50 protein-coding genes and 2 tRNA genes (2 of these 52 running past the window's edge) are annotated in these 57671 nt (G+C 38.0%); 20 read left to right on the top strand and 32 right to left on the bottom strand.

The genetic code is table 11. The features are described 5' to 3' along the window. Window positions 1-53: the start of an SDR family oxidoreductase gene (locus P164_RS17050; protein WP_028377530.1), read on the bottom strand. It extends 766 nt beyond the left edge of the window; the window shows 53 of its 819 coding nt (coding positions 1-53); the start codon lies at window positions 51-53; its stop codon lies beyond the left edge, outside the window. 292 nt (window positions 54-345) lie between these two features. Further along, window positions 346-1638: a serine hydrolase domain-containing protein gene (locus P164_RS17045; protein WP_028377529.1), complete on the bottom strand. Its 1293-nt coding sequence runs from the start codon at window positions 1636-1638 to the stop codon at window positions 346-348. Window positions 1639-2105: 467 nt separating this feature from the next. Here P164_RS17045 and P164_RS17040 point away from each other — a divergent pair, with 467 nt between their 5' ends. Then, window positions 2106-3497 carry an aminopeptidase P family protein gene (locus tag P164_RS17040; RefSeq protein ID WP_028377528.1) on the top strand — a complete coding sequence of 464 codons (1392 nt, stop codon included), beginning with the start codon at window positions 2106-2108 and terminating at the stop codon, window positions 3495-3497. Between the two features lie 3 nt (window positions 3498-3500). Further along, entirely contained in the window at window positions 3501-5756 is a 2256-nt protein-coding gene (locus P164_RS17035; RefSeq protein ID WP_028377527.1) for a S9 family peptidase, read from the top strand. A 168-nt stretch (window positions 5757-5924) separates the two neighbouring features. Here the strand turns inward: P164_RS17035 and P164_RS17030 are convergent. The 9 genes from P164_RS17030 to P164_RS16990 all read right to left on the bottom strand — a co-directional run bounded on the left by P164_RS17030 (window position 5925) and on the right by P164_RS16990 (window position 13464). Next, window positions 5925-5999, bottom strand: a tRNA-Val gene (locus tag P164_RS17030). A 104-nt stretch (window positions 6000-6103) separates the two neighbouring features. Further along, window positions 6104-6178 (bottom strand) — tRNA-Val (locus P164_RS17025). Window positions 6179-6238: 60 nt separating this feature from the next. Continuing rightward, the gene (locus tag P164_RS17020) at window positions 6239-7462 is read right to left on the bottom strand and encodes a bifunctional folylpolyglutamate synthase/dihydrofolate synthase (RefSeq protein WP_028377526.1); all 1224 of its coding nucleotides are present in this window, start codon (window positions 7460-7462) and stop codon (window positions 6239-6241) included. After that, complete coding sequence (locus tag P164_RS17015) at window positions 7462-8292, bottom strand: energy transducer TonB (RefSeq protein ID WP_028377525.1); 831 nt, start codon at window positions 8290-8292, stop codon at window positions 7462-7464. Before P164_RS17015 ends, P164_RS17020 begins: the two co-directional genes overlap by 1 nt. Window positions 8293-8439: 147 nt before the next feature. Next, window positions 8440-8832, bottom strand: coding sequence for an ExbD/TolR family protein (locus P164_RS17010; RefSeq protein WP_028377524.1), 393 nt, complete (start codon window positions 8830-8832; stop codon window positions 8440-8442). A gap of 1 nt (window position 8833) precedes the next feature. Beyond that, window positions 8834-9538, bottom strand: a complete 705-nt coding sequence (locus P164_RS17005; protein WP_028377523.1) for a MotA/TolQ/ExbB proton channel family protein — start codon at window positions 9536-9538, stop codon at window positions 8834-8836. 55 nt (window positions 9539-9593) lie between these two features. Then, entirely contained in the window at window positions 9594-11066 is a 1473-nt protein-coding gene (gene nhaB, locus P164_RS17000; RefSeq protein ID WP_028377522.1) for a sodium/proton antiporter NhaB, read from the bottom strand. A gap of 28 nt (window positions 11067-11094) precedes the next feature. Then, window positions 11095-12321, bottom strand: coding sequence for a Glu/Leu/Phe/Val dehydrogenase dimerization domain-containing protein (locus tag P164_RS16995; RefSeq protein ID WP_028377521.1), 1227 nt, complete (start codon window positions 12319-12321; stop codon window positions 11095-11097). 66 nt (window positions 12322-12387) lie between these two features. Beyond that, window positions 12388-13464 carry an anhydro-N-acetylmuramic acid kinase gene (locus tag P164_RS16990; protein ID WP_028377520.1) on the bottom strand — a complete coding sequence of 359 codons (1077 nt, stop codon included), beginning with the start codon at window positions 13462-13464 and terminating at the stop codon, window positions 12388-12390. Between the two features lie 198 nt (window positions 13465-13662). On the opposite strand from P164_RS16990, the gene P164_RS16985 reads away from it, so the two are divergent. Beyond that, window positions 13663-14805 carry an acyl-CoA dehydrogenase gene (locus tag P164_RS16985; RefSeq protein WP_028377519.1) on the top strand — a complete coding sequence of 381 codons (1143 nt, stop codon included), beginning with the start codon at window positions 13663-13665 and terminating at the stop codon, window positions 14803-14805. A 63-nt stretch (window positions 14806-14868) separates the two neighbouring features. Here the strand turns inward: P164_RS16985 and P164_RS16980 are convergent, their stop codons facing one another. Together P164_RS16980 and P164_RS16975 are read right to left on the bottom strand one after the other, a co-directional pair. Further along, a complete protein-coding gene (locus tag P164_RS16980; RefSeq protein WP_234405878.1) occupies window positions 14869-15450 on the bottom strand; it encodes a hypothetical protein in 582 nt (193 codons plus the stop codon). Between the two features lie 85 nt (window positions 15451-15535). Continuing rightward, window positions 15536-17185 (bottom strand): solute:sodium symporter family transporter, encoded by a 1650-nt coding sequence (locus tag P164_RS16975; RefSeq protein ID WP_028377517.1) that lies wholly within the window; start codon window positions 17183-17185, stop codon window positions 15536-15538. A gap of 326 nt (window positions 17186-17511) precedes the next feature. On the opposite strand from P164_RS16975, the gene galK reads away from it, so the two are divergent. Genes galK through P164_RS16960 form a run of 3 tightly spaced genes read left to right on the top strand, consistent with a single transcriptional unit; the run spans window position 17512 to window position 20755 of the window. Then, the gene (gene galK, locus P164_RS16970; RefSeq protein ID WP_028377516.1) at window positions 17512-18678 is read left to right on the top strand and encodes a galactokinase; all 1167 of its coding nucleotides are present in this window, start codon (window positions 17512-17514) and stop codon (window positions 18676-18678) included. A gap of 20 nt (window positions 18679-18698) precedes the next feature. Beyond that, the gene (locus P164_RS16965) at window positions 18699-19736 is read left to right on the top strand and encodes a UDP-glucose--hexose-1-phosphate uridylyltransferase (RefSeq protein WP_035899963.1); all 1038 of its coding nucleotides are present in this window, start codon (window positions 18699-18701) and stop codon (window positions 19734-19736) included. A gap of 2 nt (window positions 19737-19738) precedes the next feature. Further along, entirely contained in the window at window positions 19739-20755 is a 1017-nt protein-coding gene (locus tag P164_RS16960) for a LacI family DNA-binding transcriptional regulator (RefSeq protein ID WP_028377514.1), read from the top strand. 68 nt (window positions 20756-20823) lie between these two features. On the opposite strand, the gene galE is transcribed toward P164_RS16960, so the two are convergent. The 4 genes from galE to P164_RS16940 all read right to left on the bottom strand — a co-directional run bounded on the left by galE (window position 20824) and on the right by P164_RS16940 (window position 26903). Next, window positions 20824-21846: a UDP-glucose 4-epimerase GalE gene (galE, locus tag P164_RS16955; protein WP_028377513.1), complete on the bottom strand. Its 1023-nt coding sequence runs from the start codon at window positions 21844-21846 to the stop codon at window positions 20824-20826. Next, window positions 21843-22649 carry an HAD-IIA family hydrolase gene (locus P164_RS16950; protein ID WP_028377512.1) on the bottom strand — a complete coding sequence of 269 codons (807 nt, stop codon included), beginning with the start codon at window positions 22647-22649 and terminating at the stop codon, window positions 21843-21845. Before P164_RS16950 ends, galE begins: the two co-directional genes overlap by 4 nt. A gap of 65 nt (window positions 22650-22714) precedes the next feature. Next, the gene (glpK, locus tag P164_RS16945) at window positions 22715-25891 is read right to left on the bottom strand and encodes a glycerol kinase GlpK (protein ID WP_035900187.1); all 3177 of its coding nucleotides are present in this window, start codon (window positions 25889-25891) and stop codon (window positions 22715-22717) included. Beyond that, window positions 25884-26903, bottom strand: coding sequence for an aldose epimerase family protein (locus P164_RS16940; protein ID WP_051621391.1), 1020 nt, complete (start codon window positions 26901-26903; stop codon window positions 25884-25886). Before P164_RS16940 ends, glpK begins: the two co-directional genes overlap by 8 nt. Window positions 26904-27097: 194 nt before the next feature. On the opposite strand from P164_RS16940, the gene P164_RS16935 reads away from it, so the two are divergent. The 11 genes from P164_RS16935 (at window position 27098) to arsM (ending at window position 39495) form a co-directional block, all read left to right on the top strand. Further along, a complete protein-coding gene (locus tag P164_RS16935) occupies window positions 27098-27589 on the top strand; it encodes a rhodanese-like domain-containing protein (protein WP_028377510.1) in 492 nt (163 codons plus the stop codon). Between the two features lie 29 nt (window positions 27590-27618). Next, a complete protein-coding gene (locus P164_RS16930; protein WP_028377509.1) occupies window positions 27619-28299 on the top strand; it encodes a TIGR04282 family arsenosugar biosynthesis glycosyltransferase in 681 nt (226 codons plus the stop codon). An 8-nt stretch (window positions 28300-28307) separates the two neighbouring features. Beyond that, on the top strand, window positions 28308-29120 hold the full coding sequence (locus tag P164_RS16925; protein WP_028377508.1) for a purine-nucleoside phosphorylase: 813 nt from the start codon (window positions 28308-28310) through the stop codon (window positions 29118-29120). 167 nt (window positions 29121-29287) lie between these two features. Further along, complete coding sequence (locus tag P164_RS16920; protein WP_028377507.1) at window positions 29288-29626, top strand: arsenosugar biosynthesis-associated peroxidase-like protein; 339 nt, start codon at window positions 29288-29290, stop codon at window positions 29624-29626. Window positions 29627-29690: 64 nt separating this feature from the next. Then, the gene (arsS, locus tag P164_RS16915) at window positions 29691-30758 is read left to right on the top strand and encodes an arsenosugar biosynthesis radical SAM (seleno)protein ArsS (RefSeq protein ID WP_028377506.1); all 1068 of its coding nucleotides are present in this window, start codon (window positions 29691-29693) and stop codon (window positions 30756-30758) included. A gap of 89 nt (window positions 30759-30847) precedes the next feature. Beyond that, window positions 30848-31453, top strand: a complete 606-nt coding sequence (locus P164_RS16910) for a DUF2064 domain-containing protein (protein WP_051621390.1) — start codon at window positions 30848-30850, stop codon at window positions 31451-31453. 66 nt (window positions 31454-31519) lie between these two features. Further along, entirely contained in the window at window positions 31520-34735 is a 3216-nt protein-coding gene (locus P164_RS16905; protein WP_028377504.1) for a SusC/RagA family TonB-linked outer membrane protein, read from the top strand. Between the two features lie 31 nt (window positions 34736-34766). Then, the gene (locus tag P164_RS16900) at window positions 34767-36209 is read left to right on the top strand and encodes a SusD/RagB family nutrient-binding outer membrane lipoprotein (protein ID WP_028377503.1); all 1443 of its coding nucleotides are present in this window, start codon (window positions 34767-34769) and stop codon (window positions 36207-36209) included. Window positions 36210-36233: 24 nt separating this feature from the next. Then, window positions 36234-37571, top strand: a complete 1338-nt coding sequence (locus P164_RS16895) for a sodium:solute symporter (RefSeq protein ID WP_028377502.1) — start codon at window positions 36234-36236, stop codon at window positions 37569-37571. Continuing rightward, window positions 37553-38473 (top strand): metallophosphoesterase family protein, encoded by a 921-nt coding sequence (locus tag P164_RS16890; protein WP_081817396.1) that lies wholly within the window; start codon window positions 37553-37555, stop codon window positions 38471-38473. Before P164_RS16895 ends, P164_RS16890 begins: the two co-directional genes overlap by 19 nt. A gap of 53 nt (window positions 38474-38526) precedes the next feature. Next, complete coding sequence (gene arsM / locus P164_RS16885; protein ID WP_028377500.1) at window positions 38527-39495, top strand: arsenosugar biosynthesis arsenite methyltransferase ArsM; 969 nt, start codon at window positions 38527-38529, stop codon at window positions 39493-39495. A 54-nt stretch (window positions 39496-39549) separates the two neighbouring features. On the opposite strand, the gene P164_RS16880 is transcribed toward arsM, so the two are convergent. The 7 genes from P164_RS16880 to P164_RS16850 all read right to left on the bottom strand — a co-directional run bounded on the left by P164_RS16880 (window position 39550) and on the right by P164_RS16850 (window position 46094). Further along, complete coding sequence (locus P164_RS16880) at window positions 39550-40167, bottom strand: hypothetical protein (RefSeq protein ID WP_028377499.1); 618 nt, start codon at window positions 40165-40167, stop codon at window positions 39550-39552. Window positions 40168-40190: 23 nt separating this feature from the next. Next, the gene (gene era / locus P164_RS16875) at window positions 40191-41123 is read right to left on the bottom strand and encodes a GTPase Era (protein ID WP_051621389.1); all 933 of its coding nucleotides are present in this window, start codon (window positions 41121-41123) and stop codon (window positions 40191-40193) included. Between the two features lie 96 nt (window positions 41124-41219). Then, window positions 41220-41972 carry a head GIN domain-containing protein gene (locus P164_RS16870; protein WP_028377497.1) on the bottom strand — a complete coding sequence of 251 codons (753 nt, stop codon included), beginning with the start codon at window positions 41970-41972 and terminating at the stop codon, window positions 41220-41222. Between the two features lie 113 nt (window positions 41973-42085). Next, complete coding sequence (locus P164_RS16865) at window positions 42086-43303, bottom strand: tetratricopeptide repeat protein (RefSeq protein ID WP_028377496.1); 1218 nt, start codon at window positions 43301-43303, stop codon at window positions 42086-42088. Window positions 43304-43322: 19 nt separating this feature from the next. Next, the gene (locus P164_RS16860; RefSeq protein ID WP_028377495.1) at window positions 43323-44777 is read right to left on the bottom strand and encodes a M56 family metallopeptidase; all 1455 of its coding nucleotides are present in this window, start codon (window positions 44775-44777) and stop codon (window positions 43323-43325) included. Window positions 44778-44779: 2 nt separating this feature from the next. Next, window positions 44780-45139, bottom strand: a complete 360-nt coding sequence (locus tag P164_RS16855; RefSeq protein WP_028377494.1) for a BlaI/MecI/CopY family transcriptional regulator — start codon at window positions 45137-45139, stop codon at window positions 44780-44782. A 157-nt stretch (window positions 45140-45296) separates the two neighbouring features. Then, window positions 45297-46094, bottom strand: coding sequence for a DUF2797 domain-containing protein (locus P164_RS16850; protein ID WP_028377493.1), 798 nt, complete (start codon window positions 46092-46094; stop codon window positions 45297-45299). 98 nt (window positions 46095-46192) lie between these two features. On the opposite strand from P164_RS16850, the gene P164_RS16845 reads away from it, so the two are divergent. Both P164_RS16845 and P164_RS16840 read left to right on the top strand, forming a co-directional pair. Next, window positions 46193-47722 (top strand): GH3 auxin-responsive promoter family protein, encoded by a 1530-nt coding sequence (locus P164_RS16845; protein WP_028377492.1) that lies wholly within the window; start codon window positions 46193-46195, stop codon window positions 47720-47722. Window positions 47723-47854: 132 nt separating this feature from the next. Next, window positions 47855-48802, top strand: a complete 948-nt coding sequence (locus P164_RS16840) for a TolB family protein (protein ID WP_028377491.1) — start codon at window positions 47855-47857, stop codon at window positions 48800-48802. Window positions 48803-48868: 66 nt separating this feature from the next. On the opposite strand, the gene clpX is transcribed toward P164_RS16840, so the two are convergent. The 8 genes from clpX to P164_RS16800 all read right to left on the bottom strand — a co-directional run bounded on the left by clpX (window position 48869) and on the right by P164_RS16800 (window position 57387). Then, window positions 48869-50101 carry an ATP-dependent Clp protease ATP-binding subunit ClpX gene (clpX, locus tag P164_RS16835; RefSeq protein WP_028377490.1) on the bottom strand — a complete coding sequence of 411 codons (1233 nt, stop codon included), beginning with the start codon at window positions 50099-50101 and terminating at the stop codon, window positions 48869-48871. A 74-nt stretch (window positions 50102-50175) separates the two neighbouring features. Continuing rightward, window positions 50176-50850 carry an ATP-dependent Clp endopeptidase proteolytic subunit ClpP gene (gene clpP / locus P164_RS16830; protein WP_028377489.1) on the bottom strand — a complete coding sequence of 225 codons (675 nt, stop codon included), beginning with the start codon at window positions 50848-50850 and terminating at the stop codon, window positions 50176-50178. A 151-nt stretch (window positions 50851-51001) separates the two neighbouring features. Beyond that, complete coding sequence (gene tig / locus P164_RS16825) at window positions 51002-52324, bottom strand: trigger factor (RefSeq protein WP_028377488.1); 1323 nt, start codon at window positions 52322-52324, stop codon at window positions 51002-51004. 94 nt (window positions 52325-52418) lie between these two features. After that, window positions 52419-52760 (bottom strand): phage holin family protein, encoded by a 342-nt coding sequence (locus tag P164_RS16820; RefSeq protein WP_028377487.1) that lies wholly within the window; start codon window positions 52758-52760, stop codon window positions 52419-52421. Between the two features lie 87 nt (window positions 52761-52847). Next, window positions 52848-54350, bottom strand: coding sequence for a lipase (locus tag P164_RS16815; RefSeq protein WP_028377486.1), 1503 nt, complete (start codon window positions 54348-54350; stop codon window positions 52848-52850). A gap of 12 nt (window positions 54351-54362) precedes the next feature. After that, complete coding sequence (locus P164_RS16810) at window positions 54363-55598, bottom strand: OmpP1/FadL family transporter (protein WP_028377485.1); 1236 nt, start codon at window positions 55596-55598, stop codon at window positions 54363-54365. 304 nt (window positions 55599-55902) lie between these two features. After that, window positions 55903-56673 carry an alpha/beta fold hydrolase gene (locus P164_RS16805; protein WP_028377484.1) on the bottom strand — a complete coding sequence of 257 codons (771 nt, stop codon included), beginning with the start codon at window positions 56671-56673 and terminating at the stop codon, window positions 55903-55905. After that, complete coding sequence (locus P164_RS16800) at window positions 56674-57387, bottom strand: pyridoxine 5'-phosphate synthase (RefSeq protein WP_028377483.1); 714 nt, start codon at window positions 57385-57387, stop codon at window positions 56674-56676. It abuts the gene before it with no gap. Window positions 57388-57477: 90 nt separating this feature from the next. Between P164_RS16800 and P164_RS16795 the strand changes: the two genes are divergently transcribed. After that, a protein-coding gene (locus P164_RS16795) for a CBS domain-containing protein (protein ID WP_028377482.1) crosses the window boundary here: on the top strand, window positions 57478-57671 show its start. It continues 469 nt past the right edge of the window; only the first 194 of its 663 coding nucleotides appear in the window; its start codon is at window positions 57478-57480; its stop codon lies off the right edge, out of view.

Genomic DNA, 57671 nt, shown 5'->3' with positions numbered 1-57671 from the left:
GACCCTGTAACTATAGCTGTCTGTCCCTTTAATCGCTCGTTGGGTTTTTGCATAACTTTTAATTTCGATTTTAAAATACAAAAATCATATATAACTCGCCTAATTTACGTTATATACTACACCCCTAATTACAGATTAACTTTAATTATACCCGAAGAAGAATCACTTAAAAAAAACTGTAAATCATTAAATGAACAGCAAAAATTCTACGAATTTTATTTGAATGTGCTATTTATGGATTGATAAGCACTTGAAAAATGTTAAAGCGATTTACGGAAAAGAAGATTTTACGAACTTAATTTAAGTAGATAGAATGCTCTAAAATTAGCAGAATTTGCCCTCAAACTATAGGCTTACGAGTTCTGACAAGCCAAATTGACTAGCCGGCATATTCATTATATTTTGAACAATATCGTGTAGGTCTGGGATTACCGAAGTAGCTAAAGGAGTCATACTATTAAAAAGTACGCAAACACCAAAATCTTCTGAAGGATAAAGGGCGATTTCATTTCTAAAATTACTTACAGAGCCCCCGTGATGAATCATACTGGTTTCAACCCCGGTTTCTGCATTTATAAAGTCGTGTATTCTCCACCCATAAGCGTAAGATGACTTCAAATGCCCTTTCCAACGCTGATAATACTTTCGACCCTCAAGCATTTCTATTTGTGGAGTAAATACCGATTGTAAGTCAGATTTGGTCAAAACAGACTCTTCGTGTCCCAGCAAAAAGTGCATCCACTTTGCCATGTCTTCTGCGCTCGCATTTATACCACCTGCAGGCACCGCATTGTAATACTTTTTATTTACCGGGATTTGCATCCACCCTTTTGCTGTGTTTTTGTGAGGAAACGCATAATTATCTGTATTAATCATCGCATCATAATCTGTAGATGCCGTTTTCATATTTAAGGGGCTGAAAATTTTATTCTTAAGCAAATGCTGAATACTCTGCCCGGTAGCGGCCTGCATCATCTCACCACTGAGAGCAAACATTGCATTTTGATAGCTATACAGATCTCCCGGTTTTGAAATGGTGTTTATAACCTTAAACTTTTCAGCAATTTGAGACATTGCAAGTCCTGCCTCTACAAGATTAGTATAGCAGTGATAAGGAACTCCCGTTGTATGAGACAAAACATTAGATAGGGTTATAGCCTGCTCATTCAATTTATTTTTTAAATGAAATTGCGGCAATGCCGTTGCAAGTTTGTCGTCCCAACTTAAGTTACCTTCTGCTACTTCTATACCGGCTAGAACCCCTGTGAATCCTTTTGATAACGAACCCAATCTAAAAACCGTCTGTGCATTTACTGAATCTAATTTAGAAAAGCTACGCATCCCAAACCCTCCATTAAACAATATAGAATCACCTGAGACTACACTTACGCCTGCTCCTACAATTAGCTGTTGATCAATGGCTTTTTTAAAATAATTTGCTAGAGCTATATTAATAGCATTTTTACGCATTTTAAAAAGCTCTTTCTCTTGCTTAGTCACTCCGGCAACTGCACCGGTCACATTAACTGCAGTAGGTGATTTTACCCTATTTTGAGAATCAAAGTTATGGGTAGATAATGACAAAGAAATTAGGAGTATTAAAAATGTACTCCAAAAGAGAAACTTTTTATTAATCATTATAAGTTGGGGTTATGCTATTTAATGCAATCAAATTTAGGTTAAAAAACAAATTATATCGCTAAAATGCAATTTAAGTAATTTAGATAAAATTCAACATTCGTATAAAACAGCTAAAACAAAACAAATACAGCGCTATAAAAACTCCTTTTCATTTAGAATGAACTAACTTTTTTGTTTCATTTAGCCTTTTTAGAAATATTCACTTTCATAGAGAACTTATTTCAAGATCATTTAGTATGTGGTCTTTATATAAACATATCGAGTTTCCTTTAAAATTCACGAGATACAAAGTGCTATTAAATTTTAAGATTTAATAAACAGCTACACGAATTAGCTAATAAAAGACAAGAATTAGTCAATATATACGAAGAACTTCAGTATCTATTTGATAATTTGACGCTTTAAATCACCTTTCATTTTAAATCACAAAGGAGTTTGTAACTCCTTACAAACTATACAGCTTTATGTTTTCTAAAGACACCTACAAACAGCGTCGTTCTGTTTTAAAAAAATCACTGGGCTCTGGCTTAATAATTTTTCCGGGTAATGGTGAAAGTTCAATGAACTACAAAGACAACTGGTATGCGTTTAAACAAGACAGCACTTTTAGCTATTTTACAGGAATCACTCAAATTCCAGATTTATACTTTGTAATAAACATAGATGATAATGATGAGATTCTATTTGGCGACAATCCTACTGCCGAAGAAATGGTATGGACGGGAGCAAAAGAACCCTTAGAGTCATTTGCTCAAAAATCTGGTTTCAGCACAGTCAAATCAAAATCTGAACTTTCAAAGTACATCAGTTCTCAAATAAAGAAAGGTCAAAACGTACATTACCTTCCACCCTATCGTGCTGCTCAAAAAATAGAACTTAGTCAACTCTTAAATATTCCGTTAGGCGAACTAGAAACCAGAAAATCTGTTGCACTTATAAGAGCTATTGTTGCGCTCCGCGAGTTGAAAACCCCAGAAGAACTTATAGAGATTGAGCAGGCTGTTAACACGACCGCAGCTATGCATAAATTTGCGATGCAACATACCAGACCTGGTATGAGTGAGATGGAGATTGCCGGTAAGCTACAGGCAATTGCTATCGCAGGAGGCGGCAATACCTCGTTTCCTATAATTTTAACTAAAGACGGGCAGTACTTGCACAACCACGCTTCTACAACAATTCTTAAGGATGGTGATCTGGTTTTATGTGATTGTGGCGCAGAGAATGTGATGGGTTATGCAGGTGATATGACACGTACCTTTCCGGCAGGAAAGCGTTTTAGTCCGATTCAAAAAGATATTTACAATGTGGTGCTTCACGCACACAATACAGCAATAGCCGCCCTAAAACCGGGAATTAAATTTCTTGATGTGCATCTTCTGGCTTCAAAAAAATTAGTTGAAGGACTCATTGATCTAAAACTTATGAAAGGAAATGCAGATGATGCGGTTGTCGCAGGCGCTCACACGTTGTTTTTTCAATGTGGTTTAGGTCATATGATGGGTCTGGATACACACGATATGGAAAATCTGGGCGAAGAATATGTAGGTTATACTCCTGAACTTAAAAAAAGCACAGCCTTTGGTCTAAAGTCGTTGCGTTTAGGTAAAGAATTAAAAAAAGACTTCGTACTTACCGTTGAACCTGGTTTGTATTTTAATCCTTTTTTAATTGATGAGCGCAGAGCCCAAGGAATGTATACTGATTTTGTAAACTATGATGCGGTAGAAAAGTTTAAAACATTTGGTGGTGTACGGGTTGAAGAAGACCTTGTCATTACAGCTACCGGAAGTACAATTTTGGGAGAACCTCTAGCAAAAACTGCAGAAGCAATTGAAAATCTTAGAAACTTTTAATCTATGAAGAATAAATTCACCTGGTTTGCTTTAGCACTTGCAATGCTATTCAACGTTCAGCTTATAGCTCAGGAAAATGATTTGAGCCTGTTATCTCTAGATCGTATTTACACCTCAAATGAATTTAATTCAGAAAGTGCCCGACCTATATTCTGGATCAATAACGGAGCTGCTTTTATAACGGTTGAACAAAATGCATCTGGCGCAGATGAACTTATAAAATACAGCAGTAAAACTAACGGGCAAGCCACCTATTTAAATGCAGCTACACTAACACCTGCTTTAGCTTCAAAAAGCCTGTCTATTGCAGATTTTAGTCTTTCTAAAGATGAAAGCAAAGTACTCATTTTTACAAATACAAGCCGCGTATGGCGCTCTAACACCAAAGGTGACTATTGGGTTTACGACTTTGACACTAACAAACTCAAACAATTGGGAACACAGCTTCAGGCATCTTCTTTAATGTTTGCGAAGTTCTCTGAAGACAACAGGTATGTCGCCTATGTTTCTGGCTTTAATATTTACAAAGAAAACTTTAAAACCGGCGAGGTATTACAACTCACTCAAGATGGCACCGGTGATATCATAAACGGCACATTTGACTGGGTGTATGAGGAAGAATTTGGTGCCCGCGACGGTTTTAGATGGAGCCCAGACGCTTCTCAAATTGCCTACTGGCAACTCGATGCTTCAGAGATTGAAACCTTTTACATGATTAACACTACAGACTCAGTGTATTCACAACCTATACCATTACAATATCCTAAGGTAGGTTATAACCCATCATCTGCCCGGCTGGGATTGGTAAATACAGGCACTCAGGAAACTAAATGGATTCCCATTCCGGGAGATCCTGTTCAACATTATTTACCGGCAATACAATGGATAAGCAATGATTTGCTTTTAATTCAGCAATTAAACCGTAAACAAAATAAGCTTGTTATTTACACCTATGCTCCTGCTACGGAAGAATTAAAAACCGTCTACACTGAAACTGAAGAAACCTGGGTTGATTTAGATTATCCGGATATTTCTGCAAATCAATGGGGCAAAAACGACCTGTTACTTACACCAGACAAATCGGCCTTCTTACGTATGACTGAAAATGATGCGTGGCGTCATATTTACAAAGTGAATTTTAAAACCGGAGCAAAAACGCTACTTACTCCGGGAGAATATGATGTTGCTGCATTTTACACCGCAACAGATACAGCTGTTTACTTTTCGGCTTCGCCGGAAAATACTGCGCAACGCTATTTATACAACACATCTCTAAACGGAAAAGAAACTCCAAAACGCCTAACACCAAAAGAATATAGTGGGGTAAATACTTATCAAATTGCCCCAAACGGAAATTTTGCTATTCACAGTCATACAGATGCTAATACACCTACTACAGTTCGTTTAATTCATTTGCCCAGTCATAAAACCATAAAAACCCTCGTAGATAACGCACCATTAAAAAAACATTTAGCAAATCTGAAGCTTCCGGAAACTAGCTTTTTTCAGGTTGCAACAGAAGATGGTGTCGTTGTAGAAGGCAGAATTACTAAACCTGTAAATTTTGACGCTTCAAAAAAATATCCGGTTCTTTTTCACGTGTATGGGGAACCCTGGGGACAAATGGCCACAGATATGTGGATAGGCACCTACGATATATTCTTAGCCCAAAAAGGATACGTCATCGTCAATTTAGATAATAGAGGTACACCATCGCTAAAAGGAAGCGCTTGGCGCAAATCTATCTACCGCAAGGTAGGTATTATCAATGCCCGCGATCAGGCTATGGCGACTAAAGAGCTCCTGAAAAAATGGAATTACCTGGATGCTGACCGTGTTTCAGTTTGGGGATGGAGCGGTGGTGGCTCTATGACGCTCAATTTAATGTTTAAATATCCTGAGATTTATAAAACAGGAATGGCTATTGCAGCTGTGGCCAATCAGCTATTTTATGACAATGTTTATCAAGAACGTTATATGGGACTTCCGCAGGAAAATAAAGAAGATTTTGTAAATGGTTCGCCCGCTACTTTTGCAAAAAATCTAGAAGGTAATTTACTTATCGTACACGGCACCGGCGATGACAATGTGCATTATCAGAATATGGAGTATCTTGTAAATGAACTCATCAAAAACAATAAGCAATTTACGATGATGGCCTATCCTAACCGATCTCACGGCATTTACGAAGGCAAAAATACCAGAAGGCATTTATACACGCTTCTCACTAACTATTTAATGGAACACAATAAAAAATAACAGAAAATCACAGCAGAAAGGCTTCCTAAAAACGGAAGCCTTTTTAGTTGAGAACTCAATTATTTTATATTATATAATTGGCATGAAAAGAAGTCCTGATGGTTCGGCAAATTCTTATCCTAAATTTATTCAATAAAAAAAGGCTTCACATTTCTGTGAAGCCTTTTGTGGGCAATGAGGGATTCGAACCCCCGACCCCCTCGGTGTAAACGAGGTGCTCTGAACCAACTGAGCTAATTGCCCTAATAGAGGCGTAATTGTAAAACCTTATTAAAAATACCAAACAGTACCTGGTTGCTATTTCTTGCTAAGGGATAAAAAAAGGTTCCCAATTCTGGAAACCTTTGTGGGCAATGAGGGATTCGAACCCCCGACCCCCTCGGTGTAAACGAGGTGCTCTGAACCAACTGAGCTAATTGCCCTTTAGCGGGTGCAAATATAAACCAACTTTTAAATATACCAAACACTTTTTCTAAAAATAATTAAATCACTTCTGCAACTACAAATGTACTTCCGCCTATAAATATCAGATCATCAGGTTTTGAAGTAAGTTTTGCCGCTTTAAAAGCTTCTGAAATATTTTCATATTTATTTCCTTGCAAATCAAAATGCGCAGCTTTTTCTTGTAGAATTGACTCATCAAGACCACGAGGCCCTTCCGGTTTGCTAAAATAATAGTGCGCGTGTTTAGGAAATAACGTCAGTACAGTACTCAATTCTTTGTCAGACACTACTCCTAATACAATATGAAGCTGATTAAATTGCTCCTCTTTTAGTTGCGCAGTGACATACATCAAACCTTCGGCGTTATGACCGGTATCACAAATAATTTTAGGACCAAACTCTTGCAGAACCTGCCATCTTCCTAACAGACCGGTGTTTGTGACTACACGTTTTATACCTGTTTCTAATGCAACTTGAGAAATTTTAAAATCTGTGGTGTTATTTAAAACTTCAATTGCTTTTTGTACAGTTTGCTTATTCTTTTGCTGATAACTACCTTTTAACTCACTCTCTAATTCCGGATAATGTGACTCATCTGTATAATATATAGGAGCTTCATTTTGTAAGACTTTAGATTTAAAAACGGCTGTTGTATCGTCTTGCCGCTCACCTATAACTACCGGAATGCCATTTTTTATAATTCCTGCTTTTTCTCCGGCTATTTGCGATAAAGTTGTACCCAAAAAGGCAGTATGATCTAAGCCTATGTTTGTTATAACCGAAAGTAGTGGCGTTATAATATTAGTTGCATCAAGCCGCCCACCCAGTCCTACTTCTACAACAGCTATATCAACCTGCCTTTCTGCAAAATATTGAAAAGCCATTCCTACAGTAAGTTCAAAAAATGACAGCTCATTCGCTTCGAGAAACTGCTTATGCTTTTCTATAAACTGAATTACAAATGACTCTTCTGCCATCACGCCATTAACCCGAATGCGTTCTCTAAAATCTTTTAAGTGAGGGGATGTATACAACCCTGTTGAATAGCCCGCTTCCTGCAATACAGATGCAATCATATGACTCGTTGAGCCCTTGCCATTTGTACCGGCAATATGGATACTCTTAAAATGCTTGTGAGGATTTCCTAAGTGCTCACTTAGAAGTAAAATATTATCGAGATTATTTTTATAAGCTGCAGCGCCCTGACGCTGAAACATGGGAAGTCTCCCAAACATCCAGTGCAGCGTTTCATCGTAATTCATTATTCTGATAAGCTAAACTTATAGACGATTTTGCCTATTTGGCGTGATGGAGCATCTGTATCTCCATTAAATTTTGTTGCCATTGCAGCAGCTCGCGCAGGGTCTAATAAACATCTACTATTATTTGTTGTACCTCGTACTCCCGGAGTTGCTTTAATAACATTCCCATTACGATCAACCTCTATGCTCACAACCACAATACCGGCCTCATTACATTCTTGCACACGTTTAGGTTTGCTTAAGGCTTTACGCCCTCCCAATTGGTAATTACCATCACCATCAAGTCCTTTTCCTGTACCATAATAACTCGACGCATTAGGATCGCCGTTAGGATCACCCTTATCACCTGCCTTATTATCATCACCTTCACCACCACTTGCGGTACCATTACTTTTTGGTCCGTTAAGAATGCTTGAAAGCGCATCTGTAGTAGATTTATCTGGTTTAGGATCTGGTTTTTTAGCTTCAACAGGTTTTGTCACCACCTTTTTAGGCTGCTCAGTAACCGGTTTTTTTATTTCCTTTTTGGGTTCGTTTTTAATCACGGGAGCTTCCTCAACATCCTGGGTAACTACTTCCTCAATAAGCTCTGTAGACTGCTGCGTTTGAGGTTCTGGCGTTGCATTACGAGGAGCAGATTGAATCGCCTCTGTAGGCTGAATTGTACCAGACCCTACATCTGAAGTGCCAAAATTAATAGCAATACCACTTTCTGGTGGTGGATCTAAATATTTTAATCCTGCAAAAAATAAAACAACCAATAACAATGCATACAAAATGCTTGTTATGGTAAAGGATTTACGTTTATATTTTGTGTTTAAAAAGCTCAATATGGCGATTTATTAAGGGTATTATTTATGTTATAAATGCTGCTCTTGTTTGCGTTAAGGATAGAGGCGGCATCCTTTTTTTATCATTAAAAAGATTAAAAAAGATACAGCCGAAAGCCTGACGGCCTTAGCCGTAACGCCCTATAATTAGTTAGGCCTTACTGCTAAAACAATCTTATACTTGTTACGGTTTGCAATATCCATAACGGTTACAGCCTCTTCTATAGGAACTCCCTCTTCTGCCCTCAATATAATCGTAGGATCTTCTACCCCCACTAATTCGCTATTAATAAACGATTCAAGATTAGCTTGAGTAACACGCTCCTTATTCACATAAATATCAAGATCTTTAGTAATACTTACCGATAGGTTCTGTTGGTTACTGGTCTTTCCTTTAGCCTTTGGTAAAATAAGATCTAATGCATCTGGCGTAATTGCTGGTGACGTTAGCAGAAAGAAAACCAGTAACAGAAATACAATATCTGTCATGGAGCTCATACTAAACTCAGGGCTTACTTTATTTCTTCCGCGTAGATTCATATTATGCCGGCTCGTTTAACATGTCTAAAAAGTCAACAGCTGTAGCCTCCATCTGGTGTACTACTTTATCTGTACGCACTACTAGATGGTTATATCCCATATATGCTATGATACCAACTATAAGACCTGCGACGGTAGTTGTCATAGCTGTGTAAATACCTTCTGCAAGGTTACCCATTTCTGCCTGACCACTGCTTGTTGCTAACTGGTGAAATGCCAATACCATACCAATAACAGTACCTAAGAAACCTATCATAGGTCCTACTCCTGCAATTGTGGCTAAAACACTCACATTTTTTTCTAGTCTGTAAACCTCAAGCTTACCAGAGTTTTCTATAGCGGTATTAATATCTTCTAACGGACTACCAATACGACTAATGCCCTTTGCTGTTAATCTTGAAACCGGACTGTTTTGCTGTGCACATAAAATTTTTGCTGCCTCTATGTTACCATTAGCAACGTTATCTTTAATTTGATTCATAAAGTTGCTATCCATCTGGGAAGCTGCTTTAATTGCAAAAAGACGCTCAAAGTAAATGTAAATTGCTACAAAAAGTAAAACAAAAAGAACAACGATAATGATCTGACCGGGAAGGCCACCGCTCATTAACAAGTCAAAAAGAGAAAGGGTTTTTTCTACCGGTTCTTCTTCGGCAGCAAGTGATGGTAGCGTATCTGCACCTTCTTGCAACAAGAGTGTAAGCATAGTTTTTATTAATTAGTTATATGGTTAACGAGTAAATTAGATTTTAATTATATGCTTAAAGTAGAAAATAAACTCCTGCTAATCCTACACCTCCTAAAACAATAGTATAAGGCAATGCCATCTTCACCATCTTACCATAAGACAAGTTAATTAACGGTGCCAGTGAAGAAGTTAGAAGAAATAAGAATGCTGCCTGACCATTAGGCGTTGCAACACTAGGAAGGTTCGTTCCTGTATTAATTGCTACTGCCAGGTGATTAAACTGTTCTCTGGTTATATTACCTGCATCATAAGCAACCTGAACTTCATTAATGTAAACCGTAGCAACAAATACGTTATCACTAATCATGGATAATACCCCATTTGCTAAATAAAACATAGAGGGCTGGGCATCTACAGGAAGGCTTAATACATAATCTATAATAGGTGTAAATAGATGCTGATCGTGAATCATTGCAACAATTACAAAGAACACTACTAAAAGACCTGTAAATGGTAATGCTTCTTCAAAAGCTTTACCTAAACTGTGCTCATCTGTAATACCCATAAATGCAGTTTGTACTACGATTAAGAATAAACCTATAAAACCTACAGGAGCTAAGTGTAATGCTAAACTTAATATTAAAAGTATCGCTGAAACTCCTTGCACCCATAGACCAAAAGCTTCTTTTGGAGTACGTTTCTCATCTTCCTCTTCGGTATATTTTTCTATAATAGTACGGGCAACATCAGGAAGTTTTGCTCCAAAACCAAAGGTTTTAGTCTTTTCAAGAATAAGAGTCGTTAATAAACCGCAAATTAATACAGGTATCGTGATAGGTGCCATACGCTGAAAAAATTCAACAAATTCCCAACCTAATTTCTCACCTATTAATAAGTTTTGAGGCTCCCCTACCAGTGTACAAACACCACCTAGAGCAGTACCTACAACACCATGCATAATCAAACTACGTAAAAAACTTCTAAACTGCTCTAAAGTCTCCCCGCTCAAAGCTTTTCTATCTAATACAGAATCTTCATCATAATCTGCAGTTGCACTAGAGTGTATTTTGTGATAAACCCCATAAAAACCTACCGCAACACTTATTAATACAGCAGTTACAGTTAAAGCATCTAAGAAGGCTGAAAGCAAAGCTGCTAAGAAAACAAATAGCATAGAGAGAACAGCTTTTGATTTTATTTTAGTAAACACCTTACTGAAAATAAACATCAGCATCGGCTTCATAAAATAAATACCAGCTACCATAAACACTAAAAGCAATACCACTTCTAGATTTTGAGCAACTTCTGCATAAGCAGCATCAGGGGTAGTAAGTCCTAATATTAAAGCCTCTAATGCAAGTATACCTCCAGACTGTAGCGGATAACACTTCAAAGCCATTGCAAGTGTAAAGATGAATTCACCAATAAAAATCCAGGCTGTTACCATAGGTCCCAGTGTGAAGTAAGCAAAAACATTGAAAACTAAGAAAGCTACCATGGCTAACTTAAACCAGCGTGGGCTGTTACCCAAAAAATATTTTAACATGTGTGTTTAGTTGTTGGTTAATGATTATTTAAATAAGCTGCTGCAATGCTATTTCAAATGCGGTGCGGCTAATATTTTTATTACTGCTATTGTGATTGTATGTATTCTGAATGGCATCACGTATGGTTTGTGAGGTATCGCTAAAAATTGCCTCATCGGTCATTTGTACACGACGCTCCATAAAATAAGCAAAAACACGTGCCATACCACAATTAGATATAAAATCTGGTATAACCGAAACTTGCTCATCGGTATGTTCCATAATAGAACCAAAGAAAATTTCTTTATCTGCAAATGGCACGTTTGCACCACAGGAAATCACTTCAAGACCAGCTTTGATCATCGCATCTATCTGCTCTTTTTTAACCAGGCGTGATGCTGCGCAAGGTGCAAATATCTCCGTTTTAATAGTCCAGATCTTTTCATTCACCTCATCAAAGGGAATCAAATTATCTGCGTGTAATTTATTTCCGTTTTTATTTAGAAAAAGCTCTTTTATTTCCTCAAAAGAAAATCCTTCTTCTTTTATAAGTCCGCCTGCGGCATCTATAATTCCCACAATTTTAGCGCCTTGCTGCGCCAGGTAGTAAGCTGCGGCAGAACCTACATTACCAAAACCCTGTATTACAGCTCTTTTCCCTTCGATATTTCCACCATAAATATCGTAAAAATGTTTAGCCGCTTCAGCAACACCATATCCGGTGATCATATCTGCAACAGTATATTTTCTGGATACATCTGGAGAAAAGTTTTGATTCTCCAATACTTTAATTACACCTTGTCGTAATTGACCTATACGGTTAATTTTATCTGCCTCGGTAGGTCTAAAGTGGCCATTAAATACACCTTCCTGCGGATGCCAAACACCACTTTCTTCAGTAATGGGAATAACCTCATGAATCTCATCTACATTAAGATCGCCACCGGTACCGTAATAACTTTTAAGTAATGGCGACACTGCGGCGTACCAGCGCTCTAAAACTCCTTTTTTACGCGGGTCGTTAGGATCAAAGTTAATTCCACTTTTTGCACCACCTATTGCCGGGCCAGAAACTGTGAATTTAACTTCCATAGTTTTAGCAAGCGAAAGCACTTCATTGCGGTCAAGACCTTTTCGCATGCGCGTACCACCACCGGCAGCACCACCGCGTAACGAATTGATCACCGTCCAGCCTTCTGCTTCGGTCTCGGGGTCATTCCAGTGAAAAACGATCTCTGGTTCTTTAGTTTCGTAACGTTTTAGTAATTCTTTCATTAAATAATTTAGAAGGTTGACAAATATAACTACTTAGGCGGTTTTCCCTATAGTTTTCGTATTAAATTAAGGTGAATACAGCTTTCCTGCACAGTGGTCTTTAGAAGCTCCTGTCACACTACGCAACACGTTGATAGTGTTACGCAATCGCAAAACTCCCATAAAACCAAAGATGAGCGCTTCTTTAAATTCTACCATTTTAGGAGCTGCCCTTGTAATTTTTAAGCCTGATAATTCTTCGAGCCGCTGCATAAAATGCGTATTGTAGGCACCACCACCGGTAACCAAAACTCCGTTTGATGGTGTTATAGCTTTACAGTTTTTAAGAACATGAGCAAGTTGAACAGCCATATGCTCTGTATAAGTTGCTATACGATCTTCAATAGCTAATCCTGATTGCTCCAAAACAGGAAAGACAACAGCTTTTACCCATTCTAGTCCTAGTGATTTTGGATAGTTCTGTTTATAAAACGGAAGCTCATTTAATTTGTGTAAAAGTGCTTGATCAATTGTTCCCGATGCCGCAATCTCACCATCTTTATCAAAATCAAAGCCCAACTTAGTAGTTAAACTATTTAGGACAATATTTGTTGCACAAATATCATATGCGATACGCGTATCGTTTTCTGAAAACGAAATATTAGCAAAGCCACCTATATTTAAACAGGCTCCATAGTTATTAAAAAGCAATACATCTCCTATAGGAACCAAAGGAGCTCCCTGACCGCCTAATGCAACATCTTCAACCCTAAAATCGCAAACCACTAGGGTGTTGCAGAGCATCGCAAGCTGTGGCAAATTACCTATCTGATAGGTATAACCTTGATCTGGCTGATGTAAAATGGTATGCCCATGAGAAGCAATAATGTCAAGATCTTTTAATGGGTGTCGTTTTCTAAAATCATTTATAAGTCTTGCAAGATATTCTGTGTATAACAAATCGAGCTCCTGTAACGCATCTCGAGATTGACTTACCGCATCACGCAATCGCACTACCCAGGAAGACTCGTAGGCGATTGTCTCACAATCAAGTAACTCATATTCCCAATTATCTTTTTTTGTAAATCGTATATACGCAAGGTCAACCCCATCAAGCGAGGTACCACTCATAACTCCTAAAACTGTATATCTTGTACTATTCAAGGCTCTTTAACTATAACTATTCTTAATATATTAGATATTTTCTATTAAAATCGTAAATTTCACCATATTTAATTTTATTTATTGAATTTTCTACAATAAAATTGACTTATTTTGCAAAGTACTATGCAAGCATAGTAAATAGACTATTTTGCAGACTAAGGTATAAAGGAAAAATTAGTTATTAATCAAAAATTGGTTATGGATTTTAGCTTGAGTGAAGAACACGTAATGATACGAGATGCAGCTCGTGAATTTGCACAAAACGAATTGTTACCGGGCGTAATAGAGCGCGACGAAAAACAACATTTCCCTAAAGAACTTATTAAAAAAATGGGCGACATGGGATTTTTAGGTATGATGGCTCCTACCGAGTTTGGCGGTGGCGGTATGGATACTATTTCTTATGTCCTGGTTATGGAAGAACTTTCTAAAATAGATGCCTCTGCATCTGTGATTGTTTCTGTAAATAACAGCCTTGTTAATTATGGGCTTTCACAATATGGAACTCAGGCTCAAAAAGAAAAATACCTATCTCAACTTACTACAGGAGAAAAACTAGGCGCATTCTGTTTAAGTGAACCCGAAGCCGGTAGTGATGCTACTTCTCAAAAAACTACCGCAATCGATAAAGGAGACCATTATATTTTAAATGGTACAAAAAACTGGATCACAAATGGCGGCTCTGCAGATTATTATCTGGTAATAGCGCAAACTGATAAAGACAAAAAGCACAGAGGAATAAATGCTTTTATTGTTGAAAAAGGCTGGGAAGGTTTTGAAATAGGCCCTAAAGAGCAAAAATTAGGAATTAGAGGTAGCGATACACACTCCCTAATTTTTAACGATGTAAAAGTGCCTAAAGAAAATAGAATAGGTGAAGATGGCTTTGGCTTTAAGTTTGCCATGAAAACGCTTAGTGGTGGTCGCATAGGTATTGCTGCACAGGCTTTAGGTATCGCAGCAGGAGCTTATGAGTTGGCACGCGATTATTCTAAAGTGCGTAAAGCTTTTGGTACCGAAATCTGCAACCACCAGGCTATTGCATTTAAACTTGCAGATATGGATGTCTCTATTGAAGCTGCACGTCATCTGGTTATGAAAGCTGCATGGGATAAAGATCAAGGCAATAACTATGATATCTCAAGCGCCAGAGCAAAGTTATATGCCTCTCAAGTTGCTATGGATGTTTCTGTAGAAGCGGTACAGGTTCATGGTGGTAATGGCTTTGTAAAAGAATACCACGTAGAACGTCTTATGCGTGATGCAAAAATCACACAGATTTACGAAGGTACTTCAGAGATTCAGAAAATTGTAATCTCTCGAGGGTTACTCGATTCATAATAGATTTATAAGTTAATACTAAAAAAGACCCTTTATCGGGTCTTTTTTATTTTAAAAGCGTTTTTAAAACGTGTATCCCAAGCGCAAAAGTAAATTACCTGCAATAAGGTGTTCATTTTCAGAAAAACCCTTTTGCTTCCAAAATTCAACTCCATAACCCAAACCGAGGCCTACTTCATACGTGAAATGTTGCCAGAGCGTTCTCTTAATTCCCCATTGAGCGGTAATCGTTAGCGATTCTATAACAGAATTATTTGCTGAACTACTAATTAAAAACCAATCAGGATTATAGGCAGTTTTTAAACCGAAAAAATTAGCTGTGTTTTTTTCTGTTATTTTCCCTTTAGCAGCCCGCTTCCTCATATTGTAGTACCACCTGGGTTCAATATTTAGAGTAGGCGCTAACACCCACTGAAAACCATCTTCTACAAAAGTACCCGCGGCAAAACCTCCATTCAAACCTATTTCTGAGCGCAATGCGATAGTTTCTGAAAGTCTTGATTCATTATTTCCCCATATTCCTAGTAACCCGGTTTGAACACCCCAAATAGACTTTTCTACGGAAACATTCTGGGTAGTTTGTGCATTTGTGGAAAAAGCAAACAAGGCTATTACCGCCTGAATGACGAATACTTTTCTAAACATGACATTTCTGGTTTTTTTACTAATAAATAACTTAAACCTATAAAAAAAGCCCCGACGTGGGGCTTTTTTATAGGTTTTTGCTTCTTTACTTCGCAAAGTATATATAAATACCTACTACAATTAAGCATATCGCAACACCTACTTGTTTTACATACTTGTAAGGTTCTATAGAAACCTGCTTGGTATATTCTAACACAAACGGTTCTTTCCGTGGATATAACTTACCTATAATAAGCATAATCACAATGTTTGCTATAAATAGCATTGCCATTACGTGTAGATAATGCGGGTATGCACCTACCTCAACCATATGTAAAGCTTCTGCATCTGTAATACCGCTGGCCTTTGCTGCTTCGACTGCATCATTTATCAATTTAGGTTTTAATACAAACTGACTAATTATATACATTAATGACCCACTAATAATTCCAATTTTTGCTGCTATTGCAGGTACTCTCTTCGTTAAATAACCTACTACGATTATTGTAAAAATAGGAATACTGTAAATACCGTTTATCTCTTGCAGATAGCTAAACAAACTTCCTGCATTTGCTATAAATGGTGCGATAAACATCGCGGCTAAAGCAAGACACACCCCAAATATTTTTCCGTATTTAACTACCGTTGCTTCAGGAGCCTCCTTATTAACATGTTGCTTATAAATATCTATACCAAACAAGGTAACCGAACTGTTGAGCACACTGTTAAATGAACTTAATATCGCTCCAAAAAGTACGGCTGCAAAGAAACCTACTAATGGTTTTGGCAACACCGCTCGCACTAATTCAGGATAAGCTAAATCACTACTTGAAAGACCTCCTTCAAAATAATAGTAAGCAATCATACCCGGCAACACTAAAATGATAGGACCCAATATTTTTAAAAATGCAGCTAATAAAAGTCCTTTTTGACCTTCTGCAAGGTTTTTTGCTCCCAGACCTCGCTGAATGATTTGCTGGTTTGTACCCCAGTAAAATAATTGCACAAGCATCATACCTGTAAAAATGGTAGAAAAAGGTACTTCCTGGCCAGGTTCACCGGTAGAGTCAAATCGACCAGGGTCAGAATCTACTAATACTGTCAGACCATTCATAACGCTTCCGTCACCTATTGCCATCAAACCAAAAACAGGTATTAAAACCCCTCCTATAATTAAACCTACTGCATTAATACTATCAGAAACGGCTACTGCCTTTAAACCTCCAAAAACGGCATAAATAGAACCAATAATTCCAATTCCCCAAATACATATAACTAAAGCCGTGGTATCAGACACGCCTAAACGTTCTGGCACATTAAACATTCCGCTTAAAGCTACAGATCCCGAGTATAAAATTACCGGAAGTAGCACTACCACATAACCAGATAGAAACAAAACAGAGGTAATGGTTTTTGTAGAAACGTCAAAACGTTGCGCTAGAAATTGAGGAACTGTAGTTAAACCTCCTTTTAAATACCGCGGAAGTAGGAAAATAGCGGTAACCACAATTGATATTGCAGCAAGCGTTTCCCAGGCCATTACAGACAATCCGTCTTTATAGGCACTTCCGTTAAGACCTACGATTTGTTCTGTCGAAAGGTTTGTAAGTAATAAGGATCCCGCAATAACACCAGCAGTTAAACTTCTGCCGCCTAAAAAATATCCGTCTGAAGTACTTTCGTCTTGCTTTCTTACCGCAAGCCAGGATACCAGAGCCACTAAAATTGTAAATGCTAAAAAAGAAATTATAGTCATGGTTAGAATTTAAAAAATCGTTTTCGCACATTTTTAGACAGTTATAAGAAAACGATGTAATTATTTTATCGAGGTGTAAAGTAACGCATTTTGAGCAATGCTACATGAATTTAAGGTGACAAATTGACCCTTTGAATAATAAAATTTACACGTTTTTAAGTGTTCATTTAAAAACTTAAAAACATTAGTAAATACGCTATCACGTATCTTAAGCGTTATTTTACACCATTTCCTATAAAATAGTATGAAATAACTTTAAATGTACAACCTACGCTTAAAGTTATGTATCTTTGTTCTGACTCTATTTAACTCTAATAAAAAATATTTTGCAAAATCAATATTCACTGGCGCAATCTCCAGAATACCTTGCCCAGATAGGTCAATTTAAAGCAGATGTTGTGATTAACTCTCCAGGTAGAGTGAATCTTATAGGTGAGCATACAGACTATAATAATGGTTTTGTAATGCCTACAGCAATAGATAAAACGATTCAATTTCATTTAAGAAAAAATGGCTCAAAATCGCTTTGTAGCATCAGCAGTTTAAACTATAACACGACTTATAATTTTGACTTAAACAATACTAACCTTAATGATGCTGAGTGGACGCATTATATTATAGGTGTAGTGGAAGAAATCAAAAAGTTAGGCAAATCATTAGAAGGTTTTGATTGTTTAATGTTAAGTAACCTACCTATGGGAGCAGGCATAAGTTCTTCTGCAGCACTTGAGTGTGGCCTCGCTATGGGTATTAACGAGCTTTTTGACCTCAAGCTGACTAAATTAGAAATCGTCAAACTTTCTCAATTAGCTGAGCATAACTACGTAGGTACAAAATGTGGTATTATGGATCAATTTGCATCTGTAATGAGTGTAGAAAACCATGTTATAAAACTCGACTGCGAAAGCTTAGAATATGAGATGTTACCTTTTGCTATAGAACCCTATAAACTTCTTTTATTAAACACAAATGTCTCGCATAGTCTCTCAACTAGCGAATATAATGTACGCAGAGAAGAGTGTGAAAAAGGAGTTGCATTGCTTAAAAAATGGTATCCCGAGATCGATTCGCTACGCCATGTTTCTCTAGAACAACTTAGAGAATATAAATCTGAATTTGACTCTACCATCTATGCGCGATGCGAATATGTAGTTGAAGAAAATCTACGAGTAACTCAAGCTGCTACCGCATTAGAAAACAATGATTTATGTACTTTTGGAAAACTGATGTACGCTTCGCACGACGGGCTTCAAAATAAATATGAAGTGAGTTGTAAAGAACTTGATTTTTTAACTGAATTTTCTAAAGATAATGAGGCAATTTTAGGTTGCCGAATGATGGGCGGTGGTTTTGGTGGTTGCACTATTAACCTCATTCATCAAGATGCGGTTGAAGAATACGTGGCATCAGCAAAAGAAGCATATTATAAAAAATACAATCTTAATTTAACTGCTTTCACAGCAATGCCTTCAAACGGTGGAGAGCGTGTTTAAAATAAAAAAGTATAAATCCCATGGTAGATTTTAATGATAATTCACACAGAAGATACAATATACTTACAGGAGAATGGGTCCTTGTTTCTCCGCATAGAACAAAGCGCCCCTGGCAGGGAAAAGAAGAAGAAATAACCAGCGAGGTTCGACCCAGTTATGATCCTGATTGTTACTTATGCCCCGGTAACGAACGTGCAGGAGGTCATAAAAATGAAAACTATACAGAGCCCTGGTCTTTTGTTAATGATTTTGGAGCATTAAAAAATGATGTTCCGGCTGCAAAGTTTAAATCGGGTCTTTTAAAAGCTGAGTCTGAAAGCGGTATTTGTAAAGTGGTATGTTTCTCACCAGATCATTCACTCACACTTCCCGTTATGCAAGTGGAAGCAATTGATGATGTTATTGCATTATGGCAACGCGAGTTTAAACAACTTAGCGAAAAGACAGATATCAATCACGTTCAAATTTTTGAAAACAAAGGTGCTATAATGGGCTGTAGTAATCCACACCCACACGGTCAAATATGGGCACAACGCACAATACCACAAGAGGTTGTTAAGAAAAACAAACAACAACGCGAGTACTGGCAAAATAATAACTCCAGTCTTTTAGGAGATTATATCAAAGAAGAACTTGAGTTAAAAGAACGTATAATTTTTGAAACCGAATATTTTATAGCACTTGTTCCCTATTGGGCAGTTTGGCCTTATGAGGTTATGATTGCTCCTAAGCAACAACATCGTAATATTTTAAGTCTTAATGCAGAGGAGCGTTTAGATTATGCGAAAATTATTAAAGCTGTTACCATAAAATACGATAACCTTTTCAAAATATCATTTCCATACAGCTCTGGTATACATCAAGCCCCTACAGATGGTCAGGATTGGGAATCCTGGCATTTTCATATGTCTTTCTATCCACCGTTACTGCGCTCTGCAACGGTTAAAAAATTTATGGTAGGCTATGAAATGTTTGCAACTCCACAAAGAGATATAACTGCTGAGATGGCTGCAGAAACTTTACGTAAATTAGCAGACACACATTATACGAACCTATAACAATGGCAACAAAGACAACTTTAAAAGCAATCGCTGAACATTTAAATCTTTCGATCTCTACAGTATCAAAAGCACTGGCAGATAGTAAAGAAATTAGCGAGGCCACAAAAATTGTTGTCAAAAATGCTGCACGCCAATTAAAGTATAGACCTAATGCGATGGCCAGGGGATTAAAGAATAGCCATACGAGGACTTTAGGGGTGGTTATTCCTAATATACTACATACCTTTTTTGCCAAAGTACTTATGGGTATGGAGGAAGAAGCCCGAAAAAATGGTTATAATCTAGTTACGTGTATATCTAACGAATCGCTTGAAAAAGAAAGACAAAGTCTTAATATGCTTTGTGATGTTTCGGTAGATGCCATTATTATAAGTCTTACTTCAGAAACCCAGCAGACTGAAGAAATAGAACATCTCAATGACATTCTTTATTATGATATTCCGTTAGTGATGTTTGACCGTGTGAGTTCTTTAGTAGATTGTGACAGTGTAGTTATTAATGACTATAAAGGGGCTTATGATGCTACTTCTTATTTGTTAGAAATAGGCTGTAAAAATGTGGCGTTCTTGTCGTGTTTAAGTAAAACCTCAGTAGGCAAAAAACGACTTGCAGGATATGAAGATGCTATTAAAGCAAACGGAAATAATTTGCCTAAAATAATTAATACAACTCTTATTGATCTTGAAGAAAATCTCAACACTTTTATAAGCGATAACGTTATAGATGCCATTTTAACTACAGATGAATCTAGTGCAATTTATACGATGAATACTTTGCGCACAAATGGATTAATGGTGCCTAATGATGTAAGTGTTATAGGCTTTACAGACGGTAATTTAGCACGAAACTATTTCCCCTCTGTAACCACAGTTAAGCAACAAGCTGAAATTATGGGTTCAAAAGCAATACAAATCGCAATAGAAAATATCAATAGAAAAGTAGTAAAAGCACCCTCACAAGAGGTTATTGAAACCGAACTTGTAGTTAGAAACAGTACCCGAAGAATTACTGCTTAAAAGTCTATCTATACTTTTTAATGAATATAAAAAAAGCCTTACTGTTGTATCAGTAAGGCTTTTTTTAATTAGTTAATTCCTCTAACTTTTTTCTCCCAATTCCAGGCAGATTTTAAAGCTTCGGCCAGTGTAAGCTGCGATTTCCAACCCAGAACTTCGTTAGCTTTTGCTGTGTCTGCGTAGGCAGCTACTACATCTCCTTCTCTTCGGTCAACAATTTTGTATGACAAATCAACACCAGAAACATTTTCAAAAGTATGTATTACTTCAAGCACAGAACTACCGGTACCAGTACCCAAATTAAAGGTCTCATAATTTGTTTCATTTTTGTGGTCAACTAGTCGTGTTAACGCCATAACGTGTGCTTTTGCAAGATCTACTACGTGAATATAATCTCTAACACAAGTACCGTCATTTGTAGGATAATCATTTCCAAAAACTGAAAGCTCCTTGCGTAGTCCGGCTGCAGTTTGTGTAATAAAAGGCACTAAATTTTGCGGCACCCCTAAAGGCAACTCTCCTATTTCACAACTCTCATGTGCACCTATAGGATTAAAATAGCGCAGAGCAATAGCATTAAAATTACCGTAAACTTTAGCCGTATCTCTTATAATCTCTTCACCTATCTGCTTGGTATTACCATAAGGAGATTCCGCTGGTTTCACAGGAGCTTTCTCTGTTATAGGTAACTCATCTGCCTGCCCATAAACAGTACAGGAAGAACTAAAAATAAAATTAGCTGTATCTTTTTTTGTAAGCTCTTGCAGTAGATATATTAATGAACTCAAATTGTTTTCATAGTACAAAAGCGGTTTGTTTACACTCTCTCCCACAGCTTTAGAAGCTGCGAAGTGAATAGCACCAGATATATCTGAATGTTTTTTAAAGAATGTCGAAACGGCATTACGATCACGAAGATCTATTTTTTCAAAGTCTGGTTTTGTACCTGTAATTTTTTGTATTCCGTCTAGAACAGATTCTGATGCATTTGATAAATCATCAATGATGACTACATCATAACCTGCATTCTGTAACTCTACGACCGTATGCGAACCTATAAAACCAAGACCTCCTGTTACTAATATTTTCAAAATTCTGAAATGTTATTTTCAACGCTTAGCTTTTCTAAAGCTTCGTCAATATTAAAATCTTTTAAAGAGTCTATAATCATATCTGGCGCGTATGCATAATTGTTAATATGCTTAGCCTTAGAAACACCAGATAGAGTAAGAATCGTTTTGTACCCCATTTGTATAGAGCCTAGAATATCTGTATCCATAGTATCCCCTATTACGATAGTCTGATCTGTGGTAAGCCCTAATTTTTTTCTGGCTGCACGCATCATTACAGGACTGGGTTTTCCTACCGAAAATGCTTTTCGCCCCGTCGCCTCTTCTATCATCTTCACAATCGCTTTGATACCCAGGTTAGACCAGCCTATTTTCATAGGTGAAGGATCTAAATTTGTTGCAATAAGTTTTGCACCCCCAAGAATCATATCTACGGCTTTATTCGCCATTTCTAAAGTAAAATTGCGCCCCTCGCCAATTACGACATAATCGGGATCCTGTGTCACAAGTGAATAGCCATTTTGATGCAAGCTAGACAATAGCCCACCTTCTCCTAAAACATATGCTGTACCATTAGGTTTTGTAAAGCCCAGAAACCAGGCTGTTGCCATGGCGCTGGTGTATACATTTTCTTCCTTAATTTTAATCCCCATTGGGATTAATTTATTGACAACGTCTATTGGACTGCGTTGACTATTATTAGTCATAAACAGAAACGGAATACCCCGATCCTGTAATGTTTTTATAAATGTATCTGCTCCCGGAATCAAGTCATTACCACTGTAAATAACCCCATCCATATCTATTAAAAATCCTTTATCCATTAGTTGTAGATTTAAGCGTAAAAATAACCTTTAATTACAAAGTTAACAGTCATATACGCTAAAAATTAGTCTTTAAATTCTGTGTCATAAAAGTGCGTTGCATCATATATTAACTCATCGAGTTTTGTGTTTTCAAGAACGACTCGTGACTCGGTCCAATCTAAATAATTCACAAAATCTTCAACTGCAATCTGGCGGTATTGAGAAACCGTATCTATATTAAAGTAGAGTCTCCCTGTACGTCTTACAAAAAAATCTGCAAGACTATTAGTCATCTCATAATAGACACTGTACCATAATTCTGCGCGTAACAGACGATCATTAGCATCTTGATTTCTAAAATAGTTTATTTTGTTTTTAATTAGGTCCGCTTGCTTTCCGTAGGTAGTGGTTAAATACCAAGCTTTATACTCTGCATCATCAATACCTATAACATTTAGCGTATCGGCTAATTTTTTCTGATAGTTTGCAACCTCTTTAGAATTGCGCATCGCATACGAAGTGAGTGCTATATGCTCTGTTCTCGATTCTTCAAACTTCTCTGAGTATTTGTCTTTAAGCTGCTTAAGTACGGTATCGCTAACCCGTTTTGCCATTTTACGATATCCGGTTAACTTTCCGCCGGCTATTGAAATTAAACCACTTTTGCTTATAAATGTCTCGTCTTTTCTTGACAATTCTGAAGGATCTTTTTCATCTTCGTGAATAAGTGGGCGTAATCCTGCCCAACTGGATTGAATATCAGACTCCTCCAAATGTATTTCTGGAAATGTTTGATTAACTGCATCTAGCAAATAATTAATGTCTGCTTGTGTAGCCACAACCCGATCTAAACTCCCCGAATAGTTAGTGTCTGTAGTTCCTACATAGGTGGTTTTACCACGAGGGATAGCAAATATCATTCTGCCATCTGGCACATCAAAATAAAGTGACTGGTGTACCGGCAGCTTTTCTTTTGCAAAAACAAGATGCACCCCTTTAGTAAGATGCAGGTGTTTATTATTCATAGACTCATCCTTTACCCTTAGTTTATCAACCCAGGGTCCGGCTGCAGAAACAAATGTTCTACCGTCAACTTCAAATAAATTTGAGGTGTTGTGATCTTTACATGTTACACTGGTGATTTTGCCTTTATGATCGTAGACAAAGTCAATCATCTCTGTATAATTGAGACAAATCGCACCAAAATCTGCTGCTTTTTTAATGAGCTCTATTGTAAGCCGGGCATCATCTGTTCTATACTCAGCATAATACCCACCTCCCAGCAATGTAGATTCGTCAAGCATAGGTTCACGTGCAATAGTCTCTTCTTTAGTAAGCATACGCCGTTTGTCATCACCTTCTACATTTGCCAGTAAATCATAAACTTTTAACCCCAGTGAAGTCAAAATCTTACCATACTGCCCACCTTCAATAAGGGGCAGGAGCATTTTTTCTGGGATTACTAGGTGTGGAGCTAATTTATGCACTATGGCGCGCTCTGTTCCCGATTCTTTTACGAGACCTATTTCCATTTGTTTCAGATAGCGTAACCCGCCGTGAACCAACTTTGTACTTTTATTGCTAGTTCCTGAAGCAAAATCATTTTTTTCAATTAAACAAACGCTCATTCCTCGCGTTGCTGCGTCTAGTGCGATACCTGCACCGGTAACACCTCCGCCTATAATTACAACATCAAACTTTTTAGATTTTGCTTTTTTGATATAGCGCTTACGGTCTATAATACTAAAACGTAGCGGGGCCTTCTCTTTCTCAATAGTTTCGGCGTAGCCAGAACGTGTACGTGCTACAGCCAGTTCCCAACCTTCTTTTTTATGGTTACGCGTACGCACATCCATATTTGGCTCAAAAATAGTATCTACATTACGCACTGAAGCAATGTCCTTTTTTGTCCAGATTCCGGCTTTAATTCCCGCCAGAAAAGCAGCTCCCATTGCAGTAACTTCAAGCATTTTAGGGCGATCTACATTTGTATCCAGGATATCTGCCTGAAACTGCATTAGGTAATTATTTACACAGGCACCGCCATCAACTTTTAATTCTTTAAGCTGTTTGCCACTATCTTCTATCATTGCATTAAGAAGATCGCTTACCTGATAGGCCATAGCCTCTATTGTAGCTTTTATAAGCTCTTTTTTACCGGTATTAAATGTTAATCCCTGTATACTCCCTTTTGCATCACTATCCCAGTAAGGAGCTCCCATCCCATTAAATGCAGGCACAAAAAATAAATCTTTAAGTGGCGGAATACTTTTACAGATCGCTTCAGTTTCTAAAGCATTATCTATTAGTCCTACTGCATCGCGCAACCACTGTACTGATGCGCCGCCTACGAAAACACTTCCCTCAAGAGCATATTTGTGCGGTTCGTTTTCCAGCGTACAGCACAATGTTGTTATTAAGCCGTTTTTAGAGAACGAAGGCTTCTTACCCGTATTGAGTAACATAAAACAACCCGTACCATAGGTACTTTTTGCCATACCAGACTTGTAACCTCCTTGTCCAAAAAGTGCTGCCTGTTGATCACCTGCTACTCCGTAAATAGGAAAAGAGTGTTCCTTAAATTTTAACGTACCAAAGTCTGAAGAGGAAGCCTGAACCTGCGGAAGCATACTGCGCGGTATATCTAAGGCCTCTAACAGCTCTTCATCCCAATCGAGGTTTTTAATATTGAAAAGCATCGTACGGCTGGCATTGGTATGATCTGTAAGGTGTTTACCCGTGAATTTATAAATCAACCAACTATCAACAGTACCAAAAAGCAAATCACCGGCATCTGCACGTGCCCGCGCACCTTCAACATTATCTAAAATCCATTTTATCTTGGTTGCTGAAAAATAACTATCTATAACCAGACCCGTATTTTTTAAAATATACCGCGCAAGATCCTGTTCGCGCAGCATTTCGCAAATAGATTCGGTACGCTTATCGAGCCAGACGATGGCATTATATACAGGTTCTCCCGTATGTTTATCCCAAACGACTGTGGTCTCTCTTTGGTTTGTAATTCCTATTGCTTTTATTGCATCTAAAGGCACATTTGCCTTAGAAAAAACCTCTTCAAAAGCAGCTTTCTGATCATTATATAAATCTAATGGATCGTGCTCAACCCACCCCGATTGTGGGTAGTATTGTTTAAGTTCCTTCTGAGAAATCGCAACCTCAATACCCTCACGATCAAATAAAATTGCCCGTGTGCTTGTGGTGCCCTGGTCAAATGCTATTATATAAGAATCACTCATAGTAAAATTTATAACGTATTTGATGCTCGTAAACGGCATTAGGTTTTAATACCGTAGTAGGAAAATTCTCGTGGTTAGGCGTATCTGGAAAATGCTGAGGTTCTAAACACAACGCCACCGAAGGTCCTTTTAAGGAAACTCCCTTACCTTTAAAATTTGTCATCCCGTTTGCACTGTAAAATTGCAAGCCGGGTTGTGTACAATGTAAATGCAATTGTAGCTTTTTATCAGAATTCATTAAGATAGCTGCGGGTTGCTGACCTCGATTTTGATTTAAAACATAATTGTGGTCATAGCCCCCTTCAATAGCCGCAATCGCTTCTTTTAAATGGGTTTCTTTTTGTAAATCAAAGGCTGTATTTGCCAAAGCTCTTAGTTCTCCCGAAGGAACATTCGCTGGTGTTTTTGGCAAATAATGGGACGCATTAATTTTTAGATGATGGTTTTTAATAGAATCGCTATCCCCTGCTTCAAGGTTAAAATACTCGTGCCGGGTTAAATTTACAATCGTTTCTTTATCTGTTTTTGCTTCAAAACGCATTACCAGTTCATTATCTTCCTGAAGCTTAACAAAAAACTGTGTTTTCAGATTTCCGGGAAATCCCTCCTCACCATCAATGCTCGTGTAACTAAAAACCACCTCATCGCCAAGATTCTCAACTTCCCAAAGCTTTTTTCCGAAGGATTCAAAACCACCATGCAATTGATTATTACCCTCATTAGCAGAAAGCGACACTTTTTTACCATCTATGGCAACCGCTCCAAGCGCTATACGATTTGCATTACGCCCCACAAGTTGACCTATAAACGAAGTGTCTTCTTCGTACGATTTTAGATCTTCAAAACCCAGAACAACATCTTTAAAAGAACCGGTATTTGTAGGAACAATTAATTTTTGAAGTATCGCTCCATAAGAGAGAAAGTGTGCCTCCATGCCAGAAGCATTTTTTAACTGTATACTTAAGACAGCGCGACCGTCTTGTGTTTTATCAAAAGGTTGTATTGTAATCAACAGATATTATTTTATAAGGATAAATATATAAAAATGTATTGCCACAATAAGTCTTCAGGATAAGTTTAAATTGGTTCCTGTTACTGCTCTAATAAAGCTTTTGTTCTATACTTGCGTCCTTTTTAAACCAATCTTTCCTTTTCTTCGTAAGTTTTTGTAATAAAATTAGTCTCATACGCTACCTAAATTCCAGAATGTCTACTCTAAAAATTACCTTATTTCTGCTCCTGACTCCTGTTTTATTTTTTGGTCAGAAAAAATCTATAGATAAGTTGTTACAAACTTACAATTCACAAAGTGTACCTTATATTTCTGTACAAGAATTGAAGATGAAATCAGACACCTATGTAATTCTAGACACTCGAAAAAAAGAGGAGTTTGAGGTGAGCCATCTACCTCAAGCAATTTGGGTGGGTGAAAAACCTCAAAAAGAGTTGCTTAAAGATTATATAAACTCAAAAAAATCTATGGTTGTTTATTGTACGGTGGGTATACGCAGTGAAGATTATGGTGAGATACTCAATAAAGAAATGCAAGGTAAAATCTATAATCTCTACGGAGGAATTTTTGCATGGAAAGATGCCGGTTACGATTTAAAAGATTCAAATAACAAACCAACCATTAAGGTTCATACTTTTTCAAAAAATTGGGAAGATTATTTAAAAACAGGCATTGCTGTTCATTAATTTTGAAGACAATCAACTAACAAACATGAATGGGCTTACTTAGCAAAAAAGATACTGACGAAAACAAAGACTTCGAGGCAGAATTTCATTTCCCCACATCAGACCGTGCCTTATTAATTTTTACTCGTAATCCAGAGCTTGGCAAGGTTAAAACACGCCTGGCTGGCGGCGTAGGTGATGAAGCTGCTTTAGAGATTTATAAATTTTTATTAGCGCACACCGTCTCAATAACAACTGGTTTAACTGCAGACAAACAGGTCTTTTATTCTGAAAAAATACGTTCCGGAGATTTTTGGGATGATGATAAATTCACTAAAAAGCTGCAACACGGTAAAGACTTAGGCGAGCGTATGAATAAGGCTTTCGCCCAAGCGTTTAGAGCAGGCTATAAAAAAGTAATTATTATAGGCAGCGATATGTATGATCTCTCTCAACAAGATCTGGAAAAAGCATTTGCTCTGCTTGATGATCACGACTTTGTAGTAGGCCCTGCAGAAGACGGCGGTTATTATTTACTCGGAATGACCTTCTTAAAACCTGAACTTTTTCAGGATAAAACCTGGGGTACCGAAACTGTTCTTAAAGACACGCTTGCAGATTTAAAAGAAGAATCTTTTATATTGCTGCCTACTCGTAATGATGTAGATTATTACGAAGATATTAAAGGTATTGAAGCATTTTTCCCATTTTTACCACAACACTTGAAATAATATTTAAAATGAAAAAATTTATAGAAGAGTCTGCGCAGTTTTTAAAAAGTCGCGGATTTGAAGCTCCGGAAGTGGGCATAATTTTAGGAACTGGTCTTGGCCAGTTTGTAGATCAGGTTGACATTATAAGTTCAGTAAGTTATAATCATATACCAAATTTCCCCACTGCTACTGTAGAATTTCATACCGGAAAACTCATTTACGGTACACTAGGCGGTAAAAAGGTAATCGTTATGCAGGGCCGTTTTCATATTTACGAGGGTTATACGCTAAGAGATGTGAGCTATCCTGTACGCGTGATGAAAGAACTGGGTATTCAGAAATTATTAATTAGTAATGCGGCAGGAGCTATAAACCTCAACTATAAAAAAGGAGAGATTATGCTCATCGAAGACCACATCAACCTGCAAGGTGGTTCGCCTTTAGCCTTTAAAGGTGTAGAGCAATTGGGTTCTCGTTTTACAGATATGAGCGCACCTTATGATGCTGAAATGATCAAAATCCTGAAAGAAACAGCCGCAGAAAAAGGGATTACCCTTCACGAAGGCGTTTATGTTTCGGTAGTGGGACCTCAGTTGGAGACTCGCGCCGAGTATCGCTATCTTAAAATTATAGGCGCAGATACTGTAGGGATGAGTACTGTTCCCGAAGTAATTGTCGCCAACCATCTGGATCTGCCGGTCGCAGCGCTTTCAGTTATTACAGATGAATGTGATCCTGAAAATCTGCAGCCCGTAGAAATCGCGGATATTATGGCAGCTGCCGCGAAAGCAGAACCTGATATGGTTACCCTTTTCACAAAACTTATAGAAAAATTGTAATCCGCAAAGCGGAATCTAATTAATTAGAAATAAAGCGACTAACAGTAAAACCCTCGCTGGTTTATCCTCGAGGGTTTTATATTTTTATTCGGTTTTAAAACCAAAAGCTAACAAATACCGTAACTACTGTGTAGTTACAAAATTAATAACTCAAAATCACGATTACAATGGCAGCTAACAATTATTACGATCCCGCAGATCTTAGAAAATTTGGTAAAATCACCGAATGGAGCGAGGAACTGGGCACTAAATTTTTTGATTACTACGGAAAAGTGTTTGAAGAAGGTGCACTTACCGCCCGTGAGAAAGCATTGATCGCTCTTGCCGTTGCACACACCGAACAGTGCCCCTATTGTATAGATGCTTATACTAAAGATACGCTGCAACGTGGGGTTACTAAAGAACAAATGATGGAAGCCATTCACGTAGGTGCTGCAATTAAAAGCGGCGCAACCCTCGTACATGGTACAATGATGATGAATAAAGTGAATAAGCTAGAAATGTAGTTGTTAGACTTAATTTCTATCAACTATATACTATATTAGTCCCTGCTGAAAAAGAAAAACCTCTATGTCTGTTACCAAAACAAAAAAATCATTACATAAACGCCATGATGATCTGGCTCAAGCCAATAAACAACTTGAGATTTTATCAGGTGGTATTTTTGCTGATGGTGAACTCCCTACTTTTGCTGAAAAAATAAAGGAAACCAATAAGTTTCCGCTTCGACCTAAAAAGTTAGAAATCCTACAGATCAACGTGGGTTACATGTGCAACCAGGTGTGTGAGCACTGCCACGTAGATGCCGGTCCCGATCGTAAAGAAATTATGACCTGGGAAACGATGGAACAGTGTCTTGAAGTGATTAAAAATACAGGAGCACATACCCTCGATTTAACCGGTGGTGCGCCTGAAATGAATCCGCATTTTAGACGATTTGTCGAAGAAGCCAGCAAAGCCGGAATCAAAGATTTTATCGTGCGCAGTAATTTGACGATTATTCGCGCGAATAAAAAATACTACGATTTACCTGAGTTTTTCAAAAAGCACAACGTACACGTAGTAAGCTCGATGCCGCACTGGACGCGCGGTAAAACCGATAAGCAACGTGGTGAAGGTGTTTTTGACCTTTCAATTAAAGCATTGCAAGATTTAAATGCAGTAGGTTACGGGATGCCAGATAGCGATTTACGTCTGGATCTGGTTTACAATCCTAATGGCGCATATCTCCCTTCTGATCAGGCCGGGATGGAGAAAGATTTCAAAAAAGCATTGTACGAGGATTTCAATATTCAGTTTCATAACCTTTTTGCGATCACCAATTTACCTATCGCCCGTTTTCTAGATTATTTGATTGCTTCAGAAAACTATGAAGATTATATGTATCAATTAGTTGAAGCGTATAACCCTGCAGCTGTTGAAAATGTGATGTGTACCAATACCATTTCCATAAGCTGGGACGGCTGGTTATACGATTGCGATTTTAACCAGATGCTCGACTTAAAAGTTAACAGTAAAGTGAAGCACATTTCAGATTACAATGAAGATTTGCTTAACGATCGTAATATCATCATTTCGCAACATTGCTATGGTTGTACTGCCGGTGCCGGAAGTAGCTGCCAGGGAACTGTTGCTTAATATTTAAGACCATAGACCAGAAAACTGCCATAATACTATTTGCGCGCTCTGCGCAGCAAGATGCAAAGCAAAAACGCTTCCGTAATGGAGTGCAGGTTTTTGACGCGCTCAATAAGCACGCAGTTAAAACGCTCAAAAAAACAGGACTTCCTTATTTTATTTATTCGGAAGAAAAACAAATTGGTTCTAATTTTGGCGAGCGTTTCACCTATGCGATTCAGGAAATCTACGCCTTAGGTTTTGAGAATATCATCACCATTGGTAATGACAGTCCGCATCTTACGGCAAACCATATTCTTGAAGCCAGTCAACACCTGAAAGAAAATCCCATTGTTCTAGGACCTTCAGCAGATGGTGGTTTTTACCTGATGGGATTGAAGAAATCACGTTTCAACCCTGATTCCTTTTTAAAATTACCCTGGCAAACCGAAGCATTAACCTCAAGTATCTTAAGGCTCGTTCACGCTAAAAAAATAGAAGCGATTCTGCTTGACACGCTTCAGGATCTCGATTCTGTAGCAGATATTGAGACATTGCTTCAGTCTCAAAAAACGTTACATTACACGATAAGTCAACTGCTTTTAAATGCTCTTGAAAAATCATTCAACTTACCTTTATTTCAGCCTTTTTGGGTTGAAACCTTTCACGCACGTACCTACTTCAATAAGGGATCACCGGTTTTAATTTCCGCATAAATCCATTTCGCTTTTGCGATCCTATGCCACTGTACCGGCAGTTATTAATTATTCCAAAAACAAAAAATGAAAAACCTCTATTTGGGGCTTATGCTTATGCTATGCGCGTGGGCACAAGGCCAAACTATAATTAAAGGAACCGTCACTACTGCTGTTGACGGCACTACCATCCCATTTGTAAATGTTATTGCTGTAAATGCAGACGCCGCTACAATTACAGATGAAGACGGAAATTACAGCATTACGATACCCGAAAAAACCACACAACTTCGCTTCTCGGCGATAGGGTTTATCACACAAACCGAAACGGTAAACGGGCGTTCTCAAATCAATGTCATTCTTCAGGAATCGACTACTGATCTTGATGAAGTAGTGATTACTGCCTTAGGTCTGGAACGCGAAACCAAAGAACTGGGCTACGTGGTACAAACCATTCAGGCTGAACAAGTATCTGAGGTAAAAGCGCCTAACTTTTTAGACAACCTGGCCGGTAAGCTTGCAGGGGTTACCATTTCGCAAGGTGCAACAGGCGTGGGCTCCTCCTCTAAAATTACCATTCGTGGGGAAGCTTCTTTTTCCAATAACAATCCGTTGTTTATTGTAGATGGAACTCCTATCAACAACAACACCGTGTTTAACGATACCAATGAAGCCGCTGCCGGATTTCAGGAAATTGATTTTGGTAACGGCGCAATGGAAGTAAACCCGGATGATATCGCTTCGGTAAGTGTTCTTAAAGGCCCTAGTGCCGCGGCACTTTACGGGACTCGTGCTTCAAACGGAGTAATTATTATTGAAACTAAAAACGGAAGCAAAAGCAAAGGACTGGGAATTAGCATCAATACTTCAGTTTTTGTAGACACGCCATTTAAACTTCCTGAATTTCAAAATAAATACGGGCAGGGAAACTCTGGTCAGTTTGCGTTTGTAAACGGTCTGGGCGGCGGCGTTAATGACCTTATCTCCTATTCCTGGGGACCTCGTCTTGATCAGGGAACACTAATCCCACAGTTTGATTCTCCAGTAACCTTACCTGACGGAAGCGTGGTACGTGGTGGAGACACTTCATTATACAGCGGGTTACCGATTACTCCAACGCCGTTTAACTCACATCCCGATAATCTTAAAGATTTTTACGAGACCGGCGTTACCACAATTAACAATGTGGCTATCGGTAGTAGTTTTAATAAAGGAAACTACCGCATTTCATTTACCGATTTACGCAGTGAATCTATCATTCCCGGAGTGAATCTGGATCGTCAAACGGTGGCTACCAAGCTTAATTTTAAACCCACAGACAAGACCACTTTTAATACTTCGATTAGCTATGTGAACTCAAGCAGTGACAACCGCCCGTCTAATGGCTACGGTAGTGAAAACGTAAATTACTCACTGGTTGCCTGGGGACCGCGTTCTTTAGACATGAACAGCCTGCGCAACTACTGGCAGCCGGGTCTTGAAGGCGTGCAGCAGTACTCCTTTAACTACACCTATTTTGACAACCCGTTTTTCATTATGTATGAAAACCGAAACTCCTTCAATCGCGATCGTGTTTTTGGGAATATGTCGATCAAGCATAATTTCACAGACAATTTGAGTTTAGCAGTGCGCACCGGGATGGATTATTCTTCGGAAACCCGCCAATTGCGCAGAGCTTTTAGTTCTAACCGTTTTAAAAATGGAGGTTACGCAGAGCACGACGTATTTTACCGCGAAATCAACACTGATTTTCTATTGAATTACAACAAGATTATCGGTGATGTTTCTTTAGATGTTTCTTTAGGCGGAAACCGTCTGGATCAAAAAGCTTCAACCAAACAATCACAAACGGTGAACCTCGCACAACCGGGTATTTTCAACCTGAATAATGCTGCTTCCCCTATCGATGTGTTTCAGTTTGAATCCAATAAACGCATCAATTCCTTTTATGGAATCGCAAAACTGGGCTACAAAGATTACTTGTTTTTAGACATTACCGGCCGTAACGACTGGTCGAGTGCCTTAGCCACTCCATTTTCAGTAGACGGGACTTCGTTCTTTTATCCTTCAGCATCAGCGAGTTTTATTCTTTCTGAAGTCGCTCAATTACCGGAAACATTCTCGTACGTTCAACTTCGCGCGAGTGTGGCTCAGGTAGGTAACGATACACAGGCTTACCAGACTTCGGGAGCATTTATTTCACAAACGCCTTACGCAGGACAGCCTACCTTCAGCAATCAAAATTTTATCCCTAATGCCAATTTAAAACCGGAGCAAACGACTTCGTACGAAGTGGGTGCAGATATTCGGTTTTTAAAAGATCGTATCAAACTGGATGCGACCTATTACAATGCCCTGACACGAGATCAAATTATCTCATTGCCTATCGCTATTTCTTCCGGTTACAACCAGCAAGTGGTAAATGGCGGAGAAGTATGCACGCAGGGAGTAGAACTTATTCTTGCTGCAACACCGCTTTTAACTTCAGAATTTAAATGGAATACTACCTTCAACTTCAGCACGAGTACTTCAAGGGTAGAAAGTCTTCCACAGTCTGATGGGCGTTTAACATTAGCCTACAGCCGTATTTATGACAGTGCCAACCAGACCGTTTGGTTTCAGGTAGAAGAAGGCGGGCAAATAGGCGACATCTACGGCACGGGGTATCGTAAAACAGATGACGGCCAGTTTATCTTAACTGCAAACGGAAGCTACATTGCAGACAATACGCTCCAGAAAATAGGGAATTACACACCCGACTTTATGCTGGGCTGGAACAACAATTTCACCTACAAAAACTGGAACCTCAGCTTCCTATTTGACTGGCGACAAGGCGGCGAACTCGTTTCCCGTACGCGTGCTTTAGGAACGGTAGGTGGTCAACTTGCAGAAACTGCAAACCGCCCTGAAGAAGGCATTGTACCTCAAGGTGTGGTAAATACGGGAACAGCAGACAATCCGCAATATGTACCTAATACAACAGCAGTTTCCGCAGAAACCTATTACAGACAATTTTACGATCGTAACCACGAAGAAAATAACGTGTATGACGCTTCTTTTCTAAAACTGCGTCAGTTTTCGGTAGGATATACTTTTAAACTCAAAGACGGTTTTCTAGGCCTTTCTAAAGGAATGGATCTTGATATCGCTTTAGTAGGACGTAACCTTTTTGCGATTTCTGAAATTCCGCATTTTGACCCGGAGCAACTTGCCGTGCAAGGCACCGGTTTTGTGAGCGGTGTCGAAGATATGAGTTATGCGACAACCAGAAGCATCGGCCTTAAAGCAGGATTTAATTTCTAAGAGCCTTAAAGGCTATCTAAACGTTTAAAAGATGAAAAACACACTCTATAAAATTCTAATCCTAAGTCTGGGACTTTTCACAGCCTGTACAGCAGATTTTGAAGAAAAAAACACCAATCCCAATGCACCGGTTACCGTGCAACCCAGTCTCTTATTGAGACAGGTGATCTACGATTTTGGAGAGCAAATGAGTTACGAAGGTTTTGCTGCCGGTGATTTACTATCACAACACCGCACCGCATTAGACTTTAACTTGTTTGACCGCCACGCACTCAAATCACCACAGCTGGGTGGAAATCCTTGGCCGGTTTTTTATACTAATCTGCGCGATAACGAACTTTTATTAAAACAGGCGCAAAGCAACGAGACCTTTAAAGTTTATGAAGGTCCGGCATTGATTTTAAAAGCCTATATGGCTCAAGGGCTTACCGATCTTTTTGGTGATGTTCCGTATTTCGAAGCCTTTAATGGGATTGATGGTACCGTAACGGCTCCTTACGATGCTCAGGAAGCTATTTATCTTGCCGAAGGTGGGATTCTGGACAATTTGGATAAGGGAATTTTAGCATTAAACACTTACACGGGAGCAGTCGCTCTGGAAGGCGATCTTTTATTTTCCGGAAATCTGGATAAATGGGTTCTATTTGCAAACTCGCTAAAGCTGAAGGCTTTGATGCGTATTTCTAGTAAAGAGGATGTAGCCTCACAAATCGCAGCGATTTTTTCTGAAGGAAACTACATCAAAACCAATGCAGACAATGCGACTTTTGATTTTACAAACAGTGCTCCTAATAGTTTTCGCTTTGCGCAACTGCGTGCAGGAGATTTTAACAACTTCGTGCTTTCTGAAACCATGGAAGAAATCTTAACCGATTTAAATGACGATCGTATCGGGGTGTTTTTTAGACCGTTTGCAAACTCAACTACCGGAACCTTTAACGGACTAATCAATGGAATCAACGCTTCACAAACCTCTATTGAACCGGCGAACTATTCCCGTGCAGGAACCCTTTTTAAAGAAAACACTTCAGAATTGAATGCCAATTTTATGACGAGTTGGGAAACGCAGTTTATTCTGGCAGAAGCTGCAGCTAAAAACTACATCACGGCAGATGCAGCCACTTTATACAATACCGGTGTACAGCAAGCTTTTGAGTATTGGTTGACCGATTTACCGGCAGACTATTTAACCGGACCGGCTGCTTATAATGCTGCGGGGACGACTCCGCTGCAGCAAATAAGCACTCAAAAATGGATCGCCAATATTATAAATGGATACGAAGGCTGGGTAGAATGGAGACGTACCGGTTTCCCTGCTTTTAAACCGGTTGCCGCAAGTCTCAATGACGGTTTGATTCCTGTACGTATGCCATATCCCGCAGAGGAAGAAGCTTTAAATGCAGATAATTACAATAGCGCCGCTCAAGCCACTAATGGGAACAGTCTGGACGTAGCCGTCTGGTGGGATGAATAGAACTTTGAATAAAAAATAAACAAATTGAATATTGAAATCTGGCAATGGGGATTAATCATCGTATCAAGTTTGATACTGTTTTTCCTGTCCCCATTGGCAAAAACAACAGACGACTTTTTTAAAGCTACGCATCGCAAAAAAGCACCTAATGTGTTTATGCTAACGGGAAGCCTTATTATCTCCTGGATTTTTGCCAAGAGTATCACCAATGCAGCCAATCTGGGATTGGAGTTTGGTATTGTAGGCGGTGTCGCCTATGCTGCCTATTACCTCTCTTTTGCAATCGCAGGTATTCTTATTTACTCTATACGCACCCGGGGCGGATATACAAGTTTACATGATTTTTTCACTTCGCGCTTTGGCAAAAATGCTATGCGCGTGTTTTCCATTTTAATCGCTATAAGGCTTTTTAACGAAGTCTGGAGCAACACAATGGTAATAGGGAGTTATTTTGGAGATATAGGCAGCACGCCCTATTACGCTTCGATAATCGTATTCACATTGCTTACTCTGGCATACTCGTTAAAAGGGGGATTGAGTAGTTCAATTTTTACAGATGTAATTCAAATGGGGTTATTCAGCATCTTGCTCTTTGTGATTTTATCGAGTATCTATTCAACTACAAATTTTACAGTTGCTGAAACCGTAAACAGCGGTGTATGGAGTTTTGATATGGGTTTAAATTTACTTTTTGCTGCCCTGTTGCAATCCTTCAGTTATCCCTTTCACGATCCCGTTTTAACAGACCGTGCTTTTTTAAGTTCGCCAAAAGTGACCCTAAGAAGTTTTCTTCTGGCAAGCGTTTTAGGCGGAGCCTGCATCATTCTTTTTAGTGTTATTGGTGTTTATGCCCAGGCTATGGGAATGCAGGGTCAGGCAGCAGTAGAAGTGGGTAAAGCTTTTGGTACGGTTATTTTGCTGATTATCAATTTCATAATGATCACTTCGGCGGCTTCTACCTTAGACTCTACGTTTTCGTCATTTTCTAAATTGGCAGCGATTGATTTAAAACTGGGCGAAAGCATTTCGGTTGGTAGGATTGCCATGTGCGTTCTGGTGGTTTTAGGAACCATTCCGATATTTCTGGATGCTGAAATTTTATCGGCGACCACCATATCCGGAACCATGGTTATTGGCCTCACTCCTATTTTCTTTTTCTGGAAATTACCTGCACCTAAAATCAGTTTCTACCTCAGTATTTTCTGTGGAATTGCCTTTGGCTTTTTATTGATTTTTAACCTCATCCCAAAATCGTGGATTTTAACCACCGGCCCTTATGCCGATTTGCTTTGGGTTAATATCTGGGGCATATTTTCGTGTTTAATTTTATATATGATTCCGGCATGGATAAAACTGTGGTAAATCAGCTTAGGTCAAGCCATCAAGGCACTCAAAGGAAACAGCCTTTGACTTCGGAGCAAGCCTCTGAGCATTCAAATCTCGATTATAGCGTAAATCTGGGTTCGCTAAGCGGAAAAGTGCTGCTTTTTGGTGGTGTATACAGCAATCTTCAGGCTTTGGAAAAACTGAAGCAAATTGCTGAATCTCAAAATATCGCACCAGAGAATTGCATTTGTACCGGCGATATCGTGGGCTATTGCGCACAGCCGGAAGAAGTTGTGCAGCTTTTTAAAATTTGGGGCGCTCACAGTATTTTAGGCAACGTAGAAATTCAATTGCGGGATGGTGCCGAAGATTGCGGCTGCGACTTCAGAAAAGGTTCGCGCTGTGATGGCTTCTCCCAAATGTGGTTTCCGTATGCGCAAAGTAAACTCAGTAAAAATTCACTCGATTATATTGCAACGCTGCCCAATCATATTGATTTCCGCTTTGCGAAAAAAGATATTACCGTTGTTCACGGCGATTTTTTTAATGTATCAGAATTCGTTTACAAATCAACCGACTGGAAACTCAAGCAAGCAAATTTTGAAACTACTCAGGCCGATGTGATTATTGCAGGGCATTGCGGGTTGCCTTTTCATCATGAAAACGAGGATAAGCTTTGGCTGAATCCCGGAGTGATCGGGATGCCGGCAAACGATGGTACTCCTAATGTTTGGTATGCGACTTTAGAAGAGCATAATGGGGAGTTGAGCTTTTCGCATCATACGATGAATTACAACTTCAAGCTGGCAAATGCCAAAATGCAAAATGACTTTTTACCGCAGGAATATGCGCGTACATTAATTACAGGAATATGGGACAACACCGAAATTCTGCCTCCTTATGAAAGTGGTTTGCAGGGTTTCGGTATTCAATTATAAAGATTTTAACCCGGCGACGGCTTAAGCTGTTTCCATAAAAAAAACATGTACCTATGAGCTATTTAGAAACTACCAAAAATGTGTATCGTGATGCTGCACTTACGCCTGATGTAGGCTTGTGCTGTACCACAAACCCAATCTGGGAATTACCGGGTTTAAAAATTCCAAAAATCATGCAGGAGATGAATTACGGCTGCGGAAGCACGGTAAATGCTCGTGATCTCACTAACAATCCGCGTATTTTATACGTAGGTGCCGGCGGCGGAATGGAGCTGCTACAATTCGCCTATTTCTCGCGTCAAAAAAGCGGCGTTATTGGTGTGGATATTGTAGATGAAATGCTGGAAGCTTCTCGCAAAAATTTTATCGAGGCAGAAGCGGTAAATCCCTGGTTTAAAAGTGAGTTTGTAGATCTCAAAAAAGGAGATGCATTGAGCCTTCCGGTTGAAGATAACAGTATTGACGTAGCAGCTCAAAACTGCCTGTTCAATATTTTTAAGGCGGAAGATTTAAAGAAAGCTATTGCTGAAATGTACCGTGTTTTAAAACCACAAGGTAGATTGGTGATGAGCGATCCTACTTGTGAGCAGCAAATGAACGAGACCTTGCGTGAAGACGAGCGCCTGCGGGCACTTTGCCTCAGCGGAAGTTTACCTATTAAAGAATATGTAAAAGCATTAACTGATGCCGGTTTTGGTACTATTGAAATTCGTGCCCGTAAACCTTATCGTATTCTGGATCCGAAAAATTATCCTACAGACGAACTCATTTATATCGAATCTATTGAGGTAGCTGCCATCAAAGATCCTATGCCTGAAGATGGCCCGTGTATCTTTACCGGAAAAGCCGCGATTTATTACGGTTCTGAAAATCATTTTGATGACAAAAAAGGACACGTGCTAGTTAAAAATCAGCCATTGGCGGTTTGTGATAAGACTGCAGGTGCACTGGCTTCTTTAGGTCGTGATGATATTTTTATTAGTGAAAGCACGTTTCATTACGATGGTGGTGGATGCTGCTAACCGGCTAGCAGCCAGAGGCAAATAATAAAAAGCCCCGCATTGCGGGGCTTTTTATTATTTAAGTGAATTTAAAACATCCCCTATAAATGCACGTATCCCTTTTGAGGATTGGAGCATATAATATGTTCCAGCTATTTTTTCATCCTCGGAAATATACTTATCAGTTTTCAATATACCTCCTTCAACAGTTTGTAAATCCACTATTTTAATAGAAGAATAAAAGTGCTGGTTACTTAGGTGAACATATCCACTACCTGCATAATAAACTTGTTTTACCCATTTAAAGTTTGGTATATCCATTAAAAGATTAACCAATTTAGTGTCTGTTAATCTTTCTTTTGCCTTTTTACTATACCGCATCTTTCTTATCATATCTCCTCTCCTAACATTCCGTGCAAAAGTTTCAACATCATATTCCGATTGAATAGATGCAAAAATTCGCAAAAGACTGTCCAAATTCAATCTTACTAAAGGTGCTGCCGCTATGAAATTTTGGTCCTTTAATAAAGTTAAATAACCTCTATTAAGGTTTATAGTTCTATTCAAAACAGAATGACAAAAAAAAGTATACTCTGTCGCTCCAATTGATTCAGCCAAAATCTTACCTAAAGCTATTATCTTAGAATCCTCACCTGACAATTGAATAATTAAATCATCTAATTTTTCCGACATTTGTAAATCCTAAGTGACCAAACCTATTTCCCATTATACCCAAAACGACGCAATTCACGCTCGCTGCTTCTCCAGTTTTTGTTGACTTTTACATACAATTCCATATGTACTTTTTTTCCGAAGAAAACCTCCAGGTCTTTACGCGCTTCAATACCTACACGCTTTAAGGCTGCACCTTTATGGCCTATGATGATACCTTTCTGGCTCTCGCGCTCTACCATAATAATGCTACGCATTCTAATGATGTTGTCTTCTTCAAAAAACTCTTCGGTATCTATTTCTACTGAATAGGGAATCTCCTTTTTGTAATGCATTAAAATCTTCTCGCGTATGATTTCATTAACGAAGAAACGCTCTGGCTTGTCGGTTAAGGCATCTTTAGGATAGAAAGGTGGTGATACCGGTAAAGCTTCTAATATGCGATTAAAAACCTCAGCTACTCCAAAGTTCTCTAAAGCCGAAATTGCAAAAATCTCTGCATTAGGCACCTGTTCTTTCCAATGGGTACGACTTGCTTCAAGAAGCTCTTCATTTCCCTGATCAATCTTATTAATCAACAATAAAACCGGGATCTCTGTATTTCTTATCTTATTGAAAAAAGCCTCATCTTTCAATTCTTTTTCACCCAACTCAACCATGTAAATTAATACATCTGCGTCTTCAAATGCCGACTTTACAAAAGCCATCATCGAAGCCTGCAGCTCATAAGCTGGTTTAATAATACCCGGAGTATCACTTAAAATCGCTTGAAAATCTTCCCCGTTTACAATACCTAAAATACGATGACGCGTAGTTTGTGCCTTTGAAGTAATAATAGAAAGACGCTCCCCTACAAGAGCGTTCATTAACGTAGATTTCCCCACGTTAGGGTTACCTATAATATTTACAAAACCGGCCTTATGCGATTTTGGTTCTTGTGATTCTGGTGCTAACGGATTGTTATTTTGAGATTCCAAACGTATGGTATTTTGAGGTTTTAAGCTGCAAAGATACGTTTAAAAAATTAGCGTTTGAGTTTTACGTTTAAGCGGAAATCCCTAAAGCCCTTCGTACTATTGAAATATTAGTCGGCCGGTATAGGTTTCTTCTACCTCAACAGTAGGTGGGCGATTTACTGAGATGAGATCGCCGGTACTCAATACTTTTCCGCGTAGCGATTGTATAGGATTTACAATAACTTTATTTGTACCGCGGTGGTAGATATTGAGGTTCTGTATTCTAAATTCTGGACCTTCAAAACGAATGTCACCTTCTAAAAATTCAATATTCGCAGTCTCGGCTGCGCCTGAAATATAAAAATTACTAAGTCCGTTTGCGCTGATATTTAATTCTCCCACATTAAGTTGTAATCTAAAATCTCCGTCTTTGTGGTAGAAATCTTCTTCCTCACCGTCATTACTTATTAAGGTCAATGAAGGATACGTGAGTATACCATCGCTTTGCACTTCATATCCTGAAGCATTGCGTATTTGCTCGATATTAGGAGAAGTCACATACACCTGACTGATGTTAAAATCCCGAACTAGATTACAGCCATTATTATCTAAAACTGTTAAAATACCGTCTGTAACGCTTACTTCAATGTCATTCAATAAATTTTCACCAGTAGCAACCTCCACTTTTTGAACCGGCCCCTCTTTAAGAATAAGCTGCAAACGCTCTTCAACAATAATTGAAGTAAAGTCGCTTACTGTAAATTCCTTTTTAATGCGCTCACCTTCCGCCTGAATACAATTGAGTCCCTTTTCAGAGTTACAGGAAAGTGCAAAAAGACAGATGAGAGATAGGTATAGAACGTTTTTCAAAGCCAAAAAATCTTATGAATAATTAGATGGCAAATTAAGCTTTAAAAAGTAGTAGATAATGCGATTTAACCAAAATTCTACATCCATCAAGCGCCTTTTCAAAAGTGATGCACTTACTTCTCTTCACTGTCGTCTGCCATAAAAATCTCCCTATTTAAACTGGTAACGCGTTCTTTAGCTAGTTTTAATGTAGAATCATATTTAGCATACTTTGAAGAGTCGTATTTCTTGACAAAATCTTCGTAGAGTTTTAAAACTGCACGTTTGTCTTCGTAATAATTATCGGCTACAATCGCTCTCGTATATTCTGCATTTTTATTATCTGGATTTTCTTTAAGAGAATGACTAACATATTTCATCGCATTCGCCCAGTCTTTTTTCATCTCATACGTACGCGATAACGTATAATATTCTTCATCTAGCGGCTGATCTTTATATAGAATAGCAAAAAGCCCATGCATTTCTGCGGCTTTTAAATCTTCAATATAATTATACAACCTGGCTAATGTTGCGTGAAGGTGTGCATCTTCAGGTGAAAACTTTAAGGCTTCGAGATAGTTCTTAATTGCCAACTCATACATTCTATCTTTAAAATACGCGTTACCTAATTTTTCACGAATAAACTGTGTATTCTGTCCCAGAGAAATTAACTTTTCAAACCAGGTAATTGTCTCTTCATTCCACCCTTTATAATAATAGCTTTGAGCCAGTGTGCCGATGATTTCTACATTAGTCGGGTAACTTTCCAGAGCTTTAAAAGCTATTTTTTCTACCATTCTAAAATCTTTTCGCTTCAGATAAAAGGTAGCCAGTTCTGAAAGTGCTTTTTGATGGGTGCTGTCAAGTGCAACTGCTTTTTGGTAATCTTTCAGGTAAGGGAAAAGGGTCATAGTTCTTTCTTCCGTAGAATCTAAAGCGTTTAACGTTATATCTCTGGGCATATTCTCGCTTGCACGCCCACGCTGGTAATAAAATTCAGGATTGGTTTTATATACTGAAATCAATTTAGTAAAAACACTATCTGCTTCTTTAAACTTACCTTTAGTAATGAGTAATTTACCATACTCATTCATTGCTATAACTTCATCTGTACTACTCGCAGCTTTTACATAATTAATTAATGCATCGTCAAGTGTACCTTTTGCCTGGTGCGCACGTGCTAATTTTAAATAAACAGATTCTTCTTTAGAAGGAATACGTTCATAATTTTCAATAGCCGCGCTGTAATTTCCTACTGCATACAAACTGTCTGCAACGGCCAAAGCCGAAACTTCCTGAGCTTCGGCCTGGCTGGCAATAATTAAAAAAATAAATAGATAAAATCTGCTCATTGATACTTATAAAGTTGAATTACTGCACCTGAAATACAATGGGTAGTGAATACAATACATTTACAGACTCACCACGTTGCTTGCCCGGAGTCATATGAGGTAAAAGATTTATTACACGTTTTGCTTCTTCTTCAAGTTTAGGATGAGGCCCTCGAGAAGCTACATCTATAATATTACCTTTCTGATCAATTTTAAAGCGTACGTAAATTCGGTTTACGCCGGTAAGACCTAATTCTTTTCCTAATTTTATGTTGAAATTCTTATTTACAAAATGAGCAACCTGACCAGACATACACGCCTTTCTCTCTTTATTAGTTAAGCCTTCACAACCGGGAAACGTAGGAACCTCATCAATAACTGCAAAAGGAATGTCGTTGATAACCTCTTGATTTTGACTTTCTAACACTTCAACACCTTCACCTACAGGAATTTCGTTTAGCGCTATTGCTTCCGTAACACCTTCCACCACTTGAACATCTCCATCATATTTAGCTTCAATTTCTTTTAAAAGATTATATGTATTTTCATCAATATCCTCTTTAGCATATAAAGTGATTTTTGCCTTTTTTGATACATCTCCCTCTATTTTGATATCAGCAGTATCATTATTAAGTTCATTATCATCAGTACATCCAACATAAGTAAGGATCCCGGCGATGAGCGGAAGTACGAGTAGATACTTCCATTTTGCATTGTTTCTTGATTTTTTTTGTAACATAACGATTCGTTTTTTGATTAATGAATGATTGAAAAATGTATTGATGAATGAAATATGTTGCGTACCAAAAGCGGTATTGAGCAACTGATTGTAATAGGATTTGATTTCGGTTTTTTTAGTGGCGTGGGCATCGGCGATGAACTCGTGCAATTCGGCTACTTTATGTTGATAGATATATACCAGTGGATTAAACCAGAACACTACCCGCAAGATTTCAAATAAGAAGAGGTCTACCCCGTGTTTGTGCTTTAAATGCACTTCTTCATGTGCAAGAATGTGGGCTTTAGCTTCCGCAGCAATTTTATCACCTAGAAATATGGTTCCCAGAAAGGTAAATGCTGCATCGCTATTAGGAATGGTGATCACATTACCATCAGATTTTCTTTTAAAGCGGAAATACCTCTTGATCTCCTGATATTTTCTGAACAAGATTCCTGCACTAAAAAGTGCTCCGGCAGCGTAGATAAGGATACTTATAAACGCCCAATCTATTCCCGTTTCTACTGCATATGACTGATTATTTTGAATGGGTTGCCTACCAATAAACACTTCGGGGAGCATTTGCAGATTTTCGCGTAGCGGAATTTGATTCTGAAACAGTTCAAACTGCATGAATGGCAAAGCAAAAGCAACTAATGCTGTACTTATCAAATAAGCGCGATTGACATTAAAAAACGTTTCTTTACGCAACCAAAGTTGATACACTGCAATAAACAATGTCTGAAATACAATAACCTCAAGTATATATCGTATCATAATTAGTCGTCTTTATTAATTTCCTTTAAAATAGCTTCGAGTTCACCTGCACTCATTTCTTTTTTCTTGACGAAAAACGAAACCATGCTTTTAAAGCTTCCGTTAAAATAATCGTTTACCATTTTTGACATCGAAGCACTACTGTACTCAGATTTGGCTACCAGCGGAAAATAAATATGACCTCTACCCTGCTTTTTAAATCCTACAAACTCTTTAGTTTCTAGAATGCGTACAATGGTAGAAACTGTATTATATGCCGGCTTAGGCTCTGGCATTTCATCAATTATTGCTGCAACGTTACTTTCTTTAAGATCCCAAAGGATCTGCATTACTTCTTCTTCTGCCTTGGTTAATTGTTTCATAATAAGTATCTAATTAGGGATTAGTAGTTGTTGAACACTTCAAATATAACTAATTATTTAGTTAAACTAACAAATTAGTTATATATATTTAAAAAAAGTTTATCCAAGCCGATTTAATATCAGCTTAGATCTGTTAAAAGAGCGTATTAAATTTATTTTATGCGGAAACAGAAATACTTACCACATAACCTTCTGAATTGCGCACATTAAAAACAGTACCGTCTTCAAATAGTAAGTATTGCCCTTTAATACCCTTGAGTTTCCCTTGATACTCTGAAGTTTTCTCGAGGTTGAGACTTTTAAGTTTTGTAGGGTATTGCAATACCGGAAATTCTATATGCGTCTCTTGATTGTTCTCTAGATAATACTCTAGCGCTTCTGAAGGTATATATTGTTTTAAACTATTACGCTTAGCGACAAGATCTTCATCTTCAATCTCATTCTTTAGCATTTTACGCCAGTTGGTTTTATCTGCGATATACTCCTTTAAGGCAACTTCAGTAATGCCGGCAAGATAGCGGTTAGGCACTTCTACGATTTCAATTGCTTCGTGTGCTCCCTGATCAATCCATCGGGTAGGCACCTGCGATTTACGGGTTACCCCTACTTTGATATTGCTTGAGTTTGCGAGGTAAACAATATGGGGTTGCAATTGCACTTTTTTCTCGTAATCAAGATCACGATCTTCTTCATCTAGATGTGCTTTGCTCAATTCTGGGCGCATTATCCAGTCTGCAGCCTGAGGTACTTTATAAAAATCATCATAGCAATATCCCTGTCGATAAATCTTTTTATTTTTCCCACATGCCAAACATTGATACTTTAAAAATTCTATACGTATTTCCTTGTCTAAGAGCTGATTTACATGAATAAAATCATCTTCAAAAACTAAATAATATTGAATAGGTTTATCAAGTTCGGTTTGCATTTTTGTGAGGACTCCTTGATATTGCATAAAAATAATCTTACTTGATTTGTTTGAGTTAAAAAAAACTTAATTTTAGTCGCGCTTTTCGCTAATTACAAAGAATGAGTGCTCAAATATACTAACAAATGCCCATACCTTTAGTCAATTCTATCGCCAGCTGGTTTCTCAAAAAACGCATCCACCAGATGGAATTGTTTCTCAAATATCCTCACGATGTTCAGCTTGAACTATTACATAAATTGATTCAAAAAGCCCGGAACACCGAAATAGGAAAACAATATGGCTTTAAAGATATACGCTCGTATGCAGATTTTGCAGAGCAGGTACCTGTGCGTAATTATGAAGGAGTTCAGGAGCTTATAGAACGCGGTCGCAAAGGTGAAAATAATATTTTCTGGCCCTCGCCTGTTAAGTTATTTGCACAAAGTAGCGGTACTACAAACGCAAAAAGTAAGTACATCCCGGTAAGCCCAGAGTCTCTTGAGGACTGCCATTATGCTGCCAGTAAAGATTTGTTGTGTGTATACCTCAACAACAATCCCGATTCAAAATTATTTACAGGGAAAAGTTTACGATTAGGAGGCAGCAAACGCCTATATGAGAGCAACGGCACGTCATATGGCGACCTTTCTGCAATACTTATAGACAATATGCCCTTCTGGGCAGAATTTAGCAGTACTCCCGGCAATGAAGTTTCTTTAATGAGTGACTGGGAAGTAAAGATGCAAGCCATCGTACAAGAAACTATTGAAGAAAAAGTAACCAGCCTCGCAGGTGTACCCTCCTGGATGCTGGTATTGCTAAATAATATTTTAGAAACTACAGGTAAAAATCAGCTGATGGAAATTTGGCCAGACCTGGAAGTTTATTTTCATGGTGGGGTAAGTTTTGAACCCTATAGACAACAGTATCACAAGCTCTTTCCCAATCCTAATTTTAAATATTACGAGATTTATAATGCTTCGGAAGGATTTTTTGCGCTTCAGGATCAAAATGATTCTAATGATTTACTGCTTATGCTTGACTACGGTATTTTCTACGAGTTTATACCTATGAATCAATACGGTCTGGCAGGTGAAAAAATCATACCGCTTTCTGAAGTTGAAGTAGGTAAAAACTATGCGATTGTTATTACTACAAATTCGGGTTTATGGCGTTATAAAGTGGGCGATACGGTACGTTTTACTTCGGTTAACCCCTATAGAATACGCGTGAGTGGGCGCACTAAACATCATATTAATGCGTTTGGAGAAGAGTTAATCATTGAGAACGCAGAAATGGCTTTGAAGAAAGCAACCGCATTAACACAATCTGAAATTATAGATTATACCGCAGCCCCAATATTTATGATTGATAAAGAAAAAGGAGCTCACGAGTGGTTTATAGAATTTAAAGTTGAACCAAAAGATAAGGATCAATTTAACCGCATTTTTGACGTCGCTCTTCAGGAAATTAATAGTGATTATGAGGCAAAACGCAAAAACAACATGACTCTTAATCCACCCACTATACATTATGCTCGTACAAATCTTTTTTACGATTGGCTTAAGTCTAAAAATAAATTAGGAGGTCAACATAAAATACCCCGGTTAAGCAACACCAGAGAGTTTGTTGACGAACTCTTAACGCTAAACACTTCCTCCTATCATCATTAAGTTAATAGGCCATTACTTTTAACGAATATTAAAACACTTTAGCCAAAATATTATTTTACGTTCTAAACTTCTCCTAACTTGAACCTAACAAATCATAACTCACATCACGCTTACTTAAAGAAGATAGCAACTTTGACGCTAGCAGTAACATTACACTCTTTGTTACTGCTGGGCCAAAGTAAGTCTAAAAAAGGCGATCTGGCTTATACAATTCTACCAAACCCATCTCCCGAAATAAACCATACCGCTGAAGCCGATATTGCTTTTGAAACCGAGGAGCTTACCTTAAACACCGCTGCCTTTGAGTACGCCAGTTGTATTTTTCAAAATGAACTTATTGTAGTGTCAAAACGCAAAATAGGATCAGCCAGAAGCGGCGCCACCACCATACTAGATCAAAGTGATTTTAAGCTAATAGGATTTACAAAAAATGATAATAACTGGTCACAACCGCATATTTTAAAAGATGCATTTATGGGAACAGATAATCACGGGGGAATCACCTTTTCAAAAGATGAAACCCGCGTCTTTTTCACAAAAACTTCGCCCGAACGACCAAATAGTTATCAAATCTACACTGCAGAACGATCAAATAAATTTGCCAAATCCTGGCAAAATGAAAAATTAATTGTTCTTGCAGATAGCAAATACTCTATTGAAAATCCCTGGTTAAGTGCAGATGGTAAAAAACTATATTTCGCGAGTAATATGCCGGGTGGTTATGGTGGGTATGATATCTATGCTGTGACAGTTTTTAAAAATGGAATAGTAGGTAAACCTGAAAATCTAGGAGCTTTTATTAATAGTGAACATGATGAAAACTACCCAACATTAAACGTCAACAACACCAAGCTCTATTTTGCCTCAAACCGAAAAGAAAGTTATGGAGGTTTTGATTTGTTTCAATGTTATGTAAGCTCTGGAAACTATAGCAGAGCAAAAAATCTAGGCTCTAGTATAAATAGCACTTTTGATGAATTTGGCTTTATTACCACCTCAGAAACTACAGGGTATTTTAGCTCTAACAAGAATGCATTGAGCAAAAACCCAAATATTTATAGTTTTTCGGTGAAGCCGTAATAAATAGAACACATAAAAAAAGGGCTGTTACTCGAGTAACAGCCCTTTTTTATTTATAATCTAAAATTAAGAAACTGCTTTCAGTTTTTTTATCGTAGACTTTTCCAATTTAAATTCCGCATATTCTTTATCTACTTTAAAAGAAGATATATCTGAACTTGGCAGATCAAACATCGCATCTGTAAATATAGCTTCACATAAAGAGCGTAATCCCCGAGCACCTAATTTGTACTCAATTGCCTTCTCAACAATATAATTAAGGGCATCTGTTGTAATTTCAAATTCAATATCATCCATATGAAATAACTTTTCATATTGCTTGATAATTGCATTTTTAGGCTCTGTAAGAATTGCTCTAAGCGTTGCAGCATCAAGAGGATCCATATGTGTTAATACAGGTAACCTTCCTATAATTTCAGGTATTAGACCAAAGTCTTTAAGATCTTTAGGTATAATATATTTAAGTAGATTATCACGCTCTATTACATCGTCGCTCTTACTTGCGCTGAAACCTACAGCCTGCATATTAAGACGCTTACTAATTACACGGTCTATACCATCAAAGGCTCCACCTGCAATAAACAAAATATGCTCTGTATTAACCTCTATAAATTTTTGATCTGGATGCTTACGCCCCCCTTTTGGCGGCACATTTACCACGGTACCTTCCAGAAGTTTCAAAAGCGCCTGTTGCACACCCTCACCACTTACATCACGTGTGATTGAAGGATTATCTCCCTTACGAGCGATTTTATCAATCTCATCAATAAATACGATACCACGTTCTGCTTTTTCTAAATTATAATCTGCTGCCTGTAATAGTCGTGTTAAAATACTTTCTACGTCTTCACCTACATAACCTGCTTCAGTTAATACTGTTGCATCAACAATAGCTAAAGGTACATTGAGCATTCTTGCAATGGTCTTAGCCATTAACGTCTTACCGGTACCGGTCTGACCTACCATAACAATATTACTCTTCTGTATCTCAATATCATCATCAGAATCTGGTTGCAGCAGCCGCTTATAATGATTGTAAACCGCAACAGCCATCACCTTTTTTGTAAAGTCCTGACCTATGATATACTCATCAAGAAACTCTTTAATTTCTTTAGGTTTCTTTAATGTAAGATCGCTGTTTAATCCTTTTTTATTAGTGTCTTTTGCTTCTTCCAGAACGATTCCGTGAGCCTGTTCTATACATCTATCGCAAATATGCGCATCAAGTCCTGCAATAAGCAAACTTGTTTCCGGCTTTTTCCTGCCGCAAAAGGAACATTCTAATTCTTCTTTCGCCATAATTCTTCAATTCGATTTTTAAATAAGTATTTAAAAACCAGTATTAATTCACTTCAACTAGTACTAAACTAATGTTATTCTCTTGCAAGAATCTCATCAATCATTCCGTATTCAAGTGCTTTATCTGCTTTCATCCAGTAGTCACGATCGCTATCTTCATAGACTTTTTCGTAAGACTGCCCTGAGTGCTTAGCTATAATATTGTATAACTCTTTCTTAAGGGTTAGTATTTCTTTTGCTGTGATTTCTATATCACTGGCCTGACCCTGTGCCCCACCCATAGGCTGGTGAATCATAACTCGTGAGTGGGTTAATCCACTACGTTTACCTTTTGCGCCTGCACACAGTAAAACAGCTCCCATAGAGGCTGCCATTCCTGTACAAATTGTCGCTACATCTGGTTTTATAAATTGCATCGTATCATAAATACCAAGTCCTGCATAAACACTACCTCCCGGTGAGTTTATATAGATTTGAATATCTTTTGAAGCGTCTGTACTCTCTAAGAATAATAATTGTGCCTGTACAATGTTTGCCACCTGGTCGTTAATACCTGTACCTAAAAATATAATACGATCCATCATTAGACGTGAAAACACATCCATAGCAACCGCATTCATCTGGCGCTCTTCTATAATATTTGGGGTAAGCCCCACAGGATACATGCTGCTCATGATTTTATCATAATACATGCTGTTTATACCCTGATCCTTAACTGCGTATTTTTTAAATTCTTCTGAGTAATTCATAGTTATCTTTTCAAAGTTCTAGGTTCACTATAATCCTAAAATTAAATTTCATTAAAAAAGGTGCGAGTAACACCTTTATATCCTTAGTAAAAAAAAGCGTCTTAACCTTACAGTTAAAACGCCTAAATATACTATTTATATCAGAGAATTACTAGTTGTAAACTTCTTTCACAAATGCGTCAAAGGTCACTTCCTTCTCTTCTAGCTTCACATTTTCTTTGAAGAAATCAAGCAATTTCTTATTCATAAGCTGCTCAGAAAGACGCTTAACCTCATCCTGATTACTTAAAATACGTGCCGCAATACCTTCTAACTCTTCATCTGCCGGATCATTTTGACCAAACTGAGCCATCTGGGCTTTGATCATTTCTTTAGCATACGCTTTGATCTCTTCGAAGGTGATTTGCAATTTGTTTTCTGAAATAACTTTGCCTTCTATAAGCTGGTAACGCAATCCCTTTTCAGAACGTGCATATTCTTCTTCAGCTTGCTCAGCAGTAAGTTCTTTCTCTCCACTGCGCTGAATCCATTTTTTTAGAAATTCTGCCGGAAGATCAAATTTTGTATTTTCAATTAAAGCTTCGGTAACATCATTAAGCAATTGCTGATCGCTCTGTTGTTTAAATTGACCTTCTCCTTCTTCTTTAATTTTATCTTTTAATTCGGTTACGCTGTTAATTACACCAGGACCGTATAATTTATCAAAAAGCTCCTGATCTAAGTCTGCAGCTTCTCTGTGATTGATTTCTTCAATCTTAAAAGAAACTTCAAGGTTTTTCTCTGTAGCCTCTTCTTCAGATAAACCTAAGAATGTTCTGTAATCACCTGCTTCTTTAAATAGACCCTTAGTAGAAACGGTAACGACATCATCTACTTTTGCTCCTACAAAAGCTGAAGTATTAGCTTTACCCTTTAGTTTTTCTACTTCAAAAGTGGTTTTCTTATCAAAACCTTCTTCTTCGTTTACAAAACTACCTGAAACCTCATCTGTAGCAGCTACTTCCTGCTTACTGGTAAGTTTTCCGAATTGCTTCTGAATCGTTTTTATCTGATTATCAACCATTGCCTCATCAACAACAATTGTATAATTTTTAATAGCCTTTTTTGGCTTAAGATCAACTTCAAACTTAGGAGCTAAACCCAACTCAAATTCAAATGAATAATCATCAGAATCCCAATTTAAATCTCCTTGATCTTTAGGTAATGGATTGCCCAAAACATCAAGCTTCTCCTCTGTAAGATATTTCTGTAAGCTGTCTTGTAAAAGCTTATTTACTTCATCAACTAAAATCGCCTTACCATATTGCTTTTGAACAAGCCCCATAGGTACGTGACCTTTTCTAAATCCAGGAATGTTTGCAGACTTACGGTAATCTTTAAGTACCTTTTGTACTTTCTCGTTATAGTCTTCTTTAGCAATATCTATCTTCAATACTGCATTTAACTCATCAATATTCTCTCGTGTAATATTCATCTTCTAGTGGAATTTTCCTATAAAATTTGGAGTGCAAAAGTACATCTTTTTTGCATCCTTACAAAGTTTTAAGGCTTTGGCGTTCAGTTGACTTCTATTCTTCTTTAATTAACGCAAAAAGTAACGATTGAAAGAGCGACAAAAGAAGGCTGAAAATTAGCGCCCACCAAAATCCATCTACTGCAAAACCGCTCACAAAATAATCTGCAAGTAGTATAATAACCGCATTGATAACCAATAAAAAAATACCAAATGTTAACACGGTTATAGGCAATGTCAAAACCACGAGAATGGGTTTAACTATTAGTCGCAATAGTGCAATTACTACAGCCACGATTAGCGCAGTCATAAATGAAGTTACACTGGCACCCGGAAGTAAATACCCTAAAAAAATTACTGCAAGAGCGGTTAGAATTAATTTTACAAGAGTTTTCATAATATCTTAATATTTTACCCTAAAATAAAAAATCGCCGCTCATTAGAGCAGCGATTTCTTCAAAATTGCATTTTAAATAATTACAGTTTAGTTGCTTTGACTTACTGAAATTGTATTATAATCACCCACATTTACTGTAGGAATTGTTGAACCATAGGTTGCATTAATTGCCAGAATCGCCTGGTTGGCCAGATACGCATAACCTCTAGGAGTGGGATGTACACCATCTAAAGAAAAAGCACCACCTGTTGCAAATGTTGATGTTAAAGACCCTCCATCAAATGTAATACCCCCTGTCGCTAACTGGTTTAAAATTGCCTTAGCATCAACAAAAGCTAAACCATTAGCCTGAGCTAGAGCAGCAATTGTAGTATTATAAGATGCCTGTGCCGCAAATATTAATGCTTGTTCTGAAGGAGTTAGAACATATTGATCAGTTACAGGTGCGCCTACACCTATAACACTGTTAGGATCATTTTGATTTGCAAGAGTACCTAATATGCTTGAAGCAGTTAATACGAATAGATCATCTGGTGTTGCCTGTCTAAGCTTTGGTAAAAATGTGCCTGGAGCTGCAGGATTTGGTAAATTGGTAAGACTCTCGTCTAAGATAACAGCAGCATTTTGACCTTCAACAAAGTTTATTGTTCGTGCATCACGTTCTGCTGCAGTTATAGCTCCTCCTGATGCATAAAGTGCCATCCCGCCATTATATTGCGCATACGCCTGATTAACTCCAGCTGCCGTTGCAGCATCTAAAGGAATAGCATTATAAGGAACAGTTGTAAAATAAGGTATAGAAGTTACATCAGGAATATTAAACACTACTCCTCCTGTTGCTGTTGCAGTAAGTGCGTTTAACTCCTGAGAATAAACACTTGCAAATACCTGAGGATCTGTAATATCATTTGCCCCATAAGTAGAGGGATCTAAATTTCCTTTTTGATCTACACCTACTCCACCACTGGTTGCGTAACTAAGTATATCGTTATTTCCTATCCATAGCGAAAAGAAAGTAGGACTTTGAGCAGCAGCGTCTGCGATAATAGTTGCATTTGCACTTGAAGCAAAACGAACAAAATAAGGGTTTGAAGCTCCTGCAGCAACACCGGCAATATTACCATAACCTGGTGCTACTAAATGAAAGCTTTTAGCTCCAGGAACACCCATATTATTAAACGGTCCTGTAAGTACGTTTGAGATATCTGTAGTTGGTGATCCGCTTAGGCGTACAGGACCAGGATTACCGCTGGCACCTACCGATAATACAAAACGATTTTCAGTAATTTGATTACCTCCCGCTAATAACCCGCCAAGATTGTCATTTACCAGGGGCTGCTTAAATTCACCACCTCCGGCTAATGCAAACTGACCTGCAAGAATATTAGGAAAACTATTTTGTTGTCCTGTAAGATATAATGCTCCATCAGCATACCCTGATGTTAAAGAGTTACCTACAGAAACAAAATTTGAAAAGTCTGCAGAACCACTTGTATAAACCCCACCATCTTCGATAGGATTGTCTAACTCTGCCTCACACGCTGTTAATAACACGGCAGACAGCGCCATATATTTTATATAATTTCTCATCATTTCTATTTTTTACATTTTATATGTTAAACCAATCCCAGGAACAAATGCACTTGATTTATAAGTACCTCCAAAAGAAGAACCATCACTTACATAATCGTAGGATTCATCAATTTCTTTAAAACGCAGATATAAGAAAGATGCATCTATTGCAAAGCTATTAGAAACCTGATAAGAAAGTCCGGCAGTAAATCCGTTACCATCATTACGAGGAGTTTCTGGAGCAAAATAACCAGAACGCACTGGTGACTCATCAAAATAATAACCAGCTCTTAACGAGAATTTTTCGCTTGCTTCATACGCTACTCCAAATTTGTACAATGATGAATTTTTATAATTCCGTGGATTTATAGACTCGCGACCATTACCAAAAACAATATCAAGATCTTCATAAACATCCCAATAGGTACGAGTATAATCTACGTTGAACGCCCATTTTTCGCGCTCGTAAGTTGCACCAACTGTTAACTCTGCAGGAAGTGGCAGCGAAGCTGTGAAACTTGTATCACCATTAGCAGGCACTAAAGGAGAGTCTGGGAAGTTTGCAAATGTTGCAGTTCCTTCAGTAGATTCTAATATGATTTCTGAACGGTAATTTGCACCTAGCGTAAAGTTATCAGATACATTAAACATTGCTCCTACAGACCAGCCCCAGTTAGTAACACCAGAATCGTCAACGGTTATATTAGATCGGTTTCCTTCTAAATCTGTTAATGTTCTATCTGCATTTCTATTGAAGTTAACGCTACCGGTAACAAAGATAGGACCACCACCTACACTAAATTTATCACTAATTTTAAAGGAAACTAAAGGCTGAATGTATATTGCAGCAAGATCAATATTATTAACCAAGTGTGATCCCGCCCAGTCTGTAGGCCATTCTACCCCACTACCGTAAGGTGTATAAATTGCAAGACCTAAACTGAGTCTTTCATTTAACGCATACGAACCATATAAGTAAAAAGGAGTCCCTGCCGGGCTATCTGTACTAGAATATTGACCCGTACTTGTGTTTTGCCAGGCTACATCAGAAAAAACGCCAAAACCACCGGCTGAAACATTTATCTTATTTTCTAAATATACTAAACCTGCCGGATTGAAAAATGCAATCTCAGCACTGTTTACATAAGCCACACCCGTGTGACCCATCGCAAGAGCTCTTTGCCCTTGAAGTCCTACTCTATAGCCTCCCGCAAACGTTGTAGCGAAAGAGAACAAGAATAAAGACGTAAATAAAATTTTCTTCATGCTTTAAAGGGGTTTAAAAATTAAAATCTAAATTTTGAACGCTTAAAATTAGGAATCTTATAAATTTTAAGCAGGTTTATCACGATATTTATTATGTATGCATAATAAATATGAGAAAGCAATTTTATGAAAAATTCGGGAGTTGTAATAACTATTCTTAATAATTTATTAATCTTAACCGTATAAAATTTTCATTCTCAATTAAAAATTACAAAACGCCATTGAGAATAGGACTAAAATCAATCCTACTATTCGATAAAATAACAAATCATTGGCAAAAAATCGTTCTACGTATCTAGTCTTCCTAATTTAAAAATTTTAAGACTGCGTCGTAAAAATCTTCGGGATTTTCTGCGTGCAACCAGTGACCGGCATCTTTAATACCTATAATTTCAGCATTAGGAAAATGAGCGTGTATTAAATTCTCATCACTTTCGGTAATATAATTTGATTTCATTCCTTTTAAGAAAAGCGTATCACCTTCAAATATAGTTTGCGTAGGAAGTGCTTCACCTATTGCCTCTATTTCATTTACCAAAACCGGAAGATTTACACGTAAAGCAAGTGTTTTATCTTTTTGCCAGTATAAATTTTTCAATAAAAACTGGCGCGTACCCCAGTCTGAAATATAGGCCTCTAAAAAAGTATCTGCATCACCACGTGAAGATCTAGCTTCAGAACTAGCTGACAGTGCCTGTAAACCTTCGAGAATTTGTTGATGATGCTGTGGGTATTCTTTAGGACCTATATCTGCAATTATTAATTTATCTATTAGTTCTGGATAACGCATAGCAAACAACATGGCAGTTTTACCGCCCATAGAATGCCCTAAAAGAATAATTTTTGTCAACCCTTTATCATCACAGTATGCTTTTAAATCTTCCGCAAGCGCTTCATAATTAAAAACAGTACTGTGAAAGCTTCTGCCGTGATTGCGCTGGTCAACTAAATGCATCTCGTAACCCGAATCTGCAAATTGACCAGCTAGTGTTTTCCAATTATCTCCCATACCCAGAAAACCGTGTAGAATAACCAAAGCCTTACCTTCTCCAGAAATATTACTGTGTAAAATCATCTATGACAATGCTTTTAAATAGGATTTAATAGTTTGTTCTAAACCATTATAAAGCGCTTCAGCAATTAATGCATGCCCTATAGAAACCTCTAGTAAATCTGGTATACTATCTGCAAAAAACTGAATGTTATCTAATGATAAATCGTGTCCCGCATTTAAACCTAAATTTAAATCCTGAGCAAGTAAAGCGGCCTCAACATAAGGCTTAACCGCGCTTAACTGTCCGTTTTTAAATTGTGTCGCAAAATCTTCAGTATACAACTCTATACGGTCTGTACCTGTAAGCTTTGCTCCTTCAATCATTTTAGGAATAGGATCTACAAATATCGACGTTCGTATTCCGTTACGCCTAAATTCGTCTATAACTTCCTTCAGAAAAATCTTATTTTTTACAGTATCCCAACCGGCATTTGAGGTAATTGCATCTACAGAATCTGGCACAAGTGTTACCTGATCTGGACGCACCTCTAACACGAGGTTAATAAACTTTTCTACCGGGTTTCCTTCAATATTAAGTTCTGTCTTAACCACATTTTTTAAATCACGAGCATCCTGATACCGTATGTGTCGCTCGTCTGGCCGCGGGTGAATCGTAATACCCTGTGCGCCGAACCCTTCTATATCTTTGACGGTTTTAATAAGGTTAGGAACATCACCGCCTCTTGCGTTACGCAAAGTGGCTATCTTATTAACATTTACACTTAATTTTGTCATTTCAATAATTGTAACTTTGCTTGCAAAAATACGAAGTAGCACAGCCTAACACCTTACTTTTTTTTAATTAAATTGCATTTAGCCTAAGCTATGAAAATAACAGACTTCATAATAAAAGATATAGACCCTATAGATGAGCGCCTTCTTATGGGAGATGCGCAAGAACTCTTTAGCCAAACTACCTATTCACACGTACCTATTACTAGAGAAGGTGTTTACGTAGGATGCCTCAATGAAAATGATGTACATTGCCACGAGGCTGATGGGGTTATAGCAGACAATGC

Source organism: Leeuwenhoekiella sp. MAR_2009_132 (assembly GCF_000687915.1).
Classification (GTDB): Bacteria; Bacteroidota; Bacteroidia; order Flavobacteriales; family Flavobacteriaceae; genus Leeuwenhoekiella.
This window is presented reverse-complemented; position numbering and strand designations above follow the sequence as displayed.

Excerpts from the sequence above, each read along its gene's own strand:
- P164_RS16860 (WP_028377495.1), bottom strand. The coding sequence starts at position 44,777 with ATGATACGATATATACTTGAGGTTATTGTATTTCAGACATTGTTTATT.
- P164_RS16805 (WP_028377484.1), bottom strand. The coding sequence starts at position 56,673 with ATGATTTTACACAGTAATATTTCTGGAGAAGGTAAGGCTTTGGTTATT.
- P164_RS16905 (WP_028377504.1), top strand. The coding sequence starts at position 31,520 with ATGAAAAACCTCTATTTGGGGCTTATGCTTATGCTATGCGCGTGGGCA.
- P164_RS17040 (WP_028377528.1), top strand. The coding sequence starts at position 2,106 with ATGTTTTCTAAAGACACCTACAAACAGCGTCGTTCTGTTTTAAAAAAA.
- P164_RS16980 (WP_234405878.1), bottom strand. The coding sequence starts at position 15,450 with ATGTTTAGAAAAGTATTCGTCATTCAGGCGGTAATAGCCTTGTTTGCT.
- P164_RS16965 (WP_035899963.1), top strand. The coding sequence starts at position 18,699 with ATGGTAGATTTTAATGATAATTCACACAGAAGATACAATATACTTACA.
- P164_RS16810 (WP_028377485.1), bottom strand. The coding sequence starts at position 55,598 with ATGAAGAAAATTTTATTTACGTCTTTATTCTTGTTCTCTTTCGCTACA.
- P164_RS16960 (WP_028377514.1), top strand. The coding sequence starts at position 19,739 with ATGGCAACAAAGACAACTTTAAAAGCAATCGCTGAACATTTAAATCTT.
- P164_RS16815 (WP_028377486.1), bottom strand. The coding sequence starts at position 54,350 with ATGAGAAATTATATAAAATATATGGCGCTGTCTGCCGTGTTATTAACA.
- P164_RS16850 (WP_028377493.1), bottom strand. The coding sequence starts at position 46,094 with ATGCAATATCAAGGAGTCCTCACAAAAATGCAAACCGAACTTGATAAA.
- arsM (WP_028377500.1), top strand. The coding sequence starts at position 38,527 with ATGAGCTATTTAGAAACTACCAAAAATGTGTATCGTGATGCTGCACTT.
- P164_RS16995 (WP_028377521.1), bottom strand. The coding sequence starts at position 12,321 with ATGAAAGAATTACTAAAACGTTACGAAACTAAAGAACCAGAGATCGTT.
- P164_RS16855 (WP_028377494.1), bottom strand. The coding sequence starts at position 45,139 with ATGAAACAATTAACCAAGGCAGAAGAAGAAGTAATGCAGATCCTTTGG.
- P164_RS16985 (WP_028377519.1), top strand. The coding sequence starts at position 13,663 with ATGGATTTTAGCTTGAGTGAAGAACACGTAATGATACGAGATGCAGCT.
- P164_RS16820 (WP_028377487.1), bottom strand. The coding sequence starts at position 52,760 with ATGAAAACTCTTGTAAAATTAATTCTAACCGCTCTTGCAGTAATTTTT.
- P164_RS16950 (WP_028377512.1), bottom strand. The coding sequence starts at position 22,649 with ATGGATAAAGGATTTTTAATAGATATGGATGGGGTTATTTACAGTGGT.
- P164_RS16890 (WP_081817396.1), top strand. The coding sequence starts at position 37,553 with ATGGATAAAACTGTGGTAAATCAGCTTAGGTCAAGCCATCAAGGCACT.
- P164_RS16880 (WP_028377499.1), bottom strand. The coding sequence starts at position 40,167 with ATGTCGGAAAAATTAGATGATTTAATTATTCAATTGTCAGGTGAGGAT.
- P164_RS16935 (WP_028377510.1), top strand. The coding sequence starts at position 27,098 with ATGTCTACTCTAAAAATTACCTTATTTCTGCTCCTGACTCCTGTTTTA.
- P164_RS17005 (WP_028377523.1), bottom strand. The coding sequence starts at position 9,538 with ATGCTTACACTCTTGTTGCAAGAAGGTGCAGATACGCTACCATCACTT.
- P164_RS17045 (WP_028377529.1), bottom strand. The coding sequence starts at position 1,638 with ATGATTAATAAAAAGTTTCTCTTTTGGAGTACATTTTTAATACTCCTA.
- glpK (WP_035900187.1), bottom strand. The coding sequence starts at position 25,891 with ATGAGTGATTCTTATATAATAGCATTTGACCAGGGCACCACAAGCACA.
- P164_RS16800 (WP_028377483.1), bottom strand. The coding sequence starts at position 57,387 with ATGACAAAATTAAGTGTAAATGTTAATAAGATAGCCACTTTGCGTAAC.
- P164_RS16930 (WP_028377509.1), top strand. The coding sequence starts at position 27,619 with ATGGGCTTACTTAGCAAAAAAGATACTGACGAAAACAAAGACTTCGAG.
- clpX (WP_028377490.1), bottom strand. The coding sequence starts at position 50,101 with ATGGCGAAAGAAGAATTAGAATGTTCCTTTTGCGGCAGGAAAAAGCCG.
- nhaB (WP_028377522.1), bottom strand. The coding sequence starts at position 11,066 with ATGTTAAAATATTTTTTGGGTAACAGCCCACGCTGGTTTAAGTTAGCC.
- P164_RS16845 (WP_028377492.1), top strand. The coding sequence starts at position 46,193 with ATGCCCATACCTTTAGTCAATTCTATCGCCAGCTGGTTTCTCAAAAAA.
- P164_RS16865 (WP_028377496.1), bottom strand. The coding sequence starts at position 43,303 with ATGAGCAGATTTTATCTATTTATTTTTTTAATTATTGCCAGCCAGGCC.
- clpP (WP_028377489.1), bottom strand. The coding sequence starts at position 50,850 with ATGAATTACTCAGAAGAATTTAAAAAATACGCAGTTAAGGATCAGGGT.
- P164_RS16975 (WP_028377517.1), bottom strand. The coding sequence starts at position 17,185 with ATGACTATAATTTCTTTTTTAGCATTTACAATTTTAGTGGCTCTGGTA.
- arsS (WP_028377506.1), top strand. The coding sequence starts at position 29,691 with ATGTCTGTTACCAAAACAAAAAAATCATTACATAAACGCCATGATGAT.
- P164_RS17010 (WP_028377524.1), bottom strand. The coding sequence starts at position 8,832 with ATGAATCTACGCGGAAGAAATAAAGTAAGCCCTGAGTTTAGTATGAGC.
- tig (WP_028377488.1), bottom strand. The coding sequence starts at position 52,324 with ATGAATATTACACGAGAGAATATTGATGAGTTAAATGCAGTATTGAAG.
- P164_RS16920 (WP_028377507.1), top strand. The coding sequence starts at position 29,288 with ATGGCAGCTAACAATTATTACGATCCCGCAGATCTTAGAAAATTTGGT.
- P164_RS17035 (WP_028377527.1), top strand. The coding sequence starts at position 3,501 with ATGAAGAATAAATTCACCTGGTTTGCTTTAGCACTTGCAATGCTATTC.
- P164_RS17020 (WP_028377526.1), bottom strand. The coding sequence starts at position 7,462 with ATGAATTACGATGAAACGCTGCACTGGATGTTTGGGAGACTTCCCATG.
- P164_RS16900 (WP_028377503.1), top strand. The coding sequence starts at position 34,767 with ATGAAAAACACACTCTATAAAATTCTAATCCTAAGTCTGGGACTTTTC.
- P164_RS16925 (WP_028377508.1), top strand. The coding sequence starts at position 28,308 with ATGAAAAAATTTATAGAAGAGTCTGCGCAGTTTTTAAAAAGTCGCGGA.